General features: G+C 74.1%; 54 protein-coding genes and 3 pseudogenes. 29 read left to right on the top strand and 28 right to left on the bottom strand.

The annotated features are described in order from the left end of the window. Positions 1-79: 79 nt before the first annotated feature. The 5 genes from paaA to paaE are packed head-to-tail and all read left to right on the top strand — an operon-like array spanning position 80 to position 3,798. Positions 80-1,039 carry a 1,2-phenylacetyl-CoA epoxidase subunit PaaA gene (gene paaA / locus ABD946_RS01330; RefSeq protein ID WP_345279179.1) on the top strand — a complete coding sequence of 320 codons (960 nt, stop codon included), beginning with the start codon at positions 80-82 and terminating at the stop codon, positions 1,037-1,039. Next, positions 1,036-1,323 carry a 1,2-phenylacetyl-CoA epoxidase subunit PaaB gene (gene paaB, locus ABD946_RS01325; RefSeq protein ID WP_345279177.1) on the top strand — a complete coding sequence of 96 codons (288 nt, stop codon included), beginning with the start codon at positions 1,036-1,038 and terminating at the stop codon, positions 1,321-1,323. The genes paaA and paaB overlap by 4 nt, the downstream gene beginning before the upstream one ends. 16 nt (positions 1,324-1,339) lie before the next feature. Next, the gene (paaC, locus tag ABD946_RS01320) at positions 1,340-2,221 is read left to right on the top strand and encodes a 1,2-phenylacetyl-CoA epoxidase subunit PaaC (RefSeq protein WP_345279175.1); all 882 of its coding nucleotides are present in this window, start codon (positions 1,340-1,342) and stop codon (positions 2,219-2,221) included. After that, positions 2,215-2,721, top strand: coding sequence for a 1,2-phenylacetyl-CoA epoxidase subunit PaaD (paaD, locus tag ABD946_RS01315; RefSeq protein ID WP_345279173.1), 507 nt, complete (start codon positions 2,215-2,217; stop codon positions 2,719-2,721). Before paaC ends, paaD begins: the two co-directional genes overlap by 7 nt. A gap of 3 nt (positions 2,722-2,724) precedes the next feature. Continuing rightward, complete coding sequence (gene paaE / locus ABD946_RS01310) at positions 2,725-3,798, top strand: 1,2-phenylacetyl-CoA epoxidase subunit PaaE (RefSeq protein WP_345279171.1); 1,074 nt, start codon at positions 2,725-2,727, stop codon at positions 3,796-3,798. Positions 3,799-3,823: 25 nt separating this feature from the next. Here the strand turns inward: paaE and ABD946_RS01305 are convergent, their stop codons facing one another. Next, positions 3,824-4,894, bottom strand: coding sequence for an FAD-dependent oxidoreductase (locus tag ABD946_RS01305; RefSeq protein WP_345279169.1), 1,071 nt, complete (start codon positions 4,892-4,894; stop codon positions 3,824-3,826). Positions 4,895-4,971: 77 nt separating this feature from the next. Between ABD946_RS01305 and ABD946_RS01300 the strand changes: the two genes are divergently transcribed. Further along, entirely contained in the window at positions 4,972-6,072 is a 1,101-nt protein-coding gene (locus tag ABD946_RS01300; RefSeq protein WP_345279167.1) for a M20 family metallopeptidase, read from the top strand. A gap of 132 nt (positions 6,073-6,204) precedes the next feature. On the opposite strand, the gene ABD946_RS01295 is transcribed toward ABD946_RS01300, so the two are convergent. Beyond that, positions 6,205-6,675 carry an NUDIX hydrolase gene (locus ABD946_RS01295; RefSeq protein ID WP_345279165.1) on the bottom strand — a complete coding sequence of 157 codons (471 nt, stop codon included), beginning with the start codon at positions 6,673-6,675 and terminating at the stop codon, positions 6,205-6,207. A gap of 3 nt (positions 6,676-6,678) precedes the next feature. After that, a complete protein-coding gene (locus ABD946_RS01290) occupies positions 6,679-7,395 on the bottom strand; it encodes an XRE family transcriptional regulator (RefSeq protein ID WP_345279362.1) in 717 nt (238 codons plus the stop codon). Between the two features lie 122 nt (positions 7,396-7,517). Between ABD946_RS01290 and ABD946_RS01285 the strand changes: the two genes are divergently transcribed. Then, on the top strand, positions 7,518-7,760 hold the full coding sequence (locus tag ABD946_RS01285) for a hypothetical protein (protein ID WP_345279163.1): 243 nt from the start codon (positions 7,518-7,520) through the stop codon (positions 7,758-7,760). A 238-nt stretch (positions 7,761-7,998) separates the two neighbouring features. On the opposite strand, the gene ABD946_RS01280 is transcribed toward ABD946_RS01285, so the two are convergent. Next, positions 7,999-8,370 (bottom strand): YbjQ family protein, encoded by a 372-nt coding sequence (locus ABD946_RS01280; RefSeq protein ID WP_345279161.1) that lies wholly within the window; start codon positions 8,368-8,370, stop codon positions 7,999-8,001. 73 nt (positions 8,371-8,443) lie between these two features. On the opposite strand from ABD946_RS01280, the gene ABD946_RS01275 reads away from it, so the two are divergent. Further along, positions 8,444-9,373 (top strand): hypothetical protein, encoded by a 930-nt coding sequence (locus ABD946_RS01275; RefSeq protein WP_345279159.1) that lies wholly within the window; start codon positions 8,444-8,446, stop codon positions 9,371-9,373. A gap of 7 nt (positions 9,374-9,380) precedes the next feature. Here ABD946_RS01275 and ABD946_RS01270 read toward each other — a convergent pair whose 3' ends face one another. After that, positions 9,381-10,124 carry a hypothetical protein gene (locus ABD946_RS01270; protein ID WP_345279157.1) on the bottom strand — a complete coding sequence of 248 codons (744 nt, stop codon included), beginning with the start codon at positions 10,122-10,124 and terminating at the stop codon, positions 9,381-9,383. A gap of 38 nt (positions 10,125-10,162) precedes the next feature. Between ABD946_RS01270 and ABD946_RS01265 the strand changes: the two genes are divergently transcribed. Continuing rightward, positions 10,163-10,897, top strand: coding sequence for an aminoacyl-tRNA hydrolase (locus ABD946_RS01265; protein ID WP_345279155.1), 735 nt, complete (start codon positions 10,163-10,165; stop codon positions 10,895-10,897). A gap of 48 nt (positions 10,898-10,945) precedes the next feature. Then, positions 10,946-11,395, top strand: a complete 450-nt coding sequence (locus ABD946_RS01260) for a DUF3592 domain-containing protein (RefSeq protein ID WP_345279153.1) — start codon at positions 10,946-10,948, stop codon at positions 11,393-11,395. Between the two features lie 9 nt (positions 11,396-11,404). On the opposite strand, the gene ABD946_RS01255 is transcribed toward ABD946_RS01260, so the two are convergent. Both ABD946_RS01255 and ABD946_RS01250 read right to left on the bottom strand, forming a co-directional pair. Next, a complete protein-coding gene (locus ABD946_RS01255) occupies positions 11,405-12,142 on the bottom strand; it encodes an ABC transporter permease (protein WP_345279151.1) in 738 nt (245 codons plus the stop codon). Further along, the gene (locus ABD946_RS01250) at positions 12,139-13,047 is read right to left on the bottom strand and encodes an ABC transporter ATP-binding protein (protein WP_345279149.1); all 909 of its coding nucleotides are present in this window, start codon (positions 13,045-13,047) and stop codon (positions 12,139-12,141) included. The genes ABD946_RS01255 and ABD946_RS01250 overlap by 4 nt, the downstream gene beginning before the upstream one ends. Positions 13,048-13,180: 133 nt before the next feature. Here ABD946_RS01250 and ABD946_RS01245 point away from each other — a divergent pair, with 133 nt between their 5' ends. Genes ABD946_RS01245 through ABD946_RS01235 form a run of 3 tightly spaced genes read left to right on the top strand, consistent with a single transcriptional unit; the run spans position 13,181 to position 16,149 of the window. After that, a complete protein-coding gene (locus tag ABD946_RS01245) occupies positions 13,181-14,395 on the top strand; it encodes a sensor histidine kinase (RefSeq protein WP_345279147.1) in 1,215 nt (404 codons plus the stop codon). Beyond that, positions 14,392-15,039 carry a response regulator gene (locus tag ABD946_RS01240; protein WP_345279145.1) on the top strand — a complete coding sequence of 216 codons (648 nt, stop codon included), beginning with the start codon at positions 14,392-14,394 and terminating at the stop codon, positions 15,037-15,039. Before ABD946_RS01245 ends, ABD946_RS01240 begins: the two co-directional genes overlap by 4 nt. Positions 15,040-15,096: 57 nt before the next feature. Further along, a complete protein-coding gene (locus ABD946_RS01235) occupies positions 15,097-16,149 on the top strand; it encodes a hypothetical protein (RefSeq protein ID WP_345279143.1) in 1,053 nt (350 codons plus the stop codon). Here the strand turns inward: ABD946_RS01235 and ABD946_RS01230 are convergent, their stop codons facing one another. From ABD946_RS01230 to modA, 3 genes are all read right to left on the bottom strand, one after another. Continuing rightward, the gene (locus ABD946_RS01230) at positions 16,150-17,220 is read right to left on the bottom strand and encodes an ABC transporter ATP-binding protein (RefSeq protein WP_345279141.1); all 1,071 of its coding nucleotides are present in this window, start codon (positions 17,218-17,220) and stop codon (positions 16,150-16,152) included. Between the two features lie 177 nt (positions 17,221-17,397). Next, positions 17,398-18,219, bottom strand: a complete 822-nt coding sequence (locus tag ABD946_RS01225; RefSeq protein ID WP_345279139.1) for an ABC transporter permease — start codon at positions 18,217-18,219, stop codon at positions 17,398-17,400. Continuing rightward, entirely contained in the window at positions 18,216-19,016 is an 801-nt protein-coding gene (gene modA, locus ABD946_RS01220; protein WP_345279137.1) for a molybdate ABC transporter substrate-binding protein, read from the bottom strand. Before modA ends, ABD946_RS01225 begins: the two co-directional genes overlap by 4 nt. 192 nt (positions 19,017-19,208) lie before the next feature. Here modA and ABD946_RS01215 point away from each other — a divergent pair, with 192 nt between their 5' ends. From ABD946_RS01215 to ABD946_RS01185, 7 genes are all read left to right on the top strand, one after another. Then, on the top strand, positions 19,209-20,585 hold the full coding sequence (locus tag ABD946_RS01215; protein ID WP_345279135.1) for a cytochrome P450: 1,377 nt from the start codon (positions 19,209-19,211) through the stop codon (positions 20,583-20,585). A 164-nt stretch (positions 20,586-20,749) separates the two neighbouring features. Further along, a complete protein-coding gene (locus ABD946_RS01210) occupies positions 20,750-21,529 on the top strand; it encodes an MHYT domain-containing protein (protein ID WP_345279132.1) in 780 nt (259 codons plus the stop codon). A gap of 26 nt (positions 21,530-21,555) precedes the next feature. Continuing rightward, on the top strand, positions 21,556-24,000 hold the full coding sequence (locus tag ABD946_RS01205; RefSeq protein WP_345279130.1) for a sensor histidine kinase: 2,445 nt from the start codon (positions 21,556-21,558) through the stop codon (positions 23,998-24,000). Continuing rightward, entirely contained in the window at positions 23,997-24,407 is a 411-nt protein-coding gene (locus tag ABD946_RS01200; RefSeq protein WP_345279128.1) for a roadblock/LC7 domain-containing protein, read from the top strand. Before ABD946_RS01205 ends, ABD946_RS01200 begins: the two co-directional genes overlap by 4 nt. 104 nt (positions 24,408-24,511) lie before the next feature. Further along, positions 24,512-24,841, top strand: a complete 330-nt coding sequence (locus ABD946_RS01195; protein ID WP_345279360.1) for a DUF742 domain-containing protein — start codon at positions 24,512-24,514, stop codon at positions 24,839-24,841. Next, on the top strand, positions 24,822-25,442 hold the full coding sequence (locus ABD946_RS01190) for a GTP-binding protein (protein WP_345279126.1): 621 nt from the start codon (positions 24,822-24,824) through the stop codon (positions 25,440-25,442). Before ABD946_RS01195 ends, ABD946_RS01190 begins: the two co-directional genes overlap by 20 nt. Before the next feature lie 85 nt (positions 25,443-25,527). After that, positions 25,528-26,496 (top strand): hypothetical protein, encoded by a 969-nt coding sequence (locus tag ABD946_RS01185; RefSeq protein WP_345279124.1) that lies wholly within the window; start codon positions 25,528-25,530, stop codon positions 26,494-26,496. A 92-nt stretch (positions 26,497-26,588) separates the two neighbouring features. Here the strand turns inward: ABD946_RS01185 and ABD946_RS01180 are convergent, their stop codons facing one another. Continuing rightward, positions 26,589-27,947, bottom strand: coding sequence for a cation:dicarboxylate symporter family transporter (locus ABD946_RS01180; RefSeq protein ID WP_345279123.1), 1,359 nt, complete (start codon positions 27,945-27,947; stop codon positions 26,589-26,591). Positions 27,948-28,104: 157 nt separating this feature from the next. On the opposite strand from ABD946_RS01180, the gene ABD946_RS01175 reads away from it, so the two are divergent. Continuing rightward, on the top strand, positions 28,105-29,727 hold the full coding sequence (locus ABD946_RS01175) for a sensor histidine kinase (RefSeq protein ID WP_345279120.1): 1,623 nt from the start codon (positions 28,105-28,107) through the stop codon (positions 29,725-29,727). After that, positions 29,724-30,431 (top strand): response regulator, encoded by a 708-nt coding sequence (locus tag ABD946_RS01170; protein WP_345279118.1) that lies wholly within the window; start codon positions 29,724-29,726, stop codon positions 30,429-30,431. Before ABD946_RS01175 ends, ABD946_RS01170 begins: the two co-directional genes overlap by 4 nt. A 9-nt stretch (positions 30,432-30,440) precedes the next feature. Here ABD946_RS01170 and ABD946_RS01165 read toward each other — a convergent pair whose 3' ends face one another. The 5 genes from ABD946_RS01165 to ABD946_RS01145 all read right to left on the bottom strand — a co-directional run bounded on the left by ABD946_RS01165 (position 30,441) and on the right by ABD946_RS01145 (position 33,266). Continuing rightward, positions 30,441-30,770, bottom strand: a complete 330-nt coding sequence (locus ABD946_RS01165; RefSeq protein ID WP_345279116.1) for a hypothetical protein — start codon at positions 30,768-30,770, stop codon at positions 30,441-30,443. A 62-nt stretch (positions 30,771-30,832) separates the two neighbouring features. Continuing rightward, positions 30,833-31,117: a hypothetical protein gene (locus ABD946_RS01160; RefSeq protein WP_345279114.1), complete on the bottom strand. Its 285-nt coding sequence runs from the start codon at positions 31,115-31,117 to the stop codon at positions 30,833-30,835. A 28-nt stretch (positions 31,118-31,145) separates the two neighbouring features. Further along, positions 31,146-31,748 (bottom strand): class I SAM-dependent methyltransferase, encoded by a 603-nt coding sequence (locus ABD946_RS01155; protein ID WP_345279112.1) that lies wholly within the window; start codon positions 31,746-31,748, stop codon positions 31,146-31,148. A gap of 77 nt (positions 31,749-31,825) precedes the next feature. Then, positions 31,826-32,413 carry a class I SAM-dependent methyltransferase gene (locus ABD946_RS01150; protein ID WP_345279110.1) on the bottom strand — a complete coding sequence of 196 codons (588 nt, stop codon included), beginning with the start codon at positions 32,411-32,413 and terminating at the stop codon, positions 31,826-31,828. A 28-nt stretch (positions 32,414-32,441) separates the two neighbouring features. Then, the gene (locus ABD946_RS01145) at positions 32,442-33,266 is read right to left on the bottom strand and encodes a class I SAM-dependent methyltransferase (protein WP_345279108.1); all 825 of its coding nucleotides are present in this window, start codon (positions 33,264-33,266) and stop codon (positions 32,442-32,444) included. A gap of 77 nt (positions 33,267-33,343) precedes the next feature. On the opposite strand from ABD946_RS01145, the gene ABD946_RS01140 reads away from it, so the two are divergent. After that, positions 33,344-34,297, top strand: coding sequence for a GNAT family N-acetyltransferase (locus ABD946_RS01140; RefSeq protein ID WP_345279106.1), 954 nt, complete (start codon positions 33,344-33,346; stop codon positions 34,295-34,297). 7 nt (positions 34,298-34,304) lie between these two features. On the opposite strand, the gene ABD946_RS01135 is transcribed toward ABD946_RS01140, so the two are convergent. After that, a complete protein-coding gene (locus ABD946_RS01135) occupies positions 34,305-35,357 on the bottom strand; it encodes a PQQ-dependent sugar dehydrogenase (RefSeq protein WP_345279104.1) in 1,053 nt (350 codons plus the stop codon). Positions 35,358-35,440: 83 nt separating this feature from the next. Here ABD946_RS01135 and ABD946_RS01130 point away from each other — a divergent pair, with 83 nt between their 5' ends. Continuing rightward, entirely contained in the window at positions 35,441-36,010 is a 570-nt protein-coding gene (locus ABD946_RS01130; protein WP_345279102.1) for a putative glycolipid-binding domain-containing protein, read from the top strand. Here the strand turns inward: ABD946_RS01130 and ABD946_RS01125 are convergent. Beyond that, the gene (locus ABD946_RS01125; protein ID WP_345279100.1) at positions 36,007-37,203 is read right to left on the bottom strand and encodes a UDP-N-acetylglucosamine--N-acetylmuramyl-(pentapeptide) pyrophosphoryl-undecaprenol N-acetylglucosamine transferase; all 1,197 of its coding nucleotides are present in this window, start codon (positions 37,201-37,203) and stop codon (positions 36,007-36,009) included. The two genes, ABD946_RS01130 and ABD946_RS01125, sit on opposite strands and share 4 nt — an antisense overlap. Before the next feature lie 273 nt (positions 37,204-37,476). On the opposite strand from ABD946_RS01125, the gene ABD946_RS01120 reads away from it, so the two are divergent. The 5 genes from ABD946_RS01120 (at position 37,477) to ABD946_RS01100 (ending at position 43,328) form a co-directional block, all read left to right on the top strand. Then, on the top strand, positions 37,477-38,814 hold the full coding sequence (locus ABD946_RS01120) for a diaminobutyrate--2-oxoglutarate transaminase family protein (RefSeq protein WP_345279098.1): 1,338 nt from the start codon (positions 37,477-37,479) through the stop codon (positions 38,812-38,814). 252 nt (positions 38,815-39,066) lie between these two features. After that, on the top strand, positions 39,067-40,509 hold the full coding sequence (locus ABD946_RS01115) for a pyridoxal phosphate-dependent decarboxylase family protein (protein WP_345279096.1): 1,443 nt from the start codon (positions 39,067-39,069) through the stop codon (positions 40,507-40,509). Positions 40,510-40,557: 48 nt separating this feature from the next. Next, complete coding sequence (locus ABD946_RS01110; protein WP_345279094.1) at positions 40,558-41,016, top strand: peptidylprolyl isomerase; 459 nt, start codon at positions 40,558-40,560, stop codon at positions 41,014-41,016. 360 nt (positions 41,017-41,376) lie between these two features. Next, positions 41,377-42,099: a tRNA-dependent cyclodipeptide synthase gene (locus ABD946_RS01105; RefSeq protein WP_345279092.1), complete on the top strand. Its 723-nt coding sequence runs from the start codon at positions 41,377-41,379 to the stop codon at positions 42,097-42,099. 32 nt (positions 42,100-42,131) lie between these two features. Beyond that, positions 42,132-43,328, top strand: a complete 1,197-nt coding sequence (locus ABD946_RS01100) for a cytochrome P450 (RefSeq protein ID WP_345279090.1) — start codon at positions 42,132-42,134, stop codon at positions 43,326-43,328. A 117-nt stretch (positions 43,329-43,445) separates the two neighbouring features. Here the strand turns inward: ABD946_RS01100 and ABD946_RS01095 are convergent, their stop codons facing one another. The 10 genes and pseudogenes from ABD946_RS01095 to ABD946_RS01050 form a co-directional block, all read right to left on the bottom strand. Then, entirely contained in the window at positions 43,446-44,243 is a 798-nt protein-coding gene (locus ABD946_RS01095) for an inositol monophosphatase family protein (RefSeq protein WP_345279358.1), read from the bottom strand. 119 nt (positions 44,244-44,362) lie between these two features. Beyond that, on the bottom strand, positions 44,363-45,541 hold the full coding sequence (locus ABD946_RS01090) for a type III PLP-dependent enzyme (protein WP_345279088.1): 1,179 nt from the start codon (positions 45,539-45,541) through the stop codon (positions 44,363-44,365). Beyond that, entirely contained in the window at positions 45,541-47,250 is a 1,710-nt protein-coding gene (locus ABD946_RS01085; RefSeq protein ID WP_345279086.1) for an IucA/IucC family protein, read from the bottom strand. The genes ABD946_RS01090 and ABD946_RS01085 overlap by 1 nt, the downstream gene beginning before the upstream one ends. Beyond that, positions 47,247-48,443, bottom strand: a complete 1,197-nt coding sequence (locus ABD946_RS01080) for an MFS transporter (protein ID WP_345279084.1) — start codon at positions 48,441-48,443, stop codon at positions 47,247-47,249. Before ABD946_RS01080 ends, ABD946_RS01085 begins: the two co-directional genes overlap by 4 nt. Then, the gene (locus ABD946_RS01075; RefSeq protein ID WP_345279082.1) at positions 48,440-50,221 is read right to left on the bottom strand and encodes an IucA/IucC family protein; all 1,782 of its coding nucleotides are present in this window, start codon (positions 50,219-50,221) and stop codon (positions 48,440-48,442) included. Before ABD946_RS01075 ends, ABD946_RS01080 begins: the two co-directional genes overlap by 4 nt. Continuing rightward, complete coding sequence (locus ABD946_RS01070) at positions 50,218-51,414, bottom strand: ATP-grasp domain-containing protein (RefSeq protein WP_345279080.1); 1,197 nt, start codon at positions 51,412-51,414, stop codon at positions 50,218-50,220. The genes ABD946_RS01075 and ABD946_RS01070 overlap by 4 nt, the downstream gene beginning before the upstream one ends. An 84-nt stretch (positions 51,415-51,498) precedes the next feature. Further along, positions 51,499-52,104 (bottom strand): annotated as a pseudogene (locus ABD946_RS01065) (ABC transporter substrate-binding protein); the annotation flags it as partial. Positions 52,105-52,214: 110 nt separating this feature from the next. Beyond that, on the bottom strand, positions 52,215-52,484 hold the full coding sequence (locus tag ABD946_RS01060; protein ID WP_345279078.1) for an ABC transporter substrate-binding protein: 270 nt from the start codon (positions 52,482-52,484) through the stop codon (positions 52,215-52,217). A gap of 95 nt (positions 52,485-52,579) precedes the next feature. Continuing rightward, positions 52,580-53,393: pseudogene (locus ABD946_RS01055) on the bottom strand (ABC transporter ATP-binding protein). After that, positions 53,390-53,502: pseudogene (locus ABD946_RS01050) on the bottom strand (iron ABC transporter permease); the annotation flags it as partial. The pseudogenes ABD946_RS01055 and ABD946_RS01050, both read right to left, overlap by 4 nt.

Below are 53,502 nucleotides of genomic sequence, written 5' to 3'. Positions count from 1 at the left end.
GGCCTGCCGCCCTTGTCAGGGGAGGTGGGTGGGCTGCACACTGGTACCGACCGAACGGTCAGTCGGGAGGTGGGTTGCGGTGACGGTGGCCGATGCGGGTGAGGCCTTGGCGGGGCGGTTCGAGGCCGTGGTGGCGGCGGACCAGCGGATCGAGCCGAGGGACTGGATGCCGGAGGCGTACCGGGCGACGCTGGTGCGGCAGATCGCGCAGCACGCGCACTCCGAGATCATCGGCATGCAGCCTGAGGGGAACTGGCTGACCAGGGCCCCCTCGCTGCGCCGGAAGGCGATCCTGCTGGCCAAGGCCCAGGACGAGGCGGGCCACGGGCTCTACCTGTACGCGGCGGCGGAGACCCTCGGGGTGGACCGGGCCGAGCTGACCGAGAAGCTGATCAGCGGGCGGCAGAAGTACAGCTCGATCTTCAACTACCCGACGCTGACCTTCGCCGACGTCGGCGTGATCGGCTGGCTGGTGGACGGCGCGGCGATCTGCAACCAGGTGCCGCTCTGCCGGTGCAGCTACGGGCCGTACGCCCGGGCGATGGTGCGGGTCTGCAAGGAGGAGTCCTTCCACCAGCGGCAGGGCTACGAGCTGCTGATGACGATGATGCGCGGCACCGAGGGCCAGCGCGCCATGGTGCAGGACGCGGTGGACCGCTGGTGGTGGCCGTCGCTGATGATGTTCGGCCCGCCGGACGGCGACTCGCCGAACACCGCGCAGTCCATGGAGTGGCGGATCAAGCGCCACACCAACGACGAACTGCGCCAGCGCTTCGTCGACATGACGGTGCCCCAGGCGCAGCACCTCGGCGTCACCCTCCCCGACCCGGCGCTGGCGTGGAACGAGGAGCGCGGCGGCTGGGACTTCGGCGAGCCGGACTGGTCCGAGCTCAAGCAGGTGATCAAGGGTCAGGGCCCGTGCAACGCGCAGCGGGTCGAGCGCCGCCGGGCCGCCCACGAGGACGGCGCCTGGGTCCGCGAGGCCGCCCTGGCCCACGCGGCCAAGCAGCAGGCGAAGCAGAAGGAGAACGAGGCATGAGCAAGGCCGACTGGCCGCTGTACGAGGTGTTCGTCCGCCCCCGGCGGGGCCTGAACCACGTGCACGTCGGCTCGCTGCACGCCGCCGACGACCGGATGGCGCTGCTCGCCGCCCGCGACCTCTACACCCGGCGGAACGAGGGCGTCAGCCTCTGGGTGGTGCCGTCGAGCGCGATCACCGCCTCCACCCCGGACGAGCAGGACCCGTTCTTCGCCCCCAGCGGCGACAAGGTCTACCGCCACCCGACCTTCTACGACATCCCCGAGGATGTCCCGCACATCTGACGGGGGAGCACCTCTCATGAGCGACGACCACGTGTACCTGAGCCTCGCCGAGGCGGACCACGGCCCGGAGGGCGAGGCCCGCTGGGCGTACGGCACCGGCTTCTCCGACCCGCTGCTCGGGGTGGACCGCGCCGTCCCGGCGGGGGTCGACCCGGCCGCCCTGGCCGAGTTCTGCCTGATGCTCGGCGACGACGCGCTGGTCCTGGCCCAGCGGCTGATCGAGTGGTGCACCCGGGCGCCCGAGCTGGAGGAGGAGGTGGCGCTGGCCAACCTCGGCCTCGACCTGCTCGGCCAGGCCCGCCAACTGCTGACCCGCTCGGGCCAGTTGGACGGCACCGAGCGGACGGAGGACGACCTGGCGTACTGGCGCGAGGACCACCAGTTCCGCAACGTGCGCCTGGTCGAGGTCCCCAACGGCGACTTCGCGCACACCGTGGCACGGCTGCTGCTGTTCTCCACCGCCCGCCTGGCCCTCTTCGAGCGGCTGGCCGGCCACGCCGACCCGGTGCTCGCAGCGGTCGCGGCCCGGGGAGTCAAGGAGCTGGCCTACCACCGCGAGTACGCCGCCGCCTGGACGTTGCGGCTCGGCGACGGCACCGCGTACTCCGCCGAGCGGATGCGGGCCGGTCTGGCGGCGGTCTGGCCGCTGCTGGACGAGCTGTTCACGCCGCACCGGGTGGAGCTGGCGCTCGGGGTGGACGTCGCCGAGCTGCGCGAGCCGGTGCTGGCCACGCTGGCCGAGGTGCTGGCCGCGGCGGGGCTGGAGCTGCCCGAGGCGGCGCCGATGGCCCGGGTCGGCGGCCGGGCCGGGCGGGACGGCGTGCACACCGAGGCGCTCGGCCTGATGCTCGCCGAGCTCCAGGTGGTGGCCAGGGCGCACCCGGGGGCGACGTGGTGACCACGACCCTGCGGCCCGCTCTGGAGGTCGCCGCCGAGGTGCCCGACCCGGAGCTGCCGATGCTGACCCTGGCCGACCTCGGCGTGCTGGCCGAGGTCGAGCAGCGCGGCGACGCCGTCACCGCCTGGCTCACCCCGACCTACTCCGGCTGCCCGGCGGTGGCCGAGATGGCCGCCGACGTGGCGGGCCGGCTGCGGGCCGCCGGGTACCGGGAGGTGGACGTGCGGCTGCGGCTGGACCCGCCGTGGTCCACCGACCTGATCACCGAGGCCGGCCGGGCCAAGCTGGCCGCCGCCGGGATCGCCCCGCCGCACGCCGTCGCCGCCGCGTCCCCCGGGCCGCTCGCCCTCACCCTCGGGCGGACCAGGCTCGCGGTGCTCTGCCCGCAGTGCGGCAGCCGGGAGACGGAGGAGCTGTCCCGCTTCGGCTCCACCTCCTGCAAGGCGCTCTGGCGCTGCCGCGACTGCCGGGAGCCCTTCGAACGGATCAAGGAGATCTGACCCGTGACCACCACCGCCCCGCGCCGCCTGGCCTTCCACTCGCTGCGGATCGCCGCGTCGGAGCAGCTCTGCGAGGACGCCGTCGCGGTCACCTTCGAGGTGCCGCCGGAGCTCGCCGAGGAGTACGCCTTCCGCCCCGGCCAGACCCTGACGGTCCGTCGGATCGTGGACGGGGTGGACGAGCGGCGCTCGTACTCGATCTGCGCCCCCGCCGGGGGAGCGCTGCGGATCGCGGTCCGCGAGGTGCCGGGCGGGCTGTTCTCCCGCTGGCTGGTCCGGGAGGCGGGCGTGGGCACCGAGGTGGAGGTGCTGCCGCCGGTCGGCCTGTTCACCCCCGACCTCTCGGTGCCCGGCACCCACGTGCTGCTGGCGGCGGGCTCCGGCATCACCCCGATGCTCTCGATCGCCGCCTCGGTGCTGGCCGACGGCGTCTCACGGGTGGTGCTGGTCTACGGCAACCGGCGCAGCGACACGGTGATGTTCGCCGACGAGCTGGCCGACCTGAAGGACCGTCACCTCGGCCGCCTCCAGCTGGTGCACGTGCTCTCCCGGGAGAGCCGCGACGCCGAGCTGCTCAGCGGCCGGCTCGACCCGGAGCGGGTCCGGGCCCTGCTGACGGCCCTGGTGGACGCCCCCGAGGTGGACCACTGGTGGCTCTGCGGCCCGTACGGCATGGTGATCGGCGCCAAGGAGCTGCTGCACGAGCTGGGCGTCCCGGCCGAGCGGGTCCACCAGGAGCTCTTCCACGCCGAGGACGAGCCGCTCGCCGAGCGGGCCGAGGAGGAGGCCGTCGACGCCGACGCCGCCGAGGTCACCGTCATCCTGGACGGCCGCTCCGGCACCCTCTCCCTCCCGCGCGACCGCTCGATCCTGGACGGCGCCCAGCGCGCCCGCCCCGACCTCCCGTTCGCCTGCAAGGGCGGTGTCTGCGGCACCTGCCGCGCCCTGGTCACCGAGGGCGAGGCCACCATGCGCCGCAACTTCGCCCTGGAGGAGAAGGAGCTCGCCGCCGGCTACGTCCTGACCTGCCAGGCCCGCCCCGTCTCCGACAAGGTCACGGTCGACTTCGACCGCTGACCCGGAACGCCGGGACGGCCGTCGCTCACCGGACCGGGGCGGGCTCGCGCTCGTGCGGGTCGCCGAGGAGGGTGACCAGGTCGTTCGCGGCGGCCCGGCCGGCGCGGTTGGCTCCGACGGTGGAGGCGGAGGGGCCGTAGCCGAGCAGGTGGATGCGGGGGTCGTCGGTGGCGCGGGTGCCGGTGAGGCGGATGCCGCCGGCCGGGGTGCGCAGGTGGAGCGGGGCGAGGTGGGCGGTCTCGGCGCGGAAGCCGGTGGCCCAGACGATGGCGTCGAAGCGCTCCTCGTGCTCGCCCCAGGCCACGCCGTGCTCGGTGAGGCGGTCGAACATCGGGCGCCGGTGCAGGGCTCCCAGCTCCTCGGCGCGGCGGTACGCGACCGAGGGGCCGAGGCCGGTGACGCTGACCACGCTGCGCACCGGCAGGCCCTCCCGGACGCGCTGCTCGACCAGGGCGACGGCGGCCCGGCCGGACTCGGGGGTGAACGGCCCGTCCCGGTACTCCGGCTCACGCCGCGTCACCCAGACCGTCTCGCCGACGGCGGCCACCTCCGAGAGGACCTGGATCGCCGAGGCGCCGCCGCCGACCACCAGCACCCGCTTCCCGGCGAACTCCTCCGGCCCCCGGTAGTCCGCGTAGTGCAGCTGACGGCCCGTGAAGTGCCCGGGGTAGAACGGCAGGAAGGGCCTGGTCCAGGTGCCGGTGGCGTTCACCAGCGCCCGGGCCCGCCACTGCCCGGCGTCGCTGCTCACCAGCAGCCGCCCGTCGGGCAGCGACTCGACCGAGGAGACCTTGACCGGCCGGACCACCGGCAGGGCGTGCCTGGCCTCGTACGCCGCGAAGTAGCCGGGCACCACCTCGCGGGCCGGCGCGCTCGGGTCGGGCTCCGGCAGCTCGAAGTCGGGCAGGTCGTGGAAGCCGTGCACGGTGGCCATCCGCAGCGAGGGGGAGCGGTGGGCCCAGGCGCCGCCCGGGGTGGCGTCCGCGTCCAGCACCACGAAGCCGGTGTACGGGGCGAAGCCGCGTCGGCGCAGGTGGTAGGCGGCGGACAGGCCCGCCTGGCCGGCCCCGATCACCACGACGTCGACGTCCACCATCGTTTCACCGTAAACAGTCACGGTGGTGAAACATCACCGGGGGGAGAGCTGTTCCCCGCCCCGACTAGTCTCGGGGCATGACGATGCGCAAGGCCGTTCCCCCGAGTGTCGACGCCATGCTCGAAGACCTCGAGAGGCTCATCACGACCGAATCCCCCTCGGACGACCCCACCGCACTGAAGGCCTCGGCCCACGTGGTCGCCGAGGTGATCGAGCGGCGCCTGGGCGGGCGGGCCGCGATCGTCGAGCTGGACGGGCTGCCCCACGTCCACTGGTCCGGCGGCGGCGAGCCCCGGGTGCTGGTCCTCGGTCACCACGACACCGTCTTCCCGCTCGGCACCCTGGAGCGCCGACCGTTCACGGTCGCGGACGGGCGGGTCACCGGGCCGGGGGTCTTCGACATGCTCGGCGGCCTGGTCCAGGCGGTGCACGGGCTGGCCGCACTGGACGACCTGGCGGGCGTCGAGATCCTGGTGACCGCGGACGAGGAGGTCGGCTCCCGCAGCTCGCGGGCGCTGATCGAGGAGCGGGCGCTGGCCTGCGGCGCGGTGCTGGTCTTCGAGGGCGCGGCCGACGGCGGCGGGCTGAAGACCGCCCGCAAGGGCACCGGCGGCTTCCACGTCACCGTCACCGGGCGGGCCTCGCACGCCGGGCTGGAGCCCGAGGCCGGGATCAACGCGCTGATCGAGGCCGCCCACCAGGTGCTCGCCATCGCCGAGTTCGGCCGCCCGGAGCTCGGCACCACCGTCACCCCGACCGTGGCCGAGGCCGGCACCGCCGAGAACGTCGTGCCCGCCTCCGCGACCGTCCTGGTCGACGTCCGGGTCGAGAGCCGACAGGAGAAGGAGCGCGTCGAGGCCGCCTTCGCGGCGCTGACCCCGCGGGTGGAGGGCGCGAAGCTCGCCGTCTCGGGCGGGATCAGCCGGCCGCCGATGCCGGAGTCCGCCTCCGCCTCGCTGTTCGCGGTGGCCCGGGAGCTGCTCCCCGGGGTCGAGGGCCGCGCGGTCGGCGGCGGCAGCGACGGCAACTACACCGCGGCGCTCGGCGTCCCGACCCTCGACGGGCTGGGCGCGGTCGGCGGCGGGGCCCACTCCGACGACGAGTACCTGCTGGTCGGCTCGATGGTCGAGCGCGCCGAACTGGTGGCCGGCCTGGTCGGCGCGATCCGGCAGACCTGACGGACCGTCGGCGGGCGACCGGAGCCGCCCGCCGACCTCCGCTCACTGCAGCGGCGAGATCACCACGGTGACCTGCTCCCCGTGTCACAGAAGGAGTGGGGCCGCCGCTGGGCGGTCCGGGAGCGGCTCGACTCATCCCAGGTACGGTGCCGGTCGCCCCTCGCGGAAGTGCTGCACGCGGAGTTGCTGCGTGTGGTGCATCGGGAGGCCGTCCAAGTCCTCCGGCGCGACCCACCGGAGTTCCGTCGACTCGTCGGAGATGGCCAACTCCCCACCGACCACCCGGGCGGTGAAACACACGTTGAACTGCCGTCGTACCTCGCCGTCGGTGTACGCGATGATGTGGTGGGGGTCGGTGTAGGTGCCCACCAACCCCGTGATCTCGACGTCAAGGCCGGTCTCCTCCCGGACCTCCCGGACGGCCGCTCCGGGAAGGGAGTCGTCCAGCTCCATCCCGCCGCCCGGCAGGGCCCAGAGGCCGCTGTCCGAGCGACGCTGCATCAGGATGCGTCCGGCGTCGTCGGTGACCACGGCGGAGGCCGCCACGACCATGCTGTTCGGGGCGGGTGCTGACGGGTCGTCGTAGTACTCGGTGCGTGCCACGGGTCAGCCTTCCGTCAGCGGGGTCGCCGTCGCCCAGACGGCATCGAAGCTCTCGGCGTAGGTGGCGAACATGCTGCCGCCCTCCGCGCGTCGGAGGTGCCACACGGGGGCCCCGAAGGCGTTCACGCCCCACACGTGGGCGTTGACCATCATCTGGTCGTCGGCCCGGTAGAGGCTGTTGTACAAGGTCGTCCCGTGGGTTCGTAGTTCGATCCCGGGCACCCCGAGCAGCGGCCGGTAGTGCATCGCGGCGAGCCGACACCGGGAGTCGATGCCGTGTCCGAACCGCTCTTCCTGGCCTCGCCGTTGGACGTTGTCGCTGCCGGGGTCGCCGAGGGCGATCCGGATTCGGCAGCCGTCGGCCGCTTGTTGCTTCAACCGCTCGTTGAGACGCGGGTGCGCTTCGTGCAGGAAGACGGCCGCGTACACCAGGATGTCGAGCCGTTCCCTGGCGCTGCCGAGGAGGTCCACGAAGGTGGACACGGGCACGTCCGCGCGCTGCTCGTACAGGGTGACGAGTTCGGGGCTGACAGCCCGCGCCGGCCGGGCTTGCCGGAGCGACGGCCAGAGTGCGTGAACGTCCTCTCCCAGCCTCTCCGCCGCCTTCATCGCGGTGGCCCGCCGGGGCGTCCGGCCCAGGTTCACCCAGCGCTCGACGGACTTGGGGTCAACCCCTGTGGCATCGCCCAATGCGGCGTGTGTCCAGCCGCCGCTCGCCATGGCCGTGCGCAGGCGCTCATTCGGTACCGTGCCCATGGGGACGTTCTACAGTGCACGGGACGTCCCGAAGTGTGTTTCGTGCGAGGTTCCTCCGTCCCGGCGTGCCGCCCGATGATCGCGGTATGGATGAGCAGTGGGGGTGCCCCGAGTGCGAGTGGTTCGACGCGATCGAGGCCGACGGCTTCCGGAACATCACCCCGGAGAAGCTGGCGAGGCTCCGAGAACGGCACACGTGCATGACCGAGCCAGCAGTCTCAGCCGCCCAGCAACCGGCAGCTGAGGAAGAGCGGCTCGCCGCCGCTCTTCGCCACCGCGCCCGGGTACGCCGGGCTCGCCTCAAGGGTCGGCTCCGGCGGTCGGCGTGAACGAGTGGCCGGAGTATCCGGAGTGTTCGATGTGTGACGAGTTGGCTCGACGCCGCTTCGGCGCGCAGGCGGCCGCAGACTTCTCCGCGATGGCGGACGTACGGGTTCTGACGACCCGCCACTGGTCGGACGACGCGTGCCCCCGGCAGGCGCAGTTCCCCGCCCCGGTCCTGTGGTCGGCATGAGCGGTGACAGGCCGGCCGTCGGCGGGCGACCGGAGCCGCCCGCCGACCTCCGCTCACTGCAGCGGCGAGATCACCACGGCCGTCCCGTACGCGCAGATCTCCGTCCCGAGGTCGGCCGCCTCGGTGACGTCGAAGCGCATCATCAGCACCGCGTTCCCGCCGCGCGCCCGGGTCTGCTCGACCAGGCGCTCCATCGCCTGGTTCCGGGACTCCACCAGGGTCTTGGTCAGCCCCTTCAACTCCCCTCCCAGCATGGACTTGAAGGAGGCGCCGATCTGCGTCCCGATGTGGCGGCTGCGCACCGTCAGGCCGAACACCTCCCCGATCACCCGGTCCACCCGGAAGCCCGGGACGTCGTTGGTCGTGACCACCAGCACGTCGGCGCCCGGGCCCTGCCCGCCGCCGAACTCTTCGAGGTTGCTCATGGTTGCCATCCTGCAACCCGGGGACCGGCCAAGCAGGTGGACTCGCTCGGGCACAGCCTGTAAACCTGGTCCCATGGGCGAGCGAAGCGATCATCCACAGGGGCCGGGCGCGGCGGCTGACTCCGGCGCGCAGGAGATCGAAGCGACGGTGGTGCTCGGCATCCGGATCACCGACTGGGACCAGTTGCGCCGTGCCGCGCGGGCCGCCGTCGAGGAGCTGGACTTCACCGGGATCGATCCGCAGGGGCAGCGGGAGGCTCTGCTGCGCGAGGTCTCCGAGGACCCCAACGCGGCGCTCGGCGCGCTGCTCCACCCCGACCGGCTGGTGGCCGCGATCCCCGGCGTCGAGGCGATCGGCGGCACCCTGGAGATCGCCGTCACCGACGACTTCGCGCCGGACTTCGCCGAGCTCTTCCCGCTCGACCTGGACGAGGAGGAGGGCGGCGGCACCGGGGACTGGACCCTCACCCCGCGCACCGCCTGCCTGATCCACACTCAACTCATCACCCTGGCCGACGCCGCGTACGACGACCTGGACGAGCACGAGGACGACCCGGTCACCGACGAGGAGGAGGCGGACTGGGCGGTGCTCGGCCGTCTGCCGCAGCGCACCTGGCAGCTGCACCGCAGCTGGCGCCGCGCCTTCGCCCGGGCCTTCGACGACCTCGCGGACGACCTGGCCCTCGGCGAGTGGCCGCTGCCCCGCAACCTGGCCGAGGAGCTGGCGCTCCGGCTCGCCCTGGTGGACGCCCGCGAACTGCTCGGCGCCCAGCCCCAGGCCGTGGCCGACATGATGGGCGACCTCCCGGTCGACCTCTACGACTACGACTGGGACGGCTGCGCCGACGAGCTGTTCGGCGTCTACGGCCCCGACGAGGGCGACCCGGAGCTGGACGCCACCGAGCGCACCGACGTCCTGCTGGCCGCCACCCACCCCGAGGGGTGGTTCCTCACCTACGAGGACGCCGAGGAGCGCGACCCCACCCGGGGCTACCGCCGCTGACCCTCCGTCAGGCTCCCCCGCCCAGGGCCTCGGCGAGCCGGGCGTCCTGGGCGGGGGTCAGCGGGAGCCGGGTGTGCCGGGGGCTGTGCTGCTCGGAGCAGCGCGGCAGTCGGCTCGGGGTGGTGGTCGCACCGCTGAGCGGAGAGACCGCGTCCTCGCCGGTCACCCAGCTCGGGCCGTCCCAGAACGGGTGGTCCAGCAGGGCCTCGGCCAGTTCGGGCAGTTGCGCGGACCGCACGCCGACGCCGGTGAGGGCCTCGGCGACGGTGGTCGCGGCGTCCGGCGGGAGTTCGGCGTCGCCGAGCGCGGGCAGCAGCAGGAGCAGCCGGGCGTGCGGGTCGGTGACGCCGGGGCCCTCGCCGGGGTGGCGGGCGGCGTGCAGGAGTTCGGGCCAGGAGAGGCCGGGGCCGGTGTAGTGGCCCTCGGCGCTCGCCACCCGGAGCGCGCGGTCCCATTCGGGGTGGTCGAGGTGGTAGTCGACGCCCTCGTCGTCGGTGAAGTTGCGGTGGACGATCACCAGCCGGTGGCCGTCGGCGAGCGGCAGCCGGATCACCGGCCAGGCGGCCGGGTCGTGCAGCACCTCGACGGCGGCGTCCACGTCCGCGCCGTCGACGCCGAACAGGGCCGGCTCGGGCTCGAGCTCCTCGCCCTCGGCGAGCCAGAGCAGGTAGGCCGCCCAGAAGCCGGGGAGCAGGAGCAGGTCCTCGCCCGGGGTCAGGGGTTCGTCCTCGTAGTCGGGTGTCCGCAGCACGGGAGCATGGTGCCACGCCGACGATCTAAGCTCGACGGGTGACCAGCTCTCCTTTCACCGCGCCCAGCACGCCCGCCGTCGAGGACCCCCGGGACGCCAACCCGCAGTACGTGCTGCCGTTGGTCGTCCAGTTGGAGAAGGCCGACCCGCCGGCCCGGACGGACGCGCTGGAGACCTCGGCGCGGGCGGTGCTGACCCTGCTGGCCGACGAGCGGGTGACCGGGGCCGAGGGTGAGTGGGCCGAGCGGGTGGCCGCCTGGGAGGACGCGCGGATCCGGAAGGTGGTGCGGCGGGCCCGCGGCGGCGAGTGGCGCAAGGCGAACGAGCTGCCGGGGATCACCGTGACGGGCCGTCAGGCCGAGGTCCGGGTCTACCCGCCGATCCCGCTGGACGGCTGGCCCAAGGAGCTGGCCAAGCTCCAGGTCTCCGGCACCGACCTGGACGACCCGGAGGAGCCGGGCCCGGCCCCGGACGGGGTGCCGGTGCTCTGGCTCAACCCGGAGCTGGAGATGAGCGCCGGCAAGACCATGGCCCAGACCGGCCACGCCGCCCAGCTCGCCTGGTGGCGGCTGGACGGCGCGCAGCGCAAGGAGTGGGCCGAGGCCGGCTTCCCGCTGGTGGTCCGCACGGCGTCGAAGGAGGACTGGCCCGCCCTGACGGACGGTCACCTCCCGGTGGTCCGCGACGCCGGCTTCACCGAGATCGCCCCCGGGTCCTGCACCGTGGTCGCCGACCACCCGGCCTTCCGTTCGAATTCGGTGGAACCGCGCTGACCTGCGGAGCATCCTTGACCTCACAGGATCTTGGGGACGGGGGCGGGGATGGCCGGGAGCGGGTACGTGGTCATGGTGGTGGCCGGGCTGTTGTTCGCGGGGATCCCGGTGGTTGCCCGGACCGTGCACCTGCGGCGGGAGCGGTCGGGGCGGCGGGCGTTGGCCGAGGGGATCGAGGTGGAGGCCGGCTGCGTGGACGTCTTCACGACCCGGTCCGGGCCGGACGGTGGGGGCCGGGGGCCGCGGCAGGTGGTCCTCGGCTTCCGTACGCTCGAAGGCCGGGAGGTCCGTTTCCAGGACCTGTCCGGTGTCCCGCGCGTGGTCGGTGAGCGTGTGCGGGTCCGGTACCTCGCCGAGCACCCCAGGAGTGCGGCCGTCACCGACGCGGATCCGTTCGGCGGGTCGGGCCGCACCTTGCTGCTGGTGGTCTTCCCGCTGCTGTTCGGCGGCGCCGGTCTCGCCCTCGCCGGGTTCGGCGCTTGGCAGTGGCTCGGTTAGACCCCCCCGTCAGACGTCCTTGCGGGTCAGGGAGCGGTGGCCGAGCCAGAGCAGCAGGACCGTCCAGGCGGCCATCAGGAGCAGGCCGGTCCAGTGGCCGAAGGCGATGTGCGGGTCGGGCTGCTGCTTCCAGGCGTACTGGCCGGCCCGGTCGGGGAGGTACTGGGCGGCCACCCGGACGCCGGGGATGGCGGCCAGGGCGGTGGTGCCGAAGAAGACCAGCGGGGTGAGCAGGCCGAGGGCGGCGCTGAGGTTGCGGAAGCAGGCCGTGATGCCGAAGCAGATCAGCACCAGCATCGGGCAGTAGAGCACTCCGGCCACGGCGGTGCGGAGCATGCCGGGGGCGGAGAGGTCGAGGCCGGTGGTCGCGGCGACCGCGAGCATGGAGCCGCCGGTGGTGAGCAGGCCGACCAGCAGGCCGAGGCCCGCGCCGAGCAGGGCCTTGGCGGCGTAGAGGCGGCTGCGCCGGGGGACGGCGGTGAGCGAGGCGCGGATGGTGCCGGAGTTGAACTCCTGGCCGATCAGCAGGATGCCGAGGCAGGCCAGCGGCACCTGGCCGAAGTTGAAGCCGTAGAAGATGCCGACGCTCTTGTCCTCGGTGAGGGAGGTGTCGGCCGCGTAGTTGACGTTGACCAGGAGGGTGATCCCGACGCTGAGGACGACGGAGACCAGCGGGGCGGACCACTGGGAGATCAGGGTGGTGAGCTTGGTCCACTCGGAGCGCAGCACGAGGGTGGTGGTGCTCATGCCGCCACCGCCCGGTACTCGACGCTGTCCGCGGTCATCCGCATGAAGGCCTCCTCCAGCGAGTCCTGACGGCTCGCGATCTCGTAGAGCACGACGCCGTGCGCGGCGGCGTACCGGGCGAACTCCTCGCCGCTCACCCCGTCGACCTCCCAGCCGCCGTCCTCGGCCTGGGTCGCGGTGAGGGACACGGTGGCCATCAGGCGGTCGAGCTTCTCCGGGTCGACGGCGCGCACCCGCAGCCGGGGGCGGCCGTGCTCGGCGATGAAGGCGTCCAGGGTGGAGTCGGCCAGCAGGCGGCCCCGGCCGATGACCACCAAGTGATCGGCCGTCAGGGCCATCTCGGTCATCAGGTGCGAGGAGACCAGGACCGAGCGGCCCTCGGCGGCCAGGCCGCGCAGCAGTTCGCGGATCCACCGGATGCCCTCCGGGTCGAGGCCGTTGACCGGCTCGTCCAGCAGCAGGGCCGGCGGGTCGCCGAGCAGGGCCGCTGCCACGCCGAGCCGCTGGCGCATGCCGAGCGAGAAGCCGCGGACCCGGCGCCGGGCCACCTCGGCCAGGCCGACCTGCTCCAGCACCTCGGCCACCCGTCGGTCCGGCAGGCCGTTGCTGCGGGAGAGGCAGAGCAGGTGGCCCCGGGCGGTGCGGCCGCCGTGGACCGCGTTGGCGTCCAGCAGGGCGCCCACGGTGCGGAGCGGGTCGGTCAGTTCGGCGTAGGGGCGGCCGTCCACCAGGGCGCGGCCGGTGGTGGGGCGGTCGAGGCCGAGGAGCATTCGCACGGTGGTGGTCTTGCCGGCGCCGTTCGGGCCGAGGAAGCCGGTCACCGAGCCGGGGCGGACCTCGAAGGAGAGGTCGTCCACGGCGCGGGTCCGTCCGTAGGTCTTGCTCAGGCCTTGGACCTGGATCACGTTCGCCTCCTCGGGGAGTTGCTGACGTGGTCCATTCCAGCCGGGGCGGGGCACGGGCGGATCCCGCCGGGGAGGGGAAGGCCTCCCTCCCGGGAGGGAGCCGCCGACCGCAGGGGCCTGGCACGATGGGCGGATGCTCAAGACGATCTTCGCGCCGGTGTTCTCGCCGGTCACCTACGCCCGCTGGCTGCACCTGGTGATCGGCCTGATCTTCGCCGGGATGGTGCTGTTCGTCTACCCGGGGATCGAGCCCGGGGTCGGGGTGGCCGAGATGATCGCCAAGTGGGCGGCGCTGGTCTCCGTGCTGCTGGTGCTGGTGGCGCTGATCCCGGCGGTCCGGCGGGCCGAGGGCGTTCAGGCCCGGCTGCTGCTGGTGCCGGAGCGGGAGGAGGAGATCGGCACCGCCTCCTCGGTGGGCTGGGTCGACCGGAGGCGGACGGCGGCCTGGCTGCTGGGCCGGACCGCGCTGGGCGTGCCGGTGGGCTACGTCTCGTTGTTCGGGGTGGCGGGCGCGGTCTCCACCGTCTCGTACGTGGTGGAGGGGCGGCACCCGAAGCCGTTCGGCCTGCAACTGCCGGATGCCGTGCCGCCGTTGGTCTACCTGCTGGTGGTCCCGGTGGTGCTGGCCGCGCTGATCTGGTTGGTCTCGCTGGCCGGTCGGGTGCAACTGGCCATGGCGGTGCGGCTGTTGGGTCCGTCCCCGACGGAGCGGCTGGCCGAGGCGGAGCAGCGGGCCGAGCGGCTGCTGGAACGCAACCGGCTGGCAAGGGAGTTGCACGACTCCATCGGGCACGCGCTGACCGTGACGGTGCTCCAGGCGGGCGCGGCGCGGGAGGTGGCCGATCCGGCCTTCGTGGCGAAGGCGCTGGAGGTGATCGAGGAGACCGGCCGCCGGGCGATGGACGACCTGGAGCGCACCCTGGTGCTGCTGCGGGACAGTGCCGACGGCTCGGCGGTGGAGCGGCCGGGGGTGGAGCAGCTGGAGGGGCTGTTCGAGACGGCCCGGGCGGCCGGCAGCCCGGTGGTGGCGGTGGTCGCGGTGGCGCCCGGGGAACTGCCGGGGGTGCTCTCCCGGGAGTCGTACCGGATCGTCCAGGAGGCCGTCACCAACGCGCTCAAGTACGCCCCCGGGCAGCCGATCACCCTCCGACTCGCCATCGAGGAAGGGGACTTGCTCATTCGCAGCGCCAACGGGCGGTCGGCGGAGGGTGCTTCCCGCAGGGGCGGCGGGAAGGGGCTGCGCGGCGTCCGGGAGCGGGCGACCCTGCTGGGCGGGGAGGCGGCCGCCGGGTGGGAGGGGGAGGAGTGGGTGCTCTCGGTGCGGCTCCCGCTACGGTTGTCGGCATGATCGACATCCTGCTGGTGGACGACGAGGAGCTGGTGCGGGCCGGGCTGCGGGCCGTACTGGAGGCGCAGGGGGACCTCCGGGTCGTCGGCGAGGCCGCGGACGGCGCGGAGGCGATGGTGCTGGCCCGCACGCTGCGGCCGCACGTGGTGCTGATGGACGTCCGGATGCCGGAGGTGGACGGGCTGAGCGCGACCCGGGCGATCCTGGCCTCGGGCGGGGCGGACGCCCCGAAGATCCTGGTGGTCACCACCTTCGAGAACGACGACTACGTCTACGAGGCGCTGCGGGCCGGTGCCGACGGCTTCCTGCTCAAGCGCTCGCGGCCGGCCGAGATCGCGCACGCGGTCCGGCTGGTGGCGGCGGGCGAGTCGCTGCTCTTCCCGGCCGCGATCCGCCGGCTGGCGGGGGAGCGGGCCAACCGCCCCGCCCGGGAGGCTCTGGACCGGGCCGGGCTGACGGAGCGTGAGGCGGAGGTGCTGCGGCTGGTGGCGCAGGGGCTCTCGAACGGGGAGATCGCCGAGCGGCTCTTCCTGGGCGTGCAGACCGTCAAGACGCACGTCAGCAGCGTGCTCGGGAAGCTCGGCGCGCGGGACCGGACGCAGGCGGTGATCGTGGCGTACGAGTCGGGGTTCGTGCCCAGGTAGGGGTGGGTGCGCGCGGCGATCCGGGTGTGGGTGTTTTGGGGTGGTATGTCTGACTTCATGACACGACGGGTCGCGGTGGCGGGTTGTACGGCGGTGGCGCTGGGTGCGTTGGCGATGGTGCCCTCGATGGCGGTGGGGCCGCGGGCGGTGGATCCGAACGCGCTGGCCACCTCGGAGCTGGTGAAGCTGACCCAGCAGAAGGTGGACCCGATCGGGATGACCGCCTTCAGCGGTGTCTACGGCACGGCGGACAGCGTGGCCATCGGCGACACCGACAACGGGGACTTCAGCGACCCGGACGGGGTGCTCACCAAGCTGACCATCGCCACCCAGGTCAGCCGGACCGACGCGGCCGAGAGCAAGATCTACGGGCAGGCCCAGCTCACCGACCTGGTGATGACCCACAACAGCAGGCCGCTGCTGGCCATCCGGTCCACGGCCCAGAGCGGCGTGGCGTCGATCGACTCCTACGCGGAGTGCGTGCCGCCGCCGATCGGCCCGTACGCGCTGGCCTACAACCGGACGGACGGGTCCCAGATCACCGTGCTCGGGCAGCGGGTCGGGGTCGGGACCACCCAGCTGTCGGTCACCGGAACGGACTTCGGTGTGCCCACGGTCGGGCCCAGCACGCTCACGGTGGTGGTGACGCCGCATCAGGATCCGGCCACGCAGAGCCGGCAGTACGACGCCTCGGCATGGCTGGACATCCAGGTGAGCGGGGTGCTGAACGACACGGGCGGGACCCAGGTGTACCAGGGGGACATCACCACGATGCGGCTGGGCGAGGTGCACGCGCACTGCAAGGACAACACCACCCCGACCCCGACGCCGACCCCGACTCCCACGCCGACGCCCACCCCGACGCCGACGCCCACCCCGACGCCGACTCCTACGCCGACCCCGACTCCCACGCCGAGTCCGACCGTGACACCGGCGCCGAGTCCGACGCGGAGCAGCGCCCCGCCGGTCCCGGTGCCGCCGGACGGTGGCGGGAGTCTGCCGGACACCGGCGCGGGTCTCGGGTGGCAGCGGCCGGTGCTGGGGGCCTCGGTGCTCGGGCTGGTGGGTGCCGGTCTGGTGGTGGCCGGACGGCGGCTGCGGCGGCGCTGATCAGGCCGGGTAGGCGTGGGTCTGGGCCGCCTTGACGGTGGCCCAGACCGGAGTGCCCGGGGCCAGGTCGAGTTCGGCGGCCGCCGCCGGGGTGAGGTCGGCGGCCAGGTCGAGCGGCCCGGTCAGGTCCGCCCGGACCTGGTCGCCGTGCAGGTCCAGGCCGGTGACCTCCAGCTGCCAGACGTTGCGGGCGCTGGAGTCCGGCCGGGAGCGGTGCAGTTCCACGGCGGAGGGAGGGAAGGCGACGAAGGCCGGGCCGGTGAGCTCGTCGCTGGTGACCAGGGACGGGCCGCCGCCGGGGAGGGTGACGGTGTGTCCGGAGGCCTCGCCCTGGTAGAGGTTGAGGCCGACCAGGCGGGCGATGTAGTCGGTCCGGGGCCGCCGGGCGATCTCGGCCGGCGGGCCGGACTGCACCTCGCGCCCCTCCTCCACCACCACGAGCCGGTCGGCCAGCACCATCGCGTCCAGCGGATCGTGGGTGACCAGCACGGCCACCGCCTCGAACTCGGCCAGGTGGCGCCGGAGCTGGGCCCGCACGTCCAGCCGGGTCCGGGCGTCCAGGGCGGCGAGCGGCTCGTCCAGGAGGAGCAGCCGGGGGTGGACGGCGAGCGCGCGGGCGAGCGCGACGCGCTGGGCCTGGCCGCCGGAGAGCCCGGCGGGGCGGGCCTGGGCGTGCTCGGCCAGGCCCATCCGCTCCAGCCAGGGGAGGGCGGCCTCGCGGGAGGCTCGGCGGTTCATGCCCTGGCAGCGGAGGCCGAAGGCGACGTTGTCGAGGGCGGAGAGGTGGGGGAAGAGCAGGTAGTCCTGGAAGACCACGCCGACGGGCCGGGACTCGGCGGGCGTGTGGACCCCCTTGGCCGGGACCTCCAGCGGGCCGCCGTCCAGTGACAGGTGACCACCCGTCAGCGGCAGCAGCCCCGCGAGCGCCCGCAGGGCGGTGGACTTCCCGGCGCCGTTGGGCCCGAGCAGCGCCATCACCTCTCCCGGTGCGGCGGCCAGTTCGAGGTCCAGCCGGAACCCGGCCCGCCCCGCCTGCGGCTCCCGCTCGACGATCAGATGGGCATCAAGCACCGTGGCTCCTCGCGAACGTGGTTACCCCAGGGGCGCGGGGAACTGCGCGCAGGGGAACGGCAGCACGTGCAACTGGCTCGCCTGCCCCGATCTGGCTCCGGTCCGCCTTCCGCTTCGCGCAGTTCCCCGCGCCCCTGGTGGCGCAGCCACGTTCGCCCGCGCGCCCGCCGGTCCTGCTCACGACATCCACCGGCCGCGCAGTCCGGCGAGCACGGCGATGGAGACCGCGAGCAGCACCAGGCTCAGCGCGATGGCCGCCGCGGGTTCGGACTCCATGGCCAGGTAGACGGCGAGCGGCATGGTCTGGGTCTTGCCCGGGAAGTTGCCCGCGAAGGTGATGGTGGCGCCGAACTCGCCGAGCGCGCGGGCCCAGGCGAGGACGGCGCCGGCCGCCACGCCGGGGGCGATCAGCGGGAGGGTGACGCGCCGGAAGGCGGTGAGCCGGGAGGCGCCCAGGGTGGCGGCGGCCTCCTCGTAGCGCGGGTCGGCGGCCCGCAGCGCTCCCTCCACGCTGATCACCAGGAAGGGCATCGCCACGAAGGCCTCGGCGAGCACCACCCCGGAGGTGTGGAACGGCAGGGTGACGCCGAACCAGGCGTCCAGGTAGCGCCCGACGATGCCGTTGCGGCCGAGCACCAGCAGCAGCGCCACGCCGCCGACCACCGGCGGCAGCACCAGCGGCAGGGTGACCAGCGCCCGCACCAGCCCCCGTCCGGGGAACTCCGTCCGGGCGAGCAGCCAGGCGAGCGGGACCCCGAAGAGCAGGGAGAGTCCCGTCGCCGCCGTCGCGCAGAGCAGCGAGAGCCGCAGCGCCTCCCAGACCTCGGGGCTGGTGAGCTGCTCGGGCATGTCGCTCCACGGAGCGCGGATCAACAGCCCGAGCAGCGGCAGCACCAGGAAGGTGAGGCCGATCAGTGCGGGAAGCAGCAGTGCGTACGGGATCCGCGAGCGTCGCGCGGGGCGCGCCCGGCGGCCGGTGCGGGGCTGAGCAGGTGTCACGGCGCCTGGAAGCCGGCCTCGGTGAGCACCCGGCGGGCGTCGGCGGACTGGACGTAGGCGGTGAAGGCGGCGGCGCCGTCGGGGTTGGGGGCCTTGGCGAGCGCGGCGATCGGGTAGTCGTTGACGGCCTGGGCGGCCTCGGGGAAGTCCACACCGTCGATCTTGGCAGCATCGGCCTTGACATCGGTCTTGTACACGAGGGAGGCGTCCACCTCGCCGAGCTCGACCTTGGTGAGCGCGCCCTTGACGTCCTGCTCCAGGGTGACGGGGGTCAGGTTGACCCCGCCGGCCTTGAGGGCGTCCAGGGCGGCGGCGCCGCACGGCACCTCCTTGGCGCAGAGGGCCACCTTGAGACCGCCGCCGGCCAGGTCCTTGAGGCCGGCGATGTGCTTCGGGTTCCCCTTGGGGACGGCGATGGCCAGCGTGTTGCGGACGAAGACCTTGGAGTCGGCGGCGGCCTTGGCGTCGGTGACGGTCTTCATGGTCTTGGTGGAGGCGGCGGCGAAGACGTCGGCCGGGGCGCCCGAGGTGATCGAGGTGGCCAGGGCGGAGGAGCCGCCGAAGTTGAAGGTCACCTTGACGCCGGGGTACGCGGTCTCGAAGCGCTTGCCGAGCTCGGTGAAGCTCTCCTTGAGCGAGGCGGCGGCGAAGACGGTGACGGTGCCGGAGAGCTTGGGGCCGGTGGCCGAGGCCGAGGGCGAGGAGCTCGTGGAACCGGAGCTGCTGCACGCGGTGAGCCCGGCGGCCAGGGCGAAGGCGGTGGCGGCCAGGGCGGCGCGGCGGACGGTGACGGTCATGTGAACGAGTCTCCTCATGATGTGGTGAGGCGATCATAGTGCCGCAGCTGCGGCTGAAATATCCCCTGTTTCATTGCACGGGCCAGGCCCGAGGGGGCGTGCAGGGAGCATGTGCGAAGTGACAGGCGACCCTCCGTGGCCGAACGCGTGCCCTATCTGGGCTGATACTCCGTCAGTTAGCGTGGGGAGCGAATGCCTGTTCCATCGAGGGGGGATCCTTTGCCGACCACACAGGTGCCGGGGCCGGCCGGCCTGCCGCTGCTCGGTTCGATGTTCGACCTCAAGCGCGACCCGCTGGGCACGTACCTGGCAGCGCACCGCGCGTACGGGGACGTGGTCCGGCTCACCGCCGGCCCGCCCGGGCTGCGGGTCGAGTTCTACGGGGTCTACTCCCCGGAGGGCGCCCAGCAGGTGCTGGCCGGCCAGGCGGCCAACTTCCGCAAGGAGAACAGCTTCTACGAGGAGATCCGGGCCAGCTTCGGGAACGGGCTGCTCACCTCCCAGGACACCGACTACCAGCGCCAGCGGCGGCTGATCCAGCCGCTCTTCACCCGCCGCCGGGTGGACGGCTACGCGGACGCCATCGGCATCGAGGCCGAGGCCCTGGTGGACCGCTGGGGCGGGCTGCCCGGCCCGGTGGACGCGGTGGACGAGATGTCGCGCTTCGCCCTGCGCGCGGTCTCCCGGATCCTGTTCGGCGCCGACGTGGAGACCGCGCTGGACTCGGTGCGGACCAACTTCCCCGTCCTGGCCCACTTCGTCACCGCGCGCGGCTTCCAGCCGGTGCGCATCCCGCGCACCTGGCCGACGCCGACCAACCGGGAGGCGATGGCCGCCGAGCGGGCGCTGTACGAGGTCTGCGACGCGATCATCGCGGCCCGCGGCGGCGCGGCGGCCGGCTCGGACGACCTGCTCGGCCTGCTGGCCGCGGCCCGCGGCGAGGACGGCGAGCGGCTGGACGCCACCGAGCTGCGCGAGCAGGTGCTGGTCTTCCTGCTGGCCGGGCACGAGACCACCGCCACCTCGCTCACCTTCACCCTGCACCTGCTGGGCCACCACCCCGAGGTGCAGGCCCGGGCGCACGAGGAGCTGGACGGCCTGCTGGCCGGCGGCCGCCGCCCGACCGCTGCCGACTACAACGAACTCCCGTACCTGACCATGGTGTTGAAGGAGGCGATGCGGCTCTACCCGGCAGCTCCGGTGGTCGGCCGCCAGTCGGTGGCGGAGACCGTGATCGACGGCACGGTGATCCCGGCCGGGTCCAACGTGATGGTCGCCCCCTACGTCACCCACCGGCACCCGGAGCACTGGGAGGACCCGGAGCGCTTCGACCCGGAGCGCTTCACGCCCGAGGCGGAGGCCGCCCGGCACCGCTACGCCTGGTTCCCGTTCGGCGGTGGACCGCGGGCCTGCATCGGCCAGCACTTCTCGATGCTGGAGTCGGTGCTCGGTCTGGCGTCGCTGCTGCGCACCTTCGAGGTCGAGGCGCTGGACGACGAGGTGCCGCTGACCCACGGGATCACCCTGGAAGCGGCCGGCCCGGTCCGGCTGCGGCTGCAGCGCCGCTGAGGCACGGACCCCGGCTGAACGGGAGGGCGTGCGCCCGGCGCACAGGGCGCACGCCAGTTCAGCACACGCGAGCCCCCCGGTGGGCTGCTTTTCACATCTTCTGGTGGCCCCCTTCCGCCGCTGCGTAGCGTCCCGCACCTGACGCCGCATCGGACGGGGGCTCGATGGCACACCTGGATCACTTCGGCTTCGGCTGGCCGACTCCGGTCATCGCCTACGCGATGGCCTGCATCGGAGCCGCTCTCGGCCTGCGCTGCACCCTGCGCGCCCTGGAGGCTCCACCCACCGCCCGTGCCTCGCGGCGCAACTGGCTGGTCACCGCCGCCGCCGCGATCGGCTCCGGCATCTGGACCATGCACTTCGTGGCCATGTTCGGCTTCGCCGTGGACGGCACCGAACTGCGGTACAACGTGCCGCTCACCGTGCTCAGCCTGCTGGTCGCCGTCCTGGTGGTCGGGATCGGGGTCTTCGTGGTCGGCTACGGCCGGCACCGGGGGCGCGCGCTGCTGCTCGGCGGGCTGATCACCGGCCTCGGCGTGGCCGCCATGCACTACCTCGGCATGGCGGCGGTGCGGATGCACGGCCACCTGCGGTACGAGGCCGGCACGGTGGTGCTCTCGGTGCTGATCGCGGTCGGCGCGGCCAGCGCGGCGCTCTGGGCCGCCGTCACCATCCGCAACGTCTACGCGGCGGCCGCCGCCGCCCTGGTGATGGGCGTGGCGGTGAGCCTGATGCACTACACCGGAATGGCCGCCGTCCAGGTGGAACTGGAGCCCTCGCGGGTCGAGTTGGGCGGCGCCACGCCGATGCAGTTCATCTTCCCGCTGGCGGTCGGGCTCGGCTCGTTCCTGTTCCTGACCTCGGCCTTCGTGGCGCTCTCGCCGACCGCACAGGAGCGTGCCGCGTACCGGGAAGCCGGCCAACTGGCCATCGAGGAAGTCTAGTTCCGTTACCGAGAGGGTCCTTTTCGATGGGAAGCCACGCCGGACCGGCCGACCGCCCCGGATGGCGGCGGCTGAAGCCGCGGACGGTACGCGCCAGGATCGTCGCCCTGCTGATGGTCCCGGTGGTGTCGGTGATGGCCCTGTGGTCCTTCGCCACCGTCACCACCGCGCAGCAGGTCGCCGACCTGCTGCGGGTCCAGCAGGTGCAGGCCGAACTGCTCACGCCGGTGGCCGCGACCGTCGGCGGTCTCCAGGCCGAACGGGCCGCGGCCGGGCAGCAGTTGGCCGCACCGGGCGCCGTCCGCGAGGCCACCCTGCGGGAGGCCGCCGACTCCACCGACCGGGCGGCCGCCCCGCTCGGGATCGGCGGCTCCTACAACCGGGCCGACGCCCGGGGCTACGGCGCCGAGGCGGCCGGCCGGCTGGACGAGCTGGGCCGCGCGCTCACCGCGGTGGCCGAGCTACGCCGCCGGGTGCTCTCCCGCGAGGTCCGCTGGGACGAGACCTACGCCGGCTACACCGCCGCGATCGACCGGGCGCTGGAGGTCGGCGGAGCCGTCAGCGGGCTCCAGGACCACCGGGCCGGCTCGGCCGCCCGGGTGCTGCTGGAGTTCGCCCGCTCGCGCGAACTCCTGGCCCGGGAGGACGCGTTGCTGCGCACCGGCCAGCGGGCCGGGGCGCTCACCGAGGAGCAGCGGGCCGAGTTCGCGGCCGCCGTGTACGCCCGGCGGCTGTTCCAGCAGACCGCCGCGCGCGACCTGCGTCCGGCCGACCGGGCCGCGCTGGCGACCGTCACGGGAGGCCCGGACCACCGCGAACTGCTGCGCCAGGAGGACGCGGTGCGCGCCGCGCCCGACGGCCGCTCGGCCGCCGAGGCGGTCAGCGCCGAGCAGTGGATGGTGGCTGCCGGGAACGTGGCCCGCACCCTGCGCACCGTGGAGACCGAGGCCGGGGCCACCGCCGCCGCGCAGGCCCGCCCGTACGCGCTCGGGCTGTTCTCCGCCTCCGGCGCGGCGGTGCTGCTCGGCCTGGTCGCGGTGGTCGCCTCGCTGCTGATCTCGGTGCAGATCGGCCGGGGCCTGGTCACCGAGCTGATCGCCCTGCGGAACTCGGCGCTGGAGCTGGCCGGGCGCAAGCTCCCGGCCACCATGCGCAGACTGCGGGCCGGTGAGGAGATCGACGTGGAGCGCGAGGCGCCGCAGCGCCCGCACGGGGCGGACGAGATCGGGCAGGTGCACGGCGCGCTCGGCTCGGTCCAGCGGGCCGCCGTCACCGCGGCGGTGGAGCGGGCGGAGGTGCTCTCCGGGGTCTCCGGGGTCTTCGTCAACCTGGCCCGGCGCAGCCAGGTGCTGGTGCACCGTCAACTCGCCCTGCTGGACGCGATGGAGCGCCGCACCGAGGACCCGGCGGAGCTGGCCGACCTGTTCCGGCTCGACCACCTGACCACCCGGATGCGCCGCCACGCGGAGGGTCTGATCATCCTCTCCGGGGCGGCCCCGGGCCGGGGCTGGCGCAATCCGGTGCCGCTGATGGACGTGGTGCGGGCCGCCGTCTCGGAGGTGGAGGAGTACCCCCGGGTGGAGGTGCACCGGCTGCCGAAGGTCGCGGTGGCCGGCCAGGCGGTGGCGGACCTGGTGCACCTGCTGGCCGAACTGGTCGAGAACGCCACCGGGTTCTCGCCCCCGCACACCAAGGTGCACGTGCGGGGCGAGCAGGTCGGCAACGGCTACGCGCTGGAGATCGAGGACCGCGGGCTCGGCATGGGCACCGAGGCGCTGGCCGAGGCCAACCGGCGGATCGAGGCCGCCGAGCAGGTCGACCTCTTCGACAGCGACCGGCTGGGCCTGTTCGTGGTCAGCAAGCTGGCCCGCCGCCAGGACGTCCGGGTCTCACTGCGCCCCTCGGCGTACGGAGGGACCACGGCGGTGGTGCTGCTGCCCAACGCACTGCTGGAGGAGGAGGGTTGGCGGGCAACGGGGCGCGGACCCTTGTCGGAGCAGCTGGAGCACACGGAGCTGCCGGAGCACACGGAGCGGCCGGAGGCGCTGGAGCTCCCCGGCCTGGCCGTCGTGCCGCCCGCCGCCGTGTCGGCCGGTGCCGGGCCGCCCGCCGCGGTGCCGCCGGCTCAGGTGCCCCCGCCCACCGTCCCGCTGGCGGTCGTGCCCCCGCTCGGGGTGCCGCCGCTGGGGCGGCCCGTGGTGACCGACCCCGACGAACTCCCGCGCCGGGTGCGGCAGGCCAGCCTGGTGCCGCAGCTGCGGCAGGCACCGGAGCAGCCCCCGGCGGCGGCCCGGCCGCCCCGCCCGGCGGGGCGCAATCCCGAGGAGGCCAGGGCCGCGATGTCCGCCTACCAGCGGGGCTGGGCCCGCGGGAAGGCCCAACGCACCGTCAGCCCGTCGTCCCCACCGGCCCCACCGGCTCCGCAGCACCCTTACACCCAGTCCGGACCGACCGAGGGAGAGCTCCGATGAACGGCACCACGCACCGCAGAGGCGAGCTCGACTGGCTGCTGGACGAGCTGGTCTCCCGCGTCCCGCAGGTCCGCTTCGCCGTGATGCTCTCCGCCGACGGCCTGGCGATCGGCAGCTCGGCCGGGATCGACCGGGAGGACGGTGACCACCTGGCCGCCGTCGCCTCCGGCTTCCACAGCCTGGCCAAGGGCGCCGGGCGGCACTTCGAGGCAGGTGAAGTCCGGCAGACCATGGTCGAGTTGGAGCACGGCTTTCTCTTCGTGGCGGCCGCGGGGGAGGGCACCTGCCTGGCCGTCTTCGCCCGGGCCGACGCCGACCTCGGCCTGATCGCCTACGAGATGGCCCGGCTGGTCCGTCAGGTCGGCGAGCACCTGTACACACCACCGCGCTCGACGGTCGGCGGGTGAGCACGGTGCTCTACCCGCAGCGCCGCCACCTGGACGGCACCGCCTTCGGCTACCCGTCCGAGCCCGAGCGGCACACCCGCTGGTACGACGGCGAGGCCGGGCCGATGGTCCGCTCGTACGCGCTCGTCCAGGGCCGCACCGTGCCCACCGGGCGGGAGTTCGACCTGATCGCCCTGGTGGTCAGCGACCTGCCCGAGGGCTCCGACCCGCCGGTGGGGCCCGAACACGGCGCGATCCTCGGCCTGTGCCGCGACGACGCCCTCTCGGTGGCCGAGATCGCGGCCGAGACCGACCTCCCGCTCGGGGTGGTCCGGGTCCTGCTCGGCGACCTGCTGACCGCCGGCTACGTCCGGGTCCGCCGCCCCGTCCCGCCCGCCCTGCTCCCCGACGAGCACATCCTCCGTGAGGTCATCCATGGACTCCGCGCGCTCTGACCGCTCCTCCGCCCCTTCGGCTGACGCCGAGGCCGACCTGGCCCTGAAGATCCTGGTGGCCGGGGGCTTCGGCGTCGGCAAGACCACCCTGGTCGGCTCGGTCAGCGAGATCCGCCCGCTGCGCACCGAGGAGCAGCTCACCCTGGCGGGGGCCGGGGTGGACGACACCGGCGGGGTGGAGCGGAAGACCACCACCACGGTGGCGATGGACTTCGGCCGGATCACCATCCGGGAGGGCCTGTCGGTCTACCTGTTCGGCACCCCCGGGCAGGACCGCTTCTGGTTCCTCTGGGACGAGCTGGCCCAGGGCGCCCTGGGGGCCGTGGTGCTGGCGGACACCCGGCGGCTGACGGACTGCTTCCCGGCGGTCGACTTCTTCGAGCACCGGGGCATCCCCTTCGTGGTCGCGGTCAACCGCTTCGCCGGCACCCGCGAGTTCGGCCCCGAGGAGGTCGCCCGGGCGCTGGACCTGGACGGCTCCACCCCCGTGGTGATCTGCGACGCCCGTCGCCGGGAGTCCGGCAAGGAGGTCCTGGTCAACCTGGTGGAGCACGCGGGCCGGGTGCACGCCGCCCGTCTGCTGGAACAGGTCGGCGGCTGAGCGCGCGGCGCGATCGGCGCAGCGTCCACCGCCCGGCCCGGCCGCGCCTCCCTTGACGGGCCGTCACGATCCGTACGCTGAAAATGTGATCACCTACGAGTGCCGCTCGCTGCGGACGCTGGCCGACGAGGAGCGCTGGCCCGACCTCCTCGGGCTCTACCGGGAGTCCCGCGCGGTCGGCGCCGAGCTGCGCGGCGAGGCCCAGGGGGCGGCCGAGACCGCCCCGCTCGGGCACCTGATCGCGTACGGGGCGCCGCCCGAGGTGGCGGCGCGGCTGTTCGACCCGGACGGCGGCCCGGGCAGCACCGCGACCACCGCCGACCACGACAGCGGCCCGCTCTGGGAGGTGCTGGCGACCCGTCACACCTGGCGCCGGCTGGCCCCGTTGCTCGGCCCGGAGCCGGTGCGGCGGCTGGTGCGGCACACCCGGGTGCTGCTCGGCGAGCAGCTCGGCCACGGTGCCGAGCCCGATCCCGAAGGCGTGCCGCTGGCCGCGGAGCCCTGGGAGCTGGCGGCCGGTCAGCCCGATGCCCTGGTGCGGGAGTACCTGCCGGCCGGCGGTGCCCGGCGGGCGCTGCTCACCCTGCCGGCCGGCCTGGAGGGCCTCGGCCCGGTCGAGCTGCCCGAGCGCGGGGAGCAGGTGCTCGGCCTGGCCGCGACCAGGCTGCTGGCCGCCGCCGTACCGTGGGCCACGGCCCGCTGCGTCCGGGGGGTCGCGTCGGCCGCCGCCGCACAGCTGACCCCGGAGCGCCGGGTCACCGGGGGGCACCTGCCGTTCGGCGCGGTCTACCCGGCGCTGGTGCAGGCCGCCTCCGACCGCCTGTGGCAGGGCTGCGCCGAGGGCCGCCTCGCGGTCTGGCGGATCCTGGCCGCGATGACCGGCGAGGAGGCGGGGTGCGCCCTGTCGGTGGCCGAGGTGAACGCCCTGGTCTCCCGGCTGCGCTGTTTCACCTGGTACGAGCCGGACGACGAGCTGCGCTTCCTGCACCTGGCCCTGGAGGACCCGGCCACCGGCCTGTCCTGGGTGCTCAGCGGCGCCCGCCACGACCTCTAGCGGGCCGGTGAACCCGGGGCCGGGCCGGGGACGGCGCAGGCCCCGCCCGGTCGTGGTGTTCCCGGGCGGGGCCTGCGAGTCATGAGGGGGCGTCAGCCGGTCTTCTCCAGGACGGGTGCGGTGGCCTGCTCCGGGACGGTGCCGTGGCCGCCGTCGACCAGGGTGCTCTCGTCGAAGGGCAGCCGGCCGGCCAGCACCTCGGCCATCCGCTCCCGGTCGAGCTCCTTGGTCCAGTGGCCGATCAGCACGGTGGCCACCGCGTTGCCCGCGAAGTTGGTGAGGGCGCGGGCCTCGGACATGAAGCGGTCGATGCCCACGATCAGGCCGACGCCGTCGACCAGTTCGGGCCGGTGGGACTGCAGGCCGCCGGCCAGGGTGGCCAGGCCCGCGCCGGTGACCCCGGCGGCGCCCTTGCTGGCGATCACCATGAAGACCAGCAGGCCGAGCTGCTGACCGAGGGACATCGGCTTGTCCAGCGCCTCGGAGATGAAGATCGAGGCCATGGTGAGGTAGATCGCGGTGCCGTCGAGGTTGAAGGAGTAGCCCGTCGGCACGGTGATGCCGACCACCGGACGGCTCACCCCGAGGTGCTCCATCTTGGCGATCAGCCGGGGCAGGGCGCTCTCCGAGGAGGAGGTCGACAGGATCAGCAGGAACTCCCGGCCGAGGTAGCGCAGCAGGCCGAAGACGTTCACCCCGGCGGCGAGCCGCAGCAGCCCGCCGAGCACCACCACCACGAACAGCAGACAGGTCAGGTAGAAGCCGATCATGATGACGGCGAGGCTCTTCAGGGCCGCCGTCCCGGTCGCCCCGACCACGGCGGCGATGGCGCCGAAGGCACCGACCGGCGCCAGCCACATGATCATCGACATCACCCGGAACACCAGCCGCTGCACGTGCTCGATCCCGCGCAGCACCGGGGAGCCGGCGGAGCCCATCGCCTGGAGCGCGAAGCCGGCCAGCAGCGCGACCAGCAGGGTCTGCAGCACCTTGCCCTCGGTGAGGGCCGAGAGGAGCGTGGTGGGGATGATCCCGAGCAGGAAGTCGGTGGTGGACTGCGCGTGCCCGGCGGTGGCCTGGGCGTGGCCGGCCTTGGCCAGCGCCTGGGTCAGGTGCAGGCCGGAGCCGGGCTCCAGCAGGTTGCCGACCAGCAGGCCGATGGCCAGCGCGACGGTGGACATCACCAGGAAGTAGCCGAGCGCGAGGCCGCCGACCCGGCCGACCTTGGCCGCCTTGGTCACCGAGCCGATGCCGAGCACGATGGTGCAGAAGATCACCGGGCTGATCATCATCTTGATCAGGTTCACGAACCCGGTGCCGACCGGCTTGAGCTCCACCGCGAATTCCGGCGCGGCCAGGCCGACCACGACACCGGCCAGCACGGCGACGATCACCGCGAGGTAGAGGTAGTGCGTCCGGTCTCTGCGGCCCGGGGCTGCTGTCCTGGTCATGGGGGAGGCTCCTTCGCCTGGGTACGACGTCGACCCGTGGGTGGAGGGGTCGGACAAGACCATCCCGTGCGGACGTGAGCCAGGTCACGTTTGCGTTCATAGAGTTCACGCGCCCTCAGGATCCGGCTCCGCTCCCCGGCAGTGCACACTGGCCTGCATGGACGCGCGCCCCCCGGACCTCCCCAAGCGCCGCCGGGCCCGCAGCCTGGCCGGGCAGCTCTTCGTGGTGCAGGTGGTCATCGTGGCCGCCGTGGTGGCCGGGGGAGCAGTGCTCGCCTACCTGTTCACCGCCGGGCGGGCTGAGGACGCCGCGCTGCGCCAGGTCACCGCCGTCGCCCGCTCGGTCGCCGACGCGCCCGACGTCCGGGCCGCCGCACTGACTCCCGACCCCTCCGCCGCGCTCCAGCCGTACGCCGAGCAGGTCCGCCGCGACACCGGGGTCGACTTCGTCACCGTGATGGCCCCCGACGGCATCCGCTGGACCCACCGCGACCCGGCCCAGATCGGCAAGCGCTTCCTCGGCCACACCGAACAGGCCCTGGCCGGCCAGGTGTTCCGGGAGACCTACACCGGCACCCTCGGCCCCTCCGTCCGCGTGGTGGTCCCGGTGCAGGACGGCACCCGGGTGGTCGGCCTGGTCAGCGCGGGCATCACCGTCCAGTCCATCAGCGCCCAACTGCGCGGCCCGCTGCTGGCCCTGGGCGCCGTCGCGGCCGCCGCCGTCCTGCTCGGCGCCCTCGCCACCTACCTGGCCAACGCCCGGCTGCGCCGCCACACCCACGGCATGGGCGCCGCCGAACTGAGCCACCTCTACGACTACCACCAGGCGACGCTGCACTCCGTCCGGGAGGGCCTGGTGCTGCTCGACCGGCACGGCCGGGTGGTGCTCTGCAACGACGCCGCCCGCGAACTCCTCGGCCTCACCGGCCCGTTGGACGGGGTCGAGGTCCGCTCGCTCGGGCTGCCGCCCTCCCTGGTGCGGGCGCTCACCGGGGACGATCCCGCCCGCGACGAGGTGCACCTCACCGAGGAGCGGGTCGTGGTGGTCAACACCTCCGCCGTCGGCCCGGGCCTCGGCACCGTGGTCACCTTCCGGGACCACACCGAACTCCAGTCGCTGTCCGGAGAGTTGGACTCCGTCCGGGGCTTCGCGGAGGCGCTCGGCGCGCAGGCCCACGAGGCCGCCAACCGGCTGCACGCGGTGGTCTCCCTGATCGAACTCGGCCGCCACCGCGAGGCGGTGGAGTTCGCCACCGCCGAACTCGAACTCGCCCAGCAGCTCACCGACCGGGTGGTGGCCGCGGTCGGCGAGCCCGTGCTCGCCGCCCTGCTGCTCGGCAAGACCGCGCAGGCCTTCGAGCGCGGCGTCGACCTCACCCTCACCGAGGACAGCCGGATCGACGACGGCGTCCTGCCGCCCGGCCTCACCCCGCGCGACCTGGTCACCGTGCTGGGCAACCTGGTCGACAACGCGGTCGACGCCGCCATCGAGAACGCCGCCGCCCGTGCCCCCGAAGTCACCGTCACCGCCCGGGTCGACGGCCCCGAACTCCTCCTCCGGGTCGCCGACTCCGGCCCCGGCATCGACCCCGCGGCAGCCGGCGAGGTCTTCGACCGCGGCTGGACCACCAAGGCCTCCGCCGGCGGGCGCGGCCTCGGACTGGCCCTGGTCCGCCAGACCGCCCGCCGCAACGGCGGCACCGTCACCGTCGGCGGCTCCGCCTCCGACGGCGCCGTCCTGACGGTCCGCCTGCCCCTCCAGCGGGAGGCCACGGCATGACCACCATCTCCGTCCTGGTCGTCGAGGACGACCCGGTCGCCGCCGACGCCCACACCCTCTACGTCTCCCGCACCCCCGGCTTCCGCGCCGCCGGGACGGCCCACAGCTGCGCCGCCGCCCGCCGCGTGCTCGACCGGGCCCGCGCCGAGGGGACCCCCGTCGACCTGATCCTGCTGGACCTCCACCTCCCCGACGGCCACGGCCTCCAGTTCTGCCGGACCCTCCGGGCCGCCGGCCACACCGCCGACGTCATCGCCGTCACCTCGGCCCGCGACCTCGCCATGGTCCGCTCGGCCGTCTCCGCCGGCGTGGTCCAGTACCTGCTCAAGCCCTTCACCAGCGCCGCCCTGACGGACCGTCTGGAACGCTACGCCCGCTACCACGCCACCCTGGCCCGCACCGGCGAGGCCACCGGCCAGGACGAGGTCGACCAGGCCCTCGCCGCCCTCCGCACCCCCGACCGCACCGCCCTCCCCAAGGGCCTCAGCGCCCCCACCCTCGACACCCTCGCCGCCGTCCTGCGCACCGCCCCCGAAGGCCTCACCGCCACCGCCGCCGCCACCGCCACCGGCGTCTCCCGCATCACCGCCCGCCGCTACCTCGAACACCTCGTCACCACCGGCCTGGCCGCCCGCGAACCCCGCTACGGCACCGTCGGCCGCCCCGAACTCCACTACCGCTGGCGCAGCGGCGCGCGCCCGTAGCTCCGCAGGTCACACCTGGACGAGCAGGACGCGTCCGTCGCACAGCTTCGACATGTCGTCGACGTCGCTGGTGAGCATCGTGACCGGGCCCGAACACGCCATGGCGGTGGCCGCGATCACCGAATCGATGGCGTACTTGTGGCCGTGCAGGCCTGAATCGCGAAGCAGGGACATGGCCCGCATCGTCAGTTCCAGCGTCACGTCCTCGATCTGGATGCGGGAGAGCAGGTACGCCCAGCGGGCCTTCGGCTGTTTCGGGTCGACCGCCTCCAGCAGGGTGAGCGTGCTGGTGACGACCCGGATGTCGCGTGCGACGGCGGACTTCAGGTAGCCGGCCACCCGCAGATCGTCGGCCGCAGCCAGCGCCAGCCCCTGGCTGTCTAGGACGAGGGCCCCGGCACTCAGCCGGCCAGGGGTTCCTCCGTCCGACCTGCGAGCCACTCGGCGTACCTCCGCTCGGCCTCGTCGAAGCTCCGCGTGGCCTCCTGGACCGTCGTGTCCGGGACGGTGCCGTGGCGTCGCTCGTGATCGTCCACGAGCTCCGCGAGGCGGTCGCGCTCTATCTGCCGTTCGACGGCGGCCGTGACGTACGCACTGAAGGCGCCTTTGCCGACGCGGTTGCGGACGTCCTCCGCGACCTCCTCCGGCATCGAGACGCTGTACTTCTTGAACGGCGACTCAGACATGCCGCAAGGTTACCACCGCTGATGCCACTCACTCTGCGTGCTTGGTGGCGATCACCAGGTAGCGGTCGTCGGTGTCGGTGTAGGTGTCCATGTGCCAGCCGTTGGCGGTGAGGAGGGGACGGAGGTTGGGTTCGGCGCGGAGGTCGTCGGGGGTGAGGGCGCGTTGGTGGCGGGCGGCGAGGACGGCGCGGCCGATGGCGTGGAAGAGGACCAGGCGGCCGCCGGGGCGGGTGACGCGGGCGAGTTCGCGCAGGCCGGCCGCGGGGTCGGGGAGGTGGTTGACCAGGCCGGCGGCGAAGACCACGTCGGCGGTGGCGTCGGGGAGGGGGAGCCGCTCGCAGTCGGCGAGGACCACCCGGGCCTCGGCGGCGTGGGCGGCGGCGCGACGGAGCATCTCGGGGGTCACGTCCACGCCGAGCACGGTGCCGGTCTTGCCGGCGGCGGCCTTCAGGAGGGGGAGGGCGCGGCCGGTGCCGCATCCGGCATCGAGGATGAACGCGCCGTCCAGCGGCCCGAGTTCGGCGATGGCGGCGGCGTAGCGCGGACTGTCGTCGGGGTACTTGGAGTCCCAGGTGTCCGCCCGCGCGGCGAAGAACTCTCGGATGCCGGAGATGCTCGCTTCGTGTGCCATGACCAGCAGCTTAGGTGCCGGCGCGGCGATCGGGTCGGGAGGCCGCCGACCCGGCCCGTACCTCGCCACCTTCCCGCTCAGGCGCGGACCGCCACCGCGAGGAAGTGGTCGTCCGCGTCGCGGTGGCTGACGAGGTGCCAGCCGGTGGCGGCCAGGAGCGGGCGGAGGAGGGGCGCGGACTGCGGGTCGGTGGCGGGGTCGCGGCCGTGCCGGGCGGCGAGTGCGGTGCGGGAGAGCGGGAGGTAGAGGGCGAGGCGGCCGCCGGGCCGGGTGACGCGGGCGAACTCGCGCAGGCCGGTGCCGGGTTCGGGCAGGTTGGGGAGCAGTCCGGCGGCGAGGACCAGGTCGGCCACCGCGTCCCGGAGCGGGAGGCGGGTGCAGTCGGCGACGGCGAGGGCGTCGACGCCGGGGTGGGCGGCGGCCTCGGCGAGCATCTCGGGGGTCAGGTCCACCCCGACCACCCGCCCGGCGGGGCCGACGGCGGCGCGCAGGAGGGGCAGGGCGCGCCCGGTGCCGCAGCCCGCGTCGAGCGCGAACGCGCCGTCCAGCGGCCCGAGTTCGGCGATGGCGGCGGCGTACCGCGGCGGGTCGTCGGCGAACTTCGCGTCCCAGCCCGCCGCCCGCGCCGCGAAGAACGCCCGGACGGCCTCTCGGTCCTGTGCCATGCGCCCAAGCTACCGGGCGGCCGCCGGGTCAGCGGCGACGCGCCGTCACGAGGTGGATCCGGAAGCCGCAGGGCACCAGCCCCGCGGGGGTGGTCAGCTCCCGCGCCACCGCGAGGAAGTCGAGGCGCAGCCGCTCCAGCGCCGGTCCGTCGAGCGGGGCGAGGTCGTACAGGCCGGAGAGGGAGGCCCAGACCTCCGTCACCGGGCCGGTCAGGTCGATCGGCACCGTCTCCCACTCCACCGGCGCGAAGCCCGCCGGGCCGAGGAGGCCGTCCAGGCCGTCCCGGGTGCGGGTGCGGCGGTCGCCGAGGGACGGGATCCGCTGCTCCGGGGGCGTAGCGGCGACGGCGGACCGCAGCAGCCCGACGAACGCCTCGTAGGCCTCGCCGCCGACCGCCTCGCCGCCGATCACGCAGGCCAGCACCCCGCCCGGGGCGGTCACCCGGGCCAGTTCGGCCGCGACCAGCTCGACCTCCCCCATCAGCATCAGTGCCATGTGCGACGCGCAGGCGTCGAAAGCACCGTCGCCGAACGGGAGTTCCTGGGCCCGGCCCTGCTCCAGCCGGACCTCCGCCAGCGCCGGGCGGCGGCGGGCCGCGGCCAGCGCGTGGGCGGAGAGGTCCAGCCCGGCGAGCGTGCGCCCCGGCTCCCGGGCGAGCAGCTCGAGCAGCAGGCCGTCACCGCAGCCGAGGTCCAACACCCGTCGGCGGCCGGCCAGTCGGTCACTGAGCAGCTGGTAGCTGGAGCGGCCGTCGGGGGCGCGGCCGTGGGCGAAGGCCTCCGCCGTCACCGCCGGGTGCTCGGCGTGGAAGTCCTGGAGGAAGCGTTCCTGTGCTGTCGTGTTCGTGATCACGCGCCCACCGTAGGCCCGGTCCGTACCGGGCGGAAAATGGTTCGCGGCATGCCGGGGGCGGTGGGAGGGTGAAGGGTATGACCACGACAGGAACGCCCCCCGCCGGGCTGACGGTGCGTCCGGCGACGCTCGGCGATGCCGAGGCGGTCTGCGGGCTGCTCAACGAGATCGACCTGCTGGAGATCGGCCGGGCCGAGACCGAGCTGAACGAGGTGGAGGCCGACCTCAAGCACCCCGAGGTGGACCTGGAGAAGGACTCCTGGCTGCTCTTCCAGGGCGAGCGGCTGATCGGCTACGGGCTGCTCTGGGACGATTCGGGCGCCGAGCGGATCGACATGGACCAGTACGTCCTGCCGGACCAACTCCCGGGGACGCTGCACCTGTTCGAGCTGATGGAGGCCCGCGCCGCCGAGCGCGCGGCCGGCAACGGCGCCGAGCGGGCCGTGATCCACATGCACCTCAACATCGCCCCCACCATCGACACCGACGCCCTGCGCGCCCGCGGCTGGCGCCCGGTGCGGCGCTACAACGTGATGGCCCGGGACGTGGTCGCCGCCGAGCACCCGGTGCCCGTGCCGCCCACCGGCGTCACCCTCCGGGACTGCACGGAGGAGGCGGACCGCCGCACCGCCCACCGGCTGCTCCAGGAGAGCTTCGCCGAGCACTTCGACCACCAGCCGCGCAGCTACGAGCAGTGGCTGCACGACATCGACGGCGAGCGCGCCGACTGGTCGCTGGTCTGGATCGCCTCCCTGGACGGCGAGGACGTGGCCGCGCTCCGCACCCGCAACGACCGCACCACCATGGGCTGGGCGGCCAATCTGGGCGTTCTCGACACCGCCCGCGGAAGGGGCCTCGGCAGCTACCTGCTGCGGCACTTCTTCGCCCACTACGCCACCGCCCTCGGCCGCGACCGGGTCGGCCTCGGGGTCGACACCGACAACAGCACGGGTGCGCTGGCCCTCTACGAGCGGCACGGCATGACGCTCGACTTCGCCGTCGACACCTGGGAGTTGACCCGCCCGGTCTGAGGCCGGCTCAGCGGACGGCGACCCGGTACACGTGGTCGTCGCCCGGGCGGACCTCGCCGCGGCCGTCGGTGTTGCTGGTGGTCAGCAGCAGCGTGCCGCCCGGTTCGGAGAGGACGGTGCGCAGGCGGCCGTGCGCGCCGTCCAGGTACGAGGACGGGCTCCCGCCGCCGTCCACCGGGACGCGCCAGAGGCGGCTGCCCCGCAGGGCGGCCAGCCAGATCGCGCCGTCGGCGTACGCGATGCCGCTCGGGGAGGCCTCGGCGGGCTTCCACTGGGCCACCGGGTCGGCGTAGCCCTCGCGGCCTGCCCGGCCCTCGACCACGGGCCAGCCGTAGTTGGCGCCGGGGGTGATCCGGTTGAGCTCGTCCCAGGTGTTCTGGCCGAACTCGGCCGCCCAGAGCCGCCCTTGGGCGTCCCAGGCGAGACCCTGCACGTTGCGGTGGCCGAGCGAGTAGACGGGGGAGCCGGGGAAGGGGTTGCCGGGGGCGGGGTCGCCGTCGGGGGTGAGGCGCAGGATCTTGCCGCCGAGCGAGGAACGGTCCTGGGCCGCCTCGCGCCGCCCGGCGTCGCCGGTGCCGACGTAGAGCAGGCCGTCCGGGCCGAAGGCGATCCGTCCGCCGTCGTGGGTCGGCCCCTTCGGGATGCCGGTCAGCACGGTGCTCGCGGGGCCCGGGCCCCCGTCGGCCAGGGCGAAGCTCAGGACGCGGTTGTCCTCGGCGGCCGTCAGGTACGCGTACAGCCGCCGCCCGTCCGGGGAGACGGCCAGGCCGAGCAGCCCGCCCTCGCCGCCGGGCACGACGCCCGGCACCGTCCCGAAGTCCGTGCGGGAGCCGTCGGCGGCGATCCGGGTGATCCGGCCCTCGTCCCGCGAGCCGACCAGCAGAGCGCCGTCCGGCAGCCGGGCCAGCCCCCAGGGGGTGTCCAGGCCCTCGGCCACCGTGGCGGTCACCCGGACGGTGCGGTCGTCCCTGACCGGTGCCGGTGCGTCCGGCTGCGGCACGGGGGTGCAGCCGACGGCCAGCAGGGCGGCGAGGGCCGCGGCGGCTCGGTGCGGTCTCATCCGGGACTCCTCCTCGGTGATCCCTCCCAGCACACCACGGCGCCTCGGCCGAGGGAAGCCCCGCCCGTACTACCGTGGCGGTCATGACCGCCAAGACCGTGCTGACCTGGGAAGTGACCGAGAGTCAGGGGTACGAGACCGCCTGGGTGGAGCTCACCCCGGACACCCTCGCCGCCCGGGGCCGGGTGGTCGGCACCGCGCCGCGGCCGTACTGGCTGACCTACCGGCTGGAGACCGGCCCGCGGTACGTCACCCGCCGTCTGCGGGTCACCGCCGACTCCGCCGAGGGCGTCCGCGAGCTGGACCTGCGGCGCGACGAACGCGGCCGCTGGGAGGCCAACGGCCGCGACCTCCCCGAGCTGGCCGAGGCCCTCGACTGCGACCTCGGGCTCTCGCCGCTCACCAACACCATGCCGGTGCTGCGCCACGCCCTCCACCACACCCCGGGCCCGGCCGGCCCCCACGAGCTCCTGACGGCCTGGGTCTCCGTCCCGGACCTGACGGTCCGTCCGTCCCGCCAGCACTACACCCACCTCGCCCCGGGCCGGGTCCGCTACGCCTCGGGCGACTTCCACAGCGAGCTCACCGTCGACGACCGGGGCCTGGTCCTCGACTACCCGCAGCTCGCCCGCCGCCTGGAGAGCGTGGGTTAGACAGCTCCGGCGACCGAGAGGAGGACGTCGACCAGGCGTTCGGCGGCGTCGGGGCGGCCCAGGGCGCGGGCGCGGGAGGCCATGTCGGCGCGGCGGTGGGGGTCGGCGAGGAGGGGGGAGATGAGCTGGTGGAGGGCCTCGGGGGTGGCCTCGCCGAGGAGGGCGGCGGCGGCGCCGGCGTCCTGGAGGTGGCGGGCGTTGTGGGCCTGCTCGTTGCCGGCCGAGCTGGCGAGCGGGACGAAGACGGCGGCCTTGCCGAGGGCGGTGAGCTCGGCGAGGGTGCCGGCGCCGCTGCGGGAGACCACGACGTCGGCGAGGGCCAGGACGTCCGGGAGCTCGGGGCCGACGAAGCCGGTGAGGTGGTAGCGGCCGGCCAGGTGCGGCGGGAGGCCGGCGGCGTTGGCGGCCAGCTCCTCGACGTTGGCGGGGCCGCACTGGTGGAAGACGTTGGCGTACTGGAGCAGCCAGGGCAGCAGCTGGGCGATCAGGCCGTTGATCTGGGCCGAGCCCTGGGCGCCGCCGGTGACGTAGACGGTGGGCAGCGAGCGGTCGAAGCCGTGCAGCCCGACGGCCTGGACGGCCTTGTCGGGGTGCCCGGCGAGCACCTCGGGGCGGACCGGATTGCCCGTCACCACGGCGGTGGCGCGGGCGGATTCGGGCAGCAGGCCGATGGTGGACTCGGAGGAGACCGCGACCCGGGCGGCGACCTTGGCGAGCACCTTGTTGGCCAGGCCGAGGCGGACGGTCTGCTCGTGCACCACCAGCGGGCGGCCGCAGGCCTTGGCGGCCAGGCCGACCGGCACCGCCACGTAGCCGCCGGTGGCGAGCACCACGTCCGGACGGAAGTCGGCGACCACCGAGCGGGCCTGGGCGGCGCCGAGCGGCACCCGGGCCATGTCCTTGACGTTGGCGGGGGAGAGCATCTTCAGCGGGTTGGAGGAGCGCCGCACCTTGCCGGTGGCCACGGTCTTGAACGGGATGCCCTCGGCGGGGGCGACCCGGGCCTCCAGGCCCTTGTCGGTGCCGACCCAGAGCACGTCCAGCGAGCCGCCGGAGCGGGCCAGCCGGGCCTGCAGGGTGCGGATCGCGGTCAGGGCGGGGTAGGTGTGGCCGCCGGTGCCGCCGCCGGTGACGATCAGCCGGAGCGAGCGCCCCGTGGCCGGGGCCGCGTTCGGTGCGTGGTGGTCGTACACGGTGGTGGCTCTCCGTCGGGTCTCTGTGGTGACGGGCGGTCAAGGCCCGGCGTTGCTCGATCGTAACCCGAACGGATGACGCGGTCCCGGGCGGTCTCCGGAGGGCGGCCCGGCGCGGCCGCGGCCCGGTGACCCGGGAGCCGTTTCCTCGGCGCGGCCCGCTCGTTGATGGGGTGTCAGGCGCACCCGATCAGGTGAATCTCCGGGGTGCGGGCCGGGCGGGGATCGGTGGCCAGTAAAGTTAGGCTTACCTAACCTAAAGGGGAGTCCGCCTTGTCCCTCACCGCCGCCCCGTCGGCCGGCGCCGCCATCCTGCGCCGCCAGCGCGTCCGCGAATCGGCCGCCCGCACCTACGCCCGCTCCTTCCCGATCGTGCCGGTGCGCGCCAACGGGATGACGGTCGAGGGCGCCGACGGCCGCCGGTACCTGGACTGCCTCTCCGGCGCCGGCACCCTGGTGCTCGGCCACAACCACCCCGTGGTGCTCGCCGCCATCCGCCGCACCCTGGACAGCGGCGCCCCGCTCCACCTGCTCGACCTGGCCACGGCGGAGAAGGACGACTTCACCACCGCGCTCTTCGAGAGCCTGCCCGAGGGCCTCGCCACCTCCTCCCGGGTGCACTTCTGCGGCCCCGCCGGCACCGACGCGGTCGAGGCCGCGCTGAAGCTGATGCAGACCGCGACGGGTCGGCGGGGCGCGCTCGCCTTCACCGGCGCCTACCACGGCATGACGGCCGGGGCGCTGGCGGTCACCGGCTCGGTGGAGGTCAAGGAGCCGCTGCCGACCGGGGGCGAGGTCACCCGGCTGCCGTACCCCTATGCCTACCGCTGCCCGTTCGGGGAGGGCGCGCGGGGCGCCGAGCTCTCCGCCACCTACGTGGAGCGGCTCCTTGACGACCCGTCGGGCGGGGTGCTGCCGCCCGCCGCGATGATCCTGGAGGCTGTGCAGGGCGAGGGCGGCGTGGTGCCCGCGCCGGACGGCTGGCTGCGGGAGATGCGGCGGATCACGGCGGAGCGGGGGATCCCGCTGATCGTGGACGAGGTGCAGACCGGCGTCGGCCGGACCGGAGCCATGTGGGCGGTGGAGCACAGCGGGATCGTCCCCGACGCGATGGTCCTCTCGAAGGCCATCGGCGGCAGCCTGCCGCTGGCGGTGGTGGTCTACCGCGAGGAGTACGACGGCTGGCTCCCCGGTGCCCACACCGGCACCTTCCGGGGCAACACCCTGGCGATGGCGGCCGGCGCCGCGACCCTCCGGTACGTCGCGGAGCACGGGCTGGTGGAGCGGGCGGCCCTGCTCGGCGCGCGGATGACCGCGCGGCTGGACGGGCTCAAGGGCCGGCTCCCGGTGATCGGCGACGTCCGCGGCCGCGGCCTGATGATCGGCGTCGAGCTCGTCGACCCGGCCGGCGAACCCGACCGCTGCGGCTCCCACCCCGCCGATCCCGCCCTCGCCCGCCGCGTCCGCGAGGCCTGCCTCGAACGCGGCCTGATCGTCGAACTCGGCGGCCGCCACGACGCGGTGCTTCGCCTGCTGCCGCCCCTCACCATCACCGACGACCAGGTCGACGCGGTCCTCGACCGCCTGGCCGACGCCATCGAGGCGAGCTGACACCCCGCGGGAGCGCCCCGCAGGGGCGCGAGGAACTGCGCGCAGGGGAACGGCAGCACGTGCAACTGGCTCTCCTGCCCCGATCTAGCACTGGGCCGCCTTCCGACTCGCGCAGTTCCTCGCGCCCCCGGGTTGACCACCTACGGTCCTCGCGCCCCCCGGGTTGACCACCTATGGTCCTCGCGCCCCCGGGGTGACCGCCTACGGTCCTCGCGCCCCCGGGCGTGGCCAAGTGCAGAAAGGAGTACCCGCGTGAGCGAGCTTCGCAGTGCGGTGGAGCTGGCGTTGATCGGGTTGGAGGTGGGGGCCGCCCGGCGGGGCGGGCCGGTGCCGGCGGTGAGTCCGGAGGCGTTGGCGGAGCAGGTCCGCGGGGTGCTCGGCCTGCAGGAGCAGGACGACGACGCGCTGCTGCGGTTCACCGAGCTGCTCGCCTACGGTTCGGCCGATCCCGGGCATCCGGCGTGCGCGGCACACCTGCACTGCCCGCCCCTCCCGGTCGCCGTCGCCGCCGACCTCGCCGTCTCCGCCCTGAACCCCTCGCTCGACTCCTGGGACCAGGCCCCGGCCGCCACCACCATGGAGGCCGAGCTGATCGCCGAGCTCGCCGCGATGGTCGGCTTCGACCCGGCCACCGCGGCCGGGGTGCTGACCACCGGCGGGACCGAGTCCAACCTGATGGGCCTGTTCCTCGCCCGGGACCACGCCCTCGGCGGCGAGGTCTCGGCGGACGGCGTCCCGGCCGGCCGCCGTCCGGTGGTCCTCGCCTCGGAGGCCGCGCACTTCTCGGTGCAGCGCGCCGCCGCCCTGCTCGGCCTCGGCGAGCGCGCCGTGCTCCCCGTCGCCGTGGACCGCACGCTGCGGATGGACCCGGCGGCGCTGGCGGAGCGGTTGAAGGAGACGGTGCGTCAGGGGAGGACCCCGGTGGCGGTGGTGGCCACGGCCGGGGTGACGGACACCGGGGCGGTGGATCCGCTGCCGGAGGCGGCGGAGCTGGCGGCGGAGTACGGGGTCTGGCTGCACGTGGACGCCGCGTACGGGGGAGGAGCGCTGCTCTCCGAGCGGCTGGCCCCGCTGCTCGCCGGAATCGAGCGGGCCGACTCGGTGTCGCTCGACTGGCACAAGTTCGGCTGGCAGCCGACCGCCGCCGGGGTGTTCCTGGCCCGGCGGGCGGAGAGCTTCGGGCCGCTGGAGCGCCGGGCGGTCTACCTCAATCCGGCGGACGACGACGAGGCCGGGTACCCGAGCCTGCTGGGCCGTTCGCTGCGCACCACCCGGCGGGCCGACGCGTTCAAGCTGCTGGTCACGCTGCGGACCTTCGGGCGGGCCGGGCTGGGCGCCCGGGTGGAGGCCTGTCGTGAACTGGCCCTGGCCACCGCCGACTCGGTGCGGGGGATGCCCGGTCTCGAGCTGTACTGCGAGCCGGTGTTGTCCACGGTGGTGTTCCGCTACCGCCCGGAGAGCGGAGCCGGGCCCGAGGAGCTGGACCGGCTCAATGCCGAGCTGCGACGGGAGCTGCTGCGGACCGGCCGGGCGGTGGTGGGCCGCACCGAGCTGCCGGGCGAGGGGCCGGGGCGGATCCGGCTCAAGCTGACCCTGCTGAACCCGGAGGCCACGCCCGCCGACACGGCGGCGGTGCTGGCCGAGGTGGTGGCGGCCGGAGGGCGGATCAGAACCGATCGGACCGGGCGGATCTGACGTATGGTTCGAAAATAGGACACTTCCAGTGATGGCAGGTGGTTGGCGGTGGCGAACCGAACCGTGCTGATCGAGACCTCCAAGGGCTCGGTCACCGTGGAGCTCTACGAGGACGAGGCGCCGGTCACGGCGGCGAACTTCGCGGACCTGGTCGGCCGGGGCTTCTACGACGGCCTGACCTTCCACCGGCACGAGCCGGGATTCGTCATCCAGGGCGGCGATCCGAAGGGGAACGGCACCGGTGGATTCACCGATCCGGAGACCGGCCGGGAGCGCACCATCGCGCTGGAGGTGAAGCCGGGCCTGCAGCACGGCGAGGCCGGCGCGGTGGCGATGGCCCGCAGCCAGAATCCGAACAGCGCCTCCAGCCAGTTCTACATCACCCTCGGCCCCGCCCCCTTCCTGGACATGAACTACGCGGTCTTCGGCCGGGTCACCTCGGGGATGGACGTGGTCGAGCAGCTCAGGGCGGGTGACCGGGTGGTCAGTGCCACGCTCGGTGACTGAACCGGAATTTGGTGGAACGGACAGCCGGGGCGCCGCTCCGGCTGTCACAATTCGTAGGTAAGACAGAGCAGTTGACGCCCCGTGGGTGATTCCGGGGTGGATCCGTGGACATACCTTCTCCGGCGCTGTCCAGCTGTTTTCGGCCGCACTCCGACGGGATTTCGCCAACCGCCGGTGTGTGCTTGCGGATCGGGAGAAGCCCGGCGGTAACTTCTTGTAGCCGCCGCCACACCGGGAGCACACGGCTCCTTGGGACTTGCGGCGCGAGGGAGCAGCGAACCCGCCGTCATCCGGCGCGGCCACTCCCGCATCGACGCGAACCTTCCCCCGTACTCAGCCCTGCCCTGCGGAGGCCTCGGCATGACCGAAACACTCCTGAGCACCACCTTCAGCACCTTCCAGGCCCTGCCGTTCTCCGACCGCTGCCACCGGGTCTGGCAGCGCGGCGACCACCTGCTGGTCGGCGTCAGCCCCGGCAACAGCTACTTCAGCCAACTGCGGATCGCCCAACTCGTCCGTTGGGGACGCCAGTTCTTCGACACCGTCGACGTGGTCTACGCCGACCTGCACGTGGACACCCAGTACGCGGTGAACGGCTACCCCGCCGAGCTGGCGCTGCGCCGGGCCGGCAAGGAGATCAAGGCGACCAGGCGCCGGATCGAACGCGGCGTCGCGCTGGCCGGCCGGAGCGGGGTCGGCGTGCACGCCCTCTCCGAGTTCGCGGACACCACGGCCTACCGGCGGCTGCGCGGCGAGGTGGCGGCCGCGATGGACGAGGACGCCGAGTTCCGCGCCGCCGCCGAACTGATGGCGGCCGGCTTCCTGGCCTCCCGGCTGGCCGGGGACGAGACGCCCACGGCGGAGCAACTGGCCGCCGGGCTCGGCTACATCGCGGCCGAGCTGCCGTTCTTCCTGGACACCCCGAGCCTGCTCGGGGTGGAGTCCTCGGTCTCCTGCTACCACGTCGAACTCCCGCTCACCCCCGTCCTGTTCGGCCGTGACCACGGCCTGCGGGCGGTCCCCGGCCAGGGCTACGCGGTGCTCCGGCCCCGGGTCGCACCGCAACTGGCCGACGCCGCCTGATCCTTGAGACCTTTGAAGAGAGAGCTCCTTCGATGACCACGAGTGCGCAGTGCCCGTACACCTTCCCGCTCTCCCGGCGCGGCGACGTGCTGCCCGAGGAGGCCACCCTGCTGCGGGAGCAGGCCCCCGTCGCCCGGGTGACCACGCTGACCGGCGACCCGGCCTGGCTGGTGAGCAGCTACGCGCTGGCCAAGCAGGTGCTGGAGGACGAGCGGCTCAGCCTGCCGGCCACCGCCAACCCCGGGGTGCCGCGGCAGTACGCGCTGACCATCCCGCCGGAGGTGGTCGACAACATGGGCAAGATCAACAGCGCCGGGCTGCGGGACGCCGTGATGAAGACCCTCTCCCCGCGCGCGGACAAGGAGTTGGCGAGCTGGCTGGAGACCGAGGCGCACCGCCTGGTCGACGAGCTGGTGGCGAAGGGCGCGCCGGGCGAGCTGAAGGACGGGTTCACCGATCCGTACTCGGCGGCGCTGCACTGCCGGCTGCTGGGGATCCCGGCGGACGACTGGCGGCAGCTGATGTCCGGGATCGACGTGGCCTTCCTGACCAGCCCCGAGGTGTTCGAGGGGTCGGCGGCGAACTGGTACCGCGATCTGGGCTACATGCTGGGGAAGTTGAACGCGGACCCGGCGCCGAAGGACGGGCTGCTCGGGCGGTTCGTGGCGCTGCGGGAGGTGCGGGACGACCTGGAGGACGACGAGCTGCTGGCGACGGTGGCGCTCTCGCTCTTCGGCGCGGGGGCGGTGTCGACCTCGGCGTTCCTGCTGCACGCGGTCATCGCGCTGCTGAAGCAGCCGGAGCTGGCGGAGCGGCTGCGACGGGAGCCGGCGGTGATCGGGCGGGCGGTGGACGAGCTGCTGCGGTACAACCTGTCGATCGGGGACGCGCTGCCGCGGCTGGCCCTGGCCGATGTCCAGGTCAGGGACGTGCTGGTCCGCGAGGGCGAGCTGGTCCTGGTCCTGATCGAGGGCGCCAACTACGACCCGGAGGTCTTCCCGGACCCGGAACGGATCGACTTCGACCGCGAGGCCAACCCGCACCTGGCCTTCGGCGCCGGCCGCCACTTCTGCCCGGCCTCGGCGTTGGGGCGCACCCATGCGGAGATCGCTCTGCAGGTCCTGGTGGAGCGGCTCCCGGAGCTCCGGTTGGCCATCCCGGTCGACCAACTCGCCTGGCGCCCGGGCTTCATCAAGCGCCTCCCGGAGCGCCTCCCGGTCCTCTGGTGAGTGCGGCTCCGCCGAGCGGGCGCGTCGTGGAAAGGCAGCACGTGCAACTGGCTGACGGTGGTTCAGCTGCCGGTGGGCCGCCTTCCGACTCGCGCAGTTCCTCGCGCCCCTGGGCGCTCACGCGGTGAGCACGGTGCGTACGTGTTCCCAGGTGGCGGGGTCGGCGGCGACCAGGAGGCCTTCGGGGCCGCCGGGCGGGGTGGGGGCGTAGGGGGTGCCGTCGAGGCGGGCGGAGACGCCGCCGGATTCGGTGACCAGGAGGGAGCCGGGGGAGTGGTCCCAGGGGAGGGTGCGCCAGTAGAGGATGAACTCGAGTTCGCCCTCGGCGACCAGGGGGTACTCGATGCCGGCCGCGCTCAGGCCGCCGAAGGTGCGGCCGAAGGCGGTGGTGGCGGCGGACTGGAGCCGGTGGTGCTCGGCCGGGTCGAGGAAGCGGCTCTTGAGGATGCCGCGCCACTTGTCCGCCGGGTCGGTGACCGGCGGCCGGAGCAGGCGGTGGCCGTTGCGCCAGGCACCGGAGCCGAGCTCCGCCGCGTAGGCCGTCCCGGTGACGGGCTGCCAGATCCAGGAGGCCACCGTCCGTCCGGAGCGGACCAGCGAGGCCATCACGGCGTAGTCGGGCTTCCCGGCGGCGAAGTTGGCGGTGCCGTCGACCGGGTCCACCAGCCAGGCGGCGGGCTCGGTGAGCAGGGCCCGGGCGAGGGCGGGGTCGGCGGCGACGGCTTCCTCGCCGACCACGGGGACGGGGAGGAGTTCGCGCAGCCGTCGGGAGATGATCACCTCGGCCTCGCGGTCGGCGACGGTGACCACCTCGCCGGGGGCCTTCTCCATCACCTCGCCGGCCGCCAGTGCCCGGAACCGCGGCTCGACCGCCTCGGCCGACGCCTCGGCGAGGATCTCGGCCACCTTCTCCATCAGCACCTTCGTGCTCCCTTCACCCACCCCCACTCTCCCACGCCGCCGCCCGCGCCGACCTGCCGGGTTGGCCCGACGGGTCGTCAGCGGGCGGTGGCGCGGGAGAGCGGGAGCGGCGGTCAGCCCAGGTAGTGGAAGCCCGGGCGGGGGTGCATCAGGAACTCGTGGTGGGAGATGTTCCAGGCGTAGGCCCCGGCCATCGCGAAGACCACCCGGTCGCCGGCCCGCAGGGTCTCCACCGGCTGGTGGGCGGAGAGGACGTCCTTGGGGGTGCAGAGCTGGCCGGAGACGGTGACCTTGCCGGTGGTGACGGCGGGGCGCTCCCAGGGGTGCGGCCACTCCTCGACCGGCTGGACGGTGAAGGGCTGGTCGTGGCCGCGGGTGGCGGGGGTGCGCAGGTGGTGGGTGCCGCCGCGGACGATGGCGAAGTCCTCGCCGTGGCTCTGCTTCACGTCCAGCACCTCGGTGGCGTAGTACCCGCAGTAGGAGGTGAGGGCGCGGCCCGGCTCGATCCGCAGGGTCAGGCCGGGATGCCGGTCCAGCAGCTCGGCCAGGCCCTTGCCGAAGGAGGTCCAGTCGAAGCGGGCGCACGGGTCGGCGTAGTCGACCGCCATGCCGCCGCCGACGTTGACCTCGTGCAGGAGGAAGCCGTGCTCCTCGGCCAGCGCCGCCGACCAGGCCACCACCCGCTCGGCCAGGCCGAGTTGGGCGTCCGCGTCCAGTCCGCTGGCCAGGTGGGCGTGCACGCCGCGCAGCCGCAGCCGCTCGAAGCCGGGCTCCGCCAGCAGCCGGACGCAGCGCTCGACCAGCGCCGGGTCCAGGCCGAAGGAGGTGGGCCGGCCGCCCATGGCCAGCTTCACGCCGTCCAGCGAGCCGTCGGTGACCGGGAGGTTGGCGCGCAGCAGCACGTCCACCGGCTCGACCGCCAGCGAGGCCAGCAGGCGCAGCTCGTGCTCGCTCTCCACGTGCCAGCGCCGCACGCCCAGCTCCAGCGCGGCGGCGATCTCGGCCGGGGTCTTGCCCGGGCCGCCGAAGGCCAGCGGGTGGTCCGGCACGGCGGTGTGCACATGGGCCAGCTCGCCGCCGGAGGAGACCTCGTAGCCGTCCACCGCATCGGCCAGGGCGGCCAGCACCGGCTGCTCGGGGTTGGCCTTGGCGGCGTAGTACAGCTCCACCCGCCCGGGCAGCGCGGCCCGGACGGCGGCGGCGTGGGCGCGGAGTGCGGCCAGGTCGTAGACGTAGACGGGGAACTGCTCGGGCGTCAGGGACGCCACCAGCTGCGGGACGGACTCGGTCATCAGACGCTCCAGCTCAGTGCGAGGACGGACTCGCCCAGCGGTGAGGGCAGCGGGACGTAGCCGGCCTCGCGGTCCGCCTTGCGCGCCCAGCGGGTCATCAGGTTGGCCTTGGCGGGCAGCGGCACCCCGGCGAGCAGGGCGGCCAGCCGCGGCGGGCAGCCGTGCGCGTCGGCGTACTCGCCGAGCACGGAGCGGAGTTCGGCCCAGAAGGCGGCCTCCGACCCCGGGTGCAGGTCGGCCAGGGCGGAGACGAACTCGGAGAGGTGGTTGACCACCAGGCAGTACACCACCCGGTCCCAGCCGCGCTGGGCGTCATAGGTCATCGGCCCGGCCACCTCGGGGGGCAGGGCGGCGAGCAGGGCGGCGTTCTGCTCGGGGAGCAGCTTGGTGCCCTCCAGGTCGCGGTAGAGCACCTGGACGGGGTGGCCCGCGGCGTCCACGCCGAGCAGCACGTTCTGCAGGTGCGGCTCCAGCACCACGCCGTGCTCGAAGTAGGCGGAGAGCACCGGCGGCACCGCCAGGCGCAGGTAGGCGCCCCACCACTCCAGCGCCTCGGCCGGACCCGAACCGCTCAGCAGGGAGCCGAGCTGGGCGGAGCTGGTCGGGTACTCGTCGGCCACCGCGGCGGCCAGCAGGGCGGTGGTGCCCGGCTTCAGGTGGCGCTCCAGGCCCTCGCGGACGATCAGGCCGAAGCCCTCGAAGAGCGAGACGTCCACCTTCCCGTCGGGCCCGGGCAGGGCCAGGGTGCGGAACGCGGGCTCGCGCAGCATCGCGGCCTCGGGGTGCTGCTCGGCCAGCCGGGCGAAGGGCTCGGCCAGCAGCCGGGTGAGGGTGACGGCGCCGGTCAGCTCGTAGGCGGCGTTCTTGCGCAGGCAGTTGGTGATCCGCACGTTCAGGCTGAACTTGAGGAAGGCGCCCGCGCCGTGCAGGGTGCGCACCGAGGCGGTGGCGGTGAAGTCCTCGCCGCGCTCGCCGAGGTCGATCACGTCGCCGCGCCCGATCGCGGCGGTCAGGCCGGGGTGGTCGTGCAGGAGTTCGTACTGCCAGGGGTGGGCGGGCAGCAGGGTGTAGCCCTCGGGCACCTCGCCCAGCGAGTCCAGCAGGGTGAGCGCGCCGGGGTCGGCGGTGTCCTGGGCGATGTACTCGCTGCGCACCGCGAGGTGGCGCAGGCGGAACGCCGCCCGGGCCTCGGGGGCGTAGTCGTCCCAGGAACCGCGCTCGGCGTAGCGGGACTTGGGGGCGGGGTGGAAGCGGTGGCCGAAGACGAGGGCCTGTTCGGACTCCAGGTAGCGGTCCGGGCCGGCGGCGGGGCGGCGGTCCAGGCCGTGGGCCACCCCGGCGCGGCTGGAGGCCACCTGGGTGAGGAACTCCTCGTTGGTCACGCCGGTGCGCAGCGTGAGCTCGGCCTCGACGTGCCCGGCCAGCTCCTGCCAGGTCAACTCCCGCTCCTCGCCCGGGCCTTCCTGGAAGACCGGGCCGGTGAAGCGGTGCGCGCCGACCAGGGAGGTGCGGCGCAGCGCGACCCGCAGGGTCACGCCGCGCCGGGGCAGGCGCAGGTGCAGCACGCCGTCGGCGACGGCGCTCTGGTGCTCGGGGCCGGAGACCTCGCGGAGCAGGCAGTTGAGCAGGGTGTGCGCCACCGCGTGGTCGGCGGTGGGGAGTTCGGTGGGCGCCACGGACCGGAGGTCGGTGTCGGCGGGAGAGGTCATCGGTGGCTCCGGCGGGAGAGGAGGGCGAGGAGGGCGGCGGCCAGCGCGGCGACGGTGCCCGTCAGCACGGGGGCGGAGGCACCGAAGGCGCCGTTGACCAGCGCGGCCACCACCCCGGCGGCGACCGCGCCGCCCTTGGAGACGAATTCGAGCGAGCCGAACATGCGGCCCGGGGCCCGGCCGCGCGCGGCCTCGGCGGCGAGCACCGAGAGGCAGACCAGACCGAGGGTCAGGCCGACGCCGAGCAGCAGGCGGGCGAGGGTGAAGGTGAGCAGGGAGTGGGCCGGCCAGTGCGCGGCCAGGCCGAGCGCGACGAAGCCGAGGCCGACGGCCATCCCGGTGCGCGGCCGGTCGGCGAAGCGGGTGTGGACCCGCCCGGCGGCGGCCAGGTAGCACAGGTGCGGCAGGGCGAACAGCAGGCCGGTGACGGTCCCGTTGACCCCGGGCATCCGCTCCTCGACCAGCGAGACCAGATAGGGGAAGGAGATGATGGTGGAGAAGACGAAGCCGAACTCGAGGGCGTAGAGCAGCTTGAGCGAGCCGGCCGGCTGCTCGGCGGTGCCGCTCGCGGCGGCCTTCTCCGGCCGCTCGGGGCAGGCCGGTTCGGGCAGCAGCGAGAGCAGCGCGGCGGCGGCCAGCGGCAGCACCGCCATCACCAGGTACTGCCGGTGCGGGGATATCCAGGGCGAGAGCGCGCCGACCAGGATCGGCGCGGCCACCAGGGAGGCCCGGGCGGCGCCCTGCATCAGGGTGAGCGCCTTGGAGAGCTGGGAGCCCTCCAGCGCCGCGGCCAGGTAGCCGTTGGTGGCGGCGAAGGTGCCGCCGAGGAAGCCCTGGAGCACCAGTGCCACGGTGAAGGCGGGCAGGCTGTCGGCCCACCCGGCCAGCAGGAAGGAGACGGTGAGCCCGAGTTGGGCCCGCAGCAGCAGCCGCTTGCGGCCGAAGCGGTCGGCCAGCCGGCCCCAGAGCGGGGCGCCCAGGCCGCTGAAGACCGTCGGCACGATGTAGAGGACCCCGGCCCAGCTGCCGTCCGCGTCGCCGAGCCCGGGCAGGATCGCGGTGAGGAAGGGCGGCAGGCCGAGCGCGGCGAAGGAGGCCACGAAGTAGCAGGCGGCCACGGCGTGCACCTGACGGCGGTCCAGCCCGGCCGGAGCCGGGGCCAGGACGGCGCGCTCGGCGGCGGCGGTGGTCATCGGGCGTCCGCCCGGGTCCCGTCAGCGCCGCCGTCGGCCTCCCGGGCCACTGTTCCGGGAACCCCGGCCCCGGCCGGGCCGGCTCCCCGAAGCCCCTCCCTCAGCAGGTAGTTGGGCCCGGAGGTGTAGTGCTTGTTGATGTCGGCGGCGCCCGAGCGCTCCTTGCTGAGCAGCGACCCGGCGGTGACCATCGCCTTCACCGGCAGCCGCTCGGCCTGCAACAGGCCGGCCCGCAGGCCCTCGCCGGCCGGGCCGATCCGCTCGACCCCGTGCTCCAGGGTCTCCCGCAGCAGGCCGAGGGTCTCCTCCAGCGGTGCCCGGCCGTGCTCGGCCAGTCCGAAGGCCAGCGAGGCGGTGCACAGGTGCCCGGTGATGGTGGTGAACAGGTCGGTGATCGCCCGGTCGGTCTCGGAGAAGGTCCGCGGGTCGGTGAAGTCCGCCGTGTGGGCGGCGAGTTCGCCGATCCGGGCGGAGTTCACCCGGGGGCCGTCGTTGTCCTTGTACAGCAGCCGCAGCCGGGTGGCGCCGTCCACGGTGTCCAGCACCAGCGAGGTGTTCTGCTGGTGCGACTCCAACGCGAACCCCAGCCCGTACAGTGCGGTCTGCCAGTCGATCAGCAGCTCCAGCAGCGCCCGGTAGAGCGCGAGCGCCGAGCCGCCGTAGAAGCGCTCGGCGAGCAGGTCGATCACCAGCCCGTCGGGGGCCTCGGCCAGCAGCGAGGCCAGCGGCACCGTCACGGCCCGCTCCAGACCGGCCGGGTAACGCCGGGTCAGCACGGCCACCAGCTCGTGGCCGGTGTGCGCGTAGCCCTGCTCGTCGGCGTGCAGGATCCGCTCGGCGAAGCGCGGTTCGCGGGCCAGGACGGCCTCGATCAGCCGCTGCCCGGCCGCGCCGTCCTCCAGCACCCCGGGCTTGATGGTGCGCCGGTTGCGCAGGCCCAGGGTGGCGGTGGCCAGCGGCAGCTTGAGGTGCCACTCGGGGTGTTCGACCAGGGCGACGGTGCGCATCGACAGGGTGGGCACCACCTCCAGGTACGAGGGCCCGGCCAGCACCGCGCCGGGGGTGGCGGCCAGCGCGTCCGCGGTGCTCAGCGGGTGCACCGGGAGCGGCAGGTGGGTGCCGGTCAGTTCGCCCAGCCCCAGCCGCTCCAGGGTCGGCCACCAGGCGGGGCGCTCCCCGAGGGTGTCCACCGCGAGCGCGCCGGCCGGCACGGCCAGCCAGCGCAGCTCGAAGGAGGGGTGGAACTCCGGTGCGTACTGCCGCAGTTCGGCGTCGCTCAGGCCGGAGCGGCCGCGCGCGGTCGGGTATACCGGGTGGTCGAGGAAGGCGGCCAGGGTGTCGAAGGCGAGCGAGGCGCCGAGGCCCTCCCAGTGGGCGGGGTGCTCGCCGTGGCGCAGCGCCAGCAGGTCCAGCACCTGGCCGTGGACGGCCTCGTGCAGCTCCATGGTGGCCAGGGTCTGGCGGCACTCCTCGGCGAAGCCCCGGTAGCCGTCCCGGTCCTGAGGGTCGGCCAGCTCGGCCAGATGGGCCAGGACGTCGTCCAGTGCGGTGAGTTCGCGGCCGTCGGCCAGCAGCAGCGGCAGCCGGGCGGTCCACTCGCTCTGGAAGCCGTCCGGGCGGACCGGCAGGGCCAGCGTCCCGGCCCGCAGCCAGGCGCCGTCGGCGCGCTGCTCCAGGAGGCTCTGGGTGCGCAGGCCGAGCACGTCCTCGCGCAGCAGGGCGCCGAGCACCCGCAGGGTCAGCTGCTCGGCGGCGGTGTGCAGCCGGACGGCGCTCATGCGCCGATCTCCCAGCGGTTCGCGGCGATGAACTCCGCCACGGTGCGGTCCACCGACGCCTGGTCGGGGCCGACCGCCCAGACCATGCCGAGGTAGTCCCGGTTGGTGCCGTAGTGGTCGTGCTTCTCGCCCACCCCGCGCACCGGGCGGTAGGAGAGCCGGACGCCGTCGACCTCGCCGTCGTACGGGCCGGGGGCGGCGTGCAGGGTGCCGGTCCGGTCGGCCAGCACGCCCTCGTTGCGGGCGCGCTTGTCGGTGCGGGCGCCGAGGTCGGCGGGGAGGGGGACGCCGAGGTGCGCGTTGAGCACGTGCTCGAAGAACGGGATCTCCAGCAGCTCGGCCAGCATCAGGTCGCAGGTGTCGCCGATGGCGCGGTAGTTGACCTCGATCAGGCGGGCCCGGCCGTCGGCCTGCACCACGAACTCGGTGTGGCAGGCGCCGAGGTTCACGCCGACCGCGTCCAGCTGGGCGAGCACCTGTGTGGTGACCGCCTCCGGGTGCGCGGGGACGTAGAACAGCACCTCCTCGATGAAGTTCGGCGGCGGCGAGAGCCGGGTGTGGAAGCCGCCCAGCACCTGCCGGGTGGTGCCGTCGCCGAGCGTCTCCAGGGTGTACAGCTCACCGGTCAGGAACTCCTCGACCAGCAGTACCGCCCCGGCCCGGCGGCCGCGGATCTCCCGTACGGCGGCGGCCAGTTGCTCCGCGTCCTCGACCAGGGTGACGTCCTCGCTGGCCACGCCCTCGCGCGGCTTGACCACGCAGGGGAACGGCGGGGTGAGGGCGGCCGGGTCGTCCTCCGGGGCCAGCTCGGCGGACCAGACCTCGTCCAGCCCGGCGGCGGCCAGGTGACGGCGCAGCTCGCCCTTGTTCTTGGCCCGGAAGGCGGCCTTCCAGTCCTTGCCCGGCAGGCCGAAGTACTCGGCGGCCAGCGCGGTCTGCACCTGGAGGTGGTCGCTGTTGCTGAACACCGCGTCGGGGGCCGGGAGCTGCGAGATCAGCCCGATCACCTCGCGGTGGTCCTGCACCGCGCACTCCAGCACCTCGGGCGCGAACTCCAGGCCCTCGTAGGCGCGGCGGTGCGCCTCGGCGTGGTCCGTGAGCACGGTGACCGTCAGGCCCAGTCTCGCCGCGGCGGGCAGGAATCCCTGGGTGACGGAGTCGGTGGGGTTGAGCGCGAGCAGGTACATCCGCATGCCGGAAGGTCCTCTTCGGGGTGAGGGGGTGGCCGGGGGAGGCGTGGTGTGGGCACGCCTCCCCGAACGGCCGGGTGGGGGTGACTACTTGGGCGCCTCGACGCCGGCGGCCTTGGCGATGTCGCCGAGCATCTGCTCCGCGGCCAGCACGCCGATGCCCGACATCCAGGTCTCGTCCGGCACGTTGAAGACCTTGTTGTTCTTCACCGCGTTCAGGCCCTGCCAGACCGGGTTGGCCTGGGTCTCGGCCTGCTTGGTCTTGCTCGGGTCGGTGGCGACGGTGACGAAGACCAGGTCGGCGTCGGCCTGGCTGATCTGCTCGGTGGAGATGTCCAGGATGTTCTTGTCCACGTCCTGCGCCGCCGGGCGGTTCAGGCCGATGTCCTTCAGCACGGTGCCGGAGTAGGAGGACTTGGCGTAGAGGCGGGTCGGGCCGGCCACGAAGCGGACCACCGAGGCGGTCGGGGCGGTGCCGCCGTTCTTGGCCTTGATCTCCTCGCCGAGCTTCTTGGCCTTGGCCTCGTAGTCGGAGAGCTTCTGCTTGGCCTCGGCCTCCTTGCCCAGGGCCTGGGCGTAGAGGGCCAGGTTCTCCTTCCACGGGAAGCCCGTGGTCTCGGCGAACACGGTCGGGGCGATGGCGTTGAGCTTGTCGTAGACCTTCTCGTGCCGGACCTTCGAGGAGAGGATCAGGTCGGGCTTGAGGGAGGCGATCAGCTCCAGGTTGGGCTCGGCGCTCGGGCCGACGTCCTTGGTGCCGGTGACCTTGCCGGACAGGTAGGCCGGGAAGCCGCCCTCGGTCTTCAGGTGCGGGCGACCGCGCCGACCGGGGTGATGCCCAGCAGGACCACGTCGTCCAGCTCGCCGCTGTCCAGCACCACGACCTTCTTGGGCTGGGTCTTGATCTCGGCGGTGCCCATGGCGTGCTTGACGCTGCGCGGGAAGACCGCGGCGTCGGCGGCCTTCGAGCCCTCGGCGGCCGGCTTGGCGTCGCCCGACGTGGCGCTGGAGCCGCAGGCGGCGAGCGAGACGGTGAGGGCGGCGGCCAGGAGGACGGCGGGGGTTCTGCGCATGACGGGTTCCTTGCTGTGAGAGGTTTCGGGCAGGGTGGGGCGACCGGCGGCGCGGCGGGGGAGCCCGGGCCGGGAGTTCGGGGGGTGGGGGTGCGTCAGACGCGCGCCGGGCGGCGGCTCCTGGCGCGGGGGACGACCAGCGGGGTGCCGGTCTCGGGGTCGGGGACGACCTGGCAGGGCACCTGGGAAGACGCTCTCCACCAGCTCGGCGGTGAGCACCTCGGCCGGTGCCCCGGCGGCCATCAGGTGACCGTCCTTCAGCACCACCAGGTGGTCGGCGTACCGGGCCGCCTGGCCGAGGTCGTGCAGCACCATCACCACGGTGCGCCCGGCCTCCTCGTGCAGGTCGGCGACCAGGTCGAGCACGTCCAGCTGGTGGCGCAGGTCGAGGAAGGTGGTCGGCTCGTCCAGCAGCAGCAGATCGGTGTCCTGGGCCAGCGCGAGCGCGATCCAGGCCCGCTGCCGCTGGCCCCCGGAGAGTTGGTCCACCGGCCGGTCGCGCAGCTCCGCCGTCCCGGTCCGGGTCAGCGCCTCCTCGACGGCGGCCTGGTCGGCGGCCGACCAGGGGCTGAGCATCCGCTGGTGCGGGTACCGGCCGAGCCGGACCAGCGACTCCACGGTGATCGCCTCGGGGGTGACGGGCTGCTGCGGCAGCAGGGCCGAGCCGCTTGGCCAGCGCACGGGCGGGCATCCGGTGGATGTCGGAGCCGTCCAGGGTGACGGTGCCGGCCGCCGGGGCAGCAGCCGGGTGAGGCCGCCGCAGCAGGGTGGACTTGCCGCAGGCGTTCGGGCCGACGATCGCGGTCACCGCACCGCCGGGCAGGGTGAGGTCCAGGCGTCGACGATCACGCGGTCGCCGTAGCGCAGCTGGAGACCGGCGGTGGCCAGCTGGTCGGGCTTGACGGTCATGCGTTCCTCCCCTGGGGCAGCCGCCCCTGGCGGATCATCAGGACCAGCAGCCAGGGCGCACCGAGGGTCGCGGTGACGGCGCCGACCGGCAGGCCGTGGACGGGCAGCA

The sequence above is a fragment of the Kitasatospora albolonga genome (assembly GCF_039535905.1).
In the GTDB taxonomy this organism is placed as follows: Bacteria; Actinomycetota; Actinomycetes; order Streptomycetales; family Streptomycetaceae; genus Kitasatospora; species Kitasatospora albolonga.
This window is presented reverse-complemented; position numbering and strand designations above follow the sequence as displayed.

What these genes read in the sequence shown, in the direction of transcription:
- paaB (WP_345279177.1), top strand. Translation starts at nt 1,036, where the DNA reads ATGAGCAAGGCCGACTGGCCGCTGTACGAGGTGTTCGTCCGCCCCCGG.
- paaC (WP_345279175.1), top strand. Translation starts at nt 1,340, where the DNA reads ATGAGCGACGACCACGTGTACCTGAGCCTCGCCGAGGCGGACCACGGC.
- ABD946_RS01305 (WP_345279169.1), bottom strand. Translation starts at nt 4,894, where the DNA reads ATGGTGGACGTCGACGTCGTGGTGATCGGGGCCGGCCAGGCGGGCCTG.
- ABD946_RS01300 (WP_345279167.1), top strand. Translation starts at nt 4,972, where the DNA reads ATGACGATGCGCAAGGCCGTTCCCCCGAGTGTCGACGCCATGCTCGAA.
- ABD946_RS01290 (WP_345279362.1), bottom strand. Translation starts at nt 7,395, where the DNA reads ATGGCGAGCGGCGGCTGGACACACGCCGCATTGGGCGATGCCACAGGG.
- ABD946_RS01285 (WP_345279163.1), top strand. Translation starts at nt 7,518, where the DNA reads ATGGATGAGCAGTGGGGGTGCCCCGAGTGCGAGTGGTTCGACGCGATC.
- ABD946_RS01280 (WP_345279161.1), bottom strand. Translation starts at nt 8,370, where the DNA reads ATGAGCAACCTCGAAGAGTTCGGCGGCGGGCAGGGCCCGGGCGCCGAC.
- ABD946_RS01275 (WP_345279159.1), top strand. Translation starts at nt 8,444, where the DNA reads ATGGGCGAGCGAAGCGATCATCCACAGGGGCCGGGCGCGGCGGCTGAC.
- ABD946_RS01260 (WP_345279153.1), top strand. Translation starts at nt 10,946, where the DNA reads ATGGCCGGGAGCGGGTACGTGGTCATGGTGGTGGCCGGGCTGTTGTTC.
- ABD946_RS01255 (WP_345279151.1), bottom strand. Translation starts at nt 12,142, where the DNA reads ATGAGCACCACCACCCTCGTGCTGCGCTCCGAGTGGACCAAGCTCACC.
- ABD946_RS01245 (WP_345279147.1), top strand. Translation starts at nt 13,181, where the DNA reads ATGCTCAAGACGATCTTCGCGCCGGTGTTCTCGCCGGTCACCTACGCC.
- ABD946_RS01240 (WP_345279145.1), top strand. Translation starts at nt 14,392, where the DNA reads ATGATCGACATCCTGCTGGTGGACGACGAGGAGCTGGTGCGGGCCGGG.
- ABD946_RS01235 (WP_345279143.1), top strand. Translation starts at nt 15,097, where the DNA reads ATGACACGACGGGTCGCGGTGGCGGGTTGTACGGCGGTGGCGCTGGGT.
- modA (WP_345279137.1), bottom strand. Translation starts at nt 19,016, where the DNA reads ATGACCGTCACCGTCCGCCGCGCCGCCCTGGCCGCCACCGCCTTCGCC.
- ABD946_RS01215 (WP_345279135.1), top strand. Translation starts at nt 19,209, where the DNA reads ATGCCTGTTCCATCGAGGGGGGATCCTTTGCCGACCACACAGGTGCCG.
- ABD946_RS01210 (WP_345279132.1), top strand. Translation starts at nt 20,750, where the DNA reads ATGGCACACCTGGATCACTTCGGCTTCGGCTGGCCGACTCCGGTCATC.
- ABD946_RS01205 (WP_345279130.1), top strand. Translation starts at nt 21,556, where the DNA reads ATGGGAAGCCACGCCGGACCGGCCGACCGCCCCGGATGGCGGCGGCTG.
- ABD946_RS01200 (WP_345279128.1), top strand. Translation starts at nt 23,997, where the DNA reads ATGAACGGCACCACGCACCGCAGAGGCGAGCTCGACTGGCTGCTGGAC.
- ABD946_RS01195 (WP_345279360.1), top strand. Translation starts at nt 24,512, where the DNA reads ATGGTCCGCTCGTACGCGCTCGTCCAGGGCCGCACCGTGCCCACCGGG.
- ABD946_RS01190 (WP_345279126.1), top strand. Translation starts at nt 24,822, where the DNA reads ATGGACTCCGCGCGCTCTGACCGCTCCTCCGCCCCTTCGGCTGACGCC.
- ABD946_RS01180 (WP_345279123.1), bottom strand. Translation starts at nt 27,947, where the DNA reads ATGACCAGGACAGCAGCCCCGGGCCGCAGAGACCGGACGCACTACCTC.
- ABD946_RS01175 (WP_345279120.1), top strand. Translation starts at nt 28,105, where the DNA reads ATGGACGCGCGCCCCCCGGACCTCCCCAAGCGCCGCCGGGCCCGCAGC.
- ABD946_RS01170 (WP_345279118.1), top strand. Translation starts at nt 29,724, where the DNA reads ATGACCACCATCTCCGTCCTGGTCGTCGAGGACGACCCGGTCGCCGCC.
- ABD946_RS01160 (WP_345279114.1), bottom strand. Translation starts at nt 31,117, where the DNA reads ATGTCTGAGTCGCCGTTCAAGAAGTACAGCGTCTCGATGCCGGAGGAG.
- ABD946_RS01155 (WP_345279112.1), bottom strand. Translation starts at nt 31,748, where the DNA reads ATGGCACACGAAGCGAGCATCTCCGGCATCCGAGAGTTCTTCGCCGCG.
- ABD946_RS01150 (WP_345279110.1), bottom strand. Translation starts at nt 32,413, where the DNA reads ATGGCACAGGACCGAGAGGCCGTCCGGGCGTTCTTCGCGGCGCGGGCG.
- ABD946_RS01140 (WP_345279106.1), top strand. Translation starts at nt 33,344, where the DNA reads ATGACCACGACAGGAACGCCCCCCGCCGGGCTGACGGTGCGTCCGGCG.
- ABD946_RS01135 (WP_345279104.1), bottom strand. Translation starts at nt 35,357, where the DNA reads ATGAGACCGCACCGAGCCGCCGCGGCCCTCGCCGCCCTGCTGGCCGTC.
- ABD946_RS01130 (WP_345279102.1), top strand. Translation starts at nt 35,441, where the DNA reads ATGACCGCCAAGACCGTGCTGACCTGGGAAGTGACCGAGAGTCAGGGG.
- ABD946_RS01105 (WP_345279092.1), top strand. Translation starts at nt 41,377, where the DNA reads ATGACCGAAACACTCCTGAGCACCACCTTCAGCACCTTCCAGGCCCTG.
- ABD946_RS01100 (WP_345279090.1), top strand. Translation starts at nt 42,132, where the DNA reads ATGACCACGAGTGCGCAGTGCCCGTACACCTTCCCGCTCTCCCGGCGC.
- ABD946_RS01095 (WP_345279358.1), bottom strand. Translation starts at nt 44,243, where the DNA reads ATGGAGAAGGTGGCCGAGATCCTCGCCGAGGCGTCGGCCGAGGCGGTC.
- ABD946_RS01090 (WP_345279088.1), bottom strand. Translation starts at nt 45,541, where the DNA reads ATGACCGAGTCCGTCCCGCAGCTGGTGGCGTCCCTGACGCCCGAGCAG.
- ABD946_RS01085 (WP_345279086.1), bottom strand. Translation starts at nt 47,250, where the DNA reads ATGACCTCTCCCGCCGACACCGACCTCCGGTCCGTGGCGCCCACCGAA.
- ABD946_RS01080 (WP_345279084.1), bottom strand. Translation starts at nt 48,443, where the DNA reads ATGACCACCGCCGCCGCCGAGCGCGCCGTCCTGGCCCCGGCTCCGGCC.
- ABD946_RS01075 (WP_345279082.1), bottom strand. Translation starts at nt 50,221, where the DNA reads ATGAGCGCCGTCCGGCTGCACACCGCCGCCGAGCAGCTGACCCTGCGG.
- ABD946_RS01070 (WP_345279080.1), bottom strand. Translation starts at nt 51,414, where the DNA reads ATGCGGATGTACCTGCTCGCGCTCAACCCCACCGACTCCGTCACCCAG.
- ABD946_RS01060 (WP_345279078.1), bottom strand. Translation starts at nt 52,484, where the DNA reads ATGCGCAGAACCCCCGCCGTCCTCCTGGCCGCCGCCCTCACCGTCTCG.